The sequence below is a fragment of the Virgibacillus chiguensis genome, assembly GCF_900129865.1.
Classification (GTDB): Bacteria; Bacillota; Bacilli; order Bacillales; family Amphibacillaceae; genus Virgibacillus; species Virgibacillus chiguensis.
This window is the reverse complement of sequence record NZ_FQXD01000002.1, coordinates 57,672-115,342: the sequence shown is the minus strand read 5'-3', so window position 1 is coordinate 115,342 and position 57,671 is coordinate 57,672. Positions and strand designations below refer to the sequence as shown.

Here is a 57,671-nt window from a genome sequence, read left to right as displayed (position 1 = left end):
CGAAATATGTTGAGATGTGCGGTAATTCTTGTTAATTGAAGCGTTTTTTTATACAATGGATATGCAGTGAAATTTGATGGGAGGATATAGGATGAACATTCATGAGTATCAAGGCAAAGAGATTTTGCGACAATACGGCGTTAAAGTCCCTAATGGAAAAGTTGCCTATGCAGTTGAAGAAGCTGTAGAAGCTGCAAAACAATTAGGAAGCGATGTCACAGTAGTGAAAGCACAAATTCACGCTGGCGGACGTGGTAAAGCCGGCGGGGTAAAAATAGCTAAAAATGTCGATGAAGTGCGTACATATGCCGACGAAATTCTTGGCAAAACGTTAGTAACGCATCAAACAGGACCACAGGGGCAAGAAGTGAAACGTTTATTGATTGAAGAGGGCTGTGATATTCAAAAAGAATATTACATTGGCTTAGTACTGGATCGCGCTACTTCTCGTGTCGTTATGATGGCATCTGAAGAAGGTGGTACAGAAATTGAGGAAGTAGCTGCTGCTACACCTGAGAAGATATTTAAAGAAGTTATTGATCCTGTTGTTGGTTTAACAGGTTTTCAAGCACGTAGATTAGCTTTCAATATTAATATTCCACATGATTTGTTAGGTAAAGCTGTCAAATTCATGATTGGTTTATATACAGCATTTGTCGAAAAAGACTGTTCCATTGCTGAAATTAATCCGTTAGTAACAACTGGTGATGGGGAAGTCTTAGCCTTAGATGCAAAATTAAATTTTGATGACAACGCTTTATTCCGTCAAAAGGACATTATGAATTTACGTGATTTTGATGAAGAGGATGAGAAAGAAATTGAAGCGTCCAAGTACGATTTAAGCTATATTTCATTGGACGGGAATATAGGTTGCATGGTAAATGGTGCTGGACTTGCTATGTCTACCATGGATATTATTAAGCACTATGGCGGAGAACCCGCTAATTTCCTTGACGTTGGAGGCGGCGCTACGGCTGAAAAAGTAACGGAAGCTTTCAAAATTATTCTATCTGATAAGAATGTAAAAGGTATCTTCGTTAATATATTTGGTGGCATTATGAAGTGTGATGTAATTGCTGAAGGAGTTGTAGAAGCAACCAAGCAAGTAGGGCTAGAAATTCCGTTGGTTGTTCGCCTAGAAGGAACAAACGTTGCTAGAGGGAAGGAAATCCTGGAAGCTTCAGAATTGAATATTACCTCTGCTAATTCGATGGCTGACGGTGCTCAAAAAATAGTCTCCATGGTAAAGTAAACTTCGTAAAATGACGTTAAAATGTTTGAAAGGACGGACGAAAATGAGTGTATACGTTAATAAAGATACAAAAGTAATTGTCCAAGGGATAACCGGTGGCACAGCTAAATTTCATACGAAACAAATGCTTGAATACGGCACAAAAATTGTTGGTGGAGTCACTCCGAAAAAAGGTGGTACAGAGGTAGAAGGTGTACCTGTTTTTAATACAGTATTAGAGGCTGTACAAGCAACAGGTGCTACAGCTTCCGTCATTTATGTACCGGCCCCGTTTGCGGCGGATGCCATTCTAGAAGCTGTTGACGCTGAATTAGATTTGGTTATTTGTATAACGGAGCATATTCCGGTAATGGATATGGTAAAAGTAAAACGTTATATGGAAGGAAAGAATACAAGGCTCGTAGGACCAAACTGTCCAGGGGTTATTACTGCTGATGAAAGTAAAATTGGTATTATGCCTGGTTATATTCATAAAAAAGGTCATATTGGCGTCGTCTCTCGTTCAGGAACATTAACATATGAAGCGGTTCATCAATTATCAGAAGCTGGATATGGTCAAACTACCGCTGTTGGTATTGGTGGCGATCCTGTGAATGGAACGAATTTCATTGACGTGTTAGAAGCATTTAATAATGATCCAGAAACGTATGCTGTTATGATGATTGGAGAGATAGGCGGTACAGCAGAAGAAGAAGCTGCTGAATGGGTGAAAGCAAATATGAAGAAACCTGTAGTTGGTTTTATTGGAGGTGCTACAGCTCCTCCAGGAAAAAGAATGGGGCATGCTGGCGCTATTATTTCAGGTGGAAAAGGAACAGCCGAGGAAAAAATTCGCATTATGAATGAATGTGGAATTAAAGTTGCTGAAACGCCAGCAGTTATGGGTGAAACAATGATAGGTGTTCTTGAAGAAAAAGGATTAAAAGAGAAGTGTAAAACACATTAAGGTTTCCTAAAAAAGTTTGACGTTCATTTGTATTTTTAGTTTAATATTAAATCTAAAAACGTAGGTTATAAGTTACGATAGAAATATCTGTACGCAATGGAGGAGCCTAGTTAAAAAATCATAGGCTCCTCTTTACTTATCTTCTATTGAAATACTAATGAATTGTTTTATCACTAACGCAGGGAAATAAGCCCAACTACAAATATCGATGTGTCATTGAAAGTTCATTTTTTAAACAATCCCTCTGAAAGGAAGTGGAATATGACGAATGAAATTCGTTTTCGTTTTATTCATTTAAGTCGTTGTAGGGGAGTGACTAGAAGGAGTATTCAAAGAATTATCAAGCTAGATCGTTTTCTTCTACAACTATATCAAATGACCCCGAGTCAAATTAGCCACACTTTTTCTCTCCCATTAAAAAACGCTACAACCTTATATCAAGACCTTCATAATCAAGCACGTCTAAAACAGCTGCAATTGGAAATGAAAAATCACCATATAATTACTATCCTTGACAAACGATTTCCATCTATGTTAAAAGCTATTCATGACCCACCTCTTGTCTTATATGGCAAAGGTAATGTGGATTTATTAAATGATGCCCCATCTTTAAGTGTAATTGGTTCGAGGGATCCTTCAAGGGAGGCAAAGAGAAAAACAGCTTTTATAATCGAGCCTTTACTCCATAAAAATTGGTTAATAGTAAGTGGACTAGCAAGAGGGGTAGATCAATATGCACATGAAAAGACACTTATATTAAATGGGAAAACAATAGCTGTATTAGGAGGTGGCTTTGAGCATCTCTATCCTAAAGAAAATCAATCATTATATCAAGAAATTGTTCATAAAGGTCTTGTGCTATCTGAATATACGCCAACAACCCCACCTGCAAAGCATCATTTTCCTGAACGAAACCGAATTATTAGTGGATTGAGCTTTGGTACATTGGTAATTGAAGCGAAAAAAAGAAGTGGGACTATGATTACGGTAGATCAAGCATTAGAACAAGGGAGAGAAGTGTTTGCGGTTCCTGGTTCTATATTTACAGAGCAAACAGAGGGCTGTCATCAATTGATTCGAGATGGTGCCCAAATGGTTACAAATGCCAAAGACATTCTTGAAGAATGGCAAGTCCACGCGATGGGTGGGAAAGGACTACTAACCAGTACGCATGTTTATGAAAAAAGTAATTAATGTCTATGAGAATGATAAATTTTAGAACGGTTATTTCAGAACATGTTTGACAAATGCAATGTATATATTTACTATTAGTGAAGATTTGTAAATAGTATTAAAGGATAATTTGTAGGTTTATTTTAGTGAACAAACAATAATGAAAATAAAGAAAGACATGGTTGCCAGAAAGGAGTTCTGGTCGGGTGTGAAGCTTGTTCTTGAACACCCTTAATTTGGGAGGAAATCATATGTCAGATTATCTAGTGATCGTTGAGTCGCCTGCGAAGGCGAAGACGATTGAACGTTATTTAGGAAAAAAATATAAAGTAAAGGCCTCGATGGGGCATGTAAGAGATTTACCAAAAAGTCAAATGGGTGTAGATGCAGAAAATAATTTTACTCCAAAGTATATTACTATACGCGGAAAGGGCGATGTGGTTAAGGATTTAAAATCTGCAGCTAAAAAGGCCAAAAAAATATATCTCGCAGCGGACCCTGACAGGGAAGGGGAAGCAATAGCGTGGCATTTAGCTCATATTTTAAACATTGATGAGCAATCAGAATGCAGGGTTGTATTTAACGAAATTACCAAAGACGCGATTAAAGAGTCGTTTAAGCATCCTAGATCTATAAACATGAATTTGGTTGACGCGCAACAAGCAAGAAGGATACTTGATCGATTGGTAGGGTACAATATTAGCCCACTCCTATGGAAAAAAGTCAAAAAAGGTTTAAGTGCTGGGCGCGTGCAATCTGTTGCAGTGAAATTAATCATTGATCGAGAAAAAGAAATTGAAAGCTTTATCCCTGAAGAATATTGGTCCATTGATGCGCAGTTTTTAAAAGAAAGTGAATTATTTGAAGGGTCCTTTTACGGGATAAACGGAAAAAAAGTAGCATTAAAAACGGAGGCAGATGTAAGAGAAATTAAACAGTTGCTTCAAGGTGATCAGTTTACTGTAGATAAAGTAAACAAAAAAGAACGTAGACGGAATCCAGCTCAACCATTTACTACTTCTTCCTTACAACAGGAAGCTGCTAGAAAGCTGAATTTTAAAGCAAAGAAAACAATGATGGTTGCTCAGCAACTTTATGAAGGAATCGACCTCGGTCGTCAAGCAGGAGGCATAACTGGACTAATTACGTATATGCGTACAGATTCAACAAGAATATCTGAAACGGCAAAAAATGAAGCGAACTCATATATTCATGAACAATATGGAGAAGAGTACTTAGGTACAAATAAACAAAAGAAACAATCAGAGTCTGCGCAAGATGCTCATGAAGCTATTCGCCCGACTTCTGTGTTAAGAGAGCCTAATTCACTTAAAGCTATCCTATCAAGAGATCAACTTCGATTATATAAATTAATTTGGGAACGGTTTTTGGCTAGTCAGATGGCTGCTGCGGTCATGGACACGATGACTGTTCATTTATTAAATAATCATGTCGAGTTCCGAGCTACAGGCTCAAAGATAAAATTTAAAGGTTTTATGAAAGTGTATGTGGAAGGAAGAGATGATCAGAAAAAAGATGAAAACAAACTCCTTCCTGCGTTATCTGAAGGTATGAAAGTTAAGGCACAGGAAATAAAACCGAATCAACATTTTACGCAGCCACCACCAAGGTATACAGAGGCGAGATTAGTAAAAACGATGGAGGAACTAGGAATTGGTCGTCCTTCTACTTATGCACCTACTTTGGATACGATTCAAAGACGCGGTTATGTAAGTATTGATAATAAGCGATTTGTACCTACTGAATTAGGTACGATTGTTTTAGAATTAGTTGAAGAATTCTTCCCTAAAATTATTGATGTAGATTTTACTGCAAAAATGGAAAACGATTTAGATGCTATTGAAGAAGGAAGCATAGAATGGGTAAAGATCATTGATCAATTCTATCAAGATTTTGAGAAGCGCTTGAAGAAGGCTGAACAGGAAATGGAAAAAGTAGAAATAAAAGATGAACCAGCGGGAATTGATTGTGAAAAATGTGGTCATGAGATGGTTTATAAAATGGGGAGATATGGGAAATTCTTGGCTTGTTCGAACTTTCCAGAATGTCGAAATACGAAACCGATTTTAAAGAAAATTGGTGTTGATTGTCCAAAATGTAAAACAGGGGAAATAGTTGAAAGAAAATCAAAGAAACGTCGTACCTTTTATGGATGTGACCAATATCCGGAATGTGACTTCGTTTCGTGGGATAAACCTATTTCTAGACCATGTCCTAAATGCGAGGCATTACTAGTGGAGAAAAAAGCGAAAAAGGGGACACAAATTCAATGTACGAACTGTGAATATAAAGAAGAGCCTCAAACGTAACTGTTCAACTAAGTTGAACAGTTTCTTTTCATATTATAGGTTAAGGATTTATCCAGAATATAAGGTGCTAAGCACCCCTAACTCTTGGAAGATGTGAGTTGAATCATTCTATCTCTTAAAATGAAGATCTGTTATTTTTGTCACAATTATTTAACAATGATACTGTTTGAACCTTCTAAAAAAAGGATATATACTATATGAGAGTGATATTGTCAGCTATTTGCCTGTTCCTAAAAGCTTAGTTATAATAGATTTGCTGGATTTGTTAAAATATAAACATAATTAATTGACTAATCTCCACAAAACAGATATAATTACGCCTTGGTAAGGCAATGTACTTGACGGCATTGTTCTTACTTTTTATTCTGGATCAGACAAATGGTTTAGTGGCAATTAGCTAGCGTAATAAACACCCAATGATGGAAGATTCATTTCATACAAAATGGCCAGATGAAAAGGCAATTCTAACTATGAGAGTGGTTGTTTCTGAATTTTGTTACAATTTAGTTAAATTTATTGCTTAATGTGATTTTCTGTGTTATGCTATATTCGCTGCTTAATGGGGTGAAAATTTGAATAATTTCAGACAATATTGGCAATCCTTTAAAGAGTACTTACAAATAGAGAAAAATGCCTCTCCGTATACGATTAAATATTACATGCAAGATCTAGAAGTGTTTTTTTCTTTTTTGCATACGGAAAGGTTAACAAGATTTTGTGATGTGGACGAACGGATTGTTCGTGTGTTTTTAAATACCCTATATGATCAGCGACTAAGCAGGAAATCTGTTTCCCGGAAGATATCAGCGTTGCGAACGTTTTATAAATATTTAGAACGAGAAGATGTGGTAGATGTGAATCCATTTTCAGCTATTCGTTTACCTAAAACGGAAAGCAAGATTCCGGGATTCTTGTATGAGAAAGAGTTAGAGAAGCTATTTGAAGTAAGTAATTTAACCCAACCTTTAGGCCAGCGAAACCAAGCCTTAATAGAATTGCTTTATGCTACGGGGATAAGGGTAAGTGAGTGTAGACAGTTGATTTTAGATAACATTGATTTCTATATTGGAACAGTGTTTGTGCAAGGAAAAGGCAGAAAAGAACGTTACATTCCGTATGGCAAATTTGCTAAAATTGCTTTGGAAACATACATACAGGATGGAAGAAAAGCGTTGCTTGCAAAATCCGGTCAACAAACAAACGCATTATTTCTCAATAATCGTGGATTACCTTTAACGGATAGAGGAATTCGTGACATAATGAACAAAATGGTGAAAAATGCAGCTTTAACTGTACATGTGCATCCACACAAACTGCGACACACATTTGCTACTCATCTCTTAAATGAAGGTGCTGATTTACGCAGCGTACAAGAATTATTAGGTCATGAAAATTTGTCAACAACTCAAATTTATACGCATGTGACAAAAGATCATTTGCGACGTGTATATATGAGAAGTCACCCGAGAGCAAATGATTAACATTAAATAAAGAGGTGAGCTTACATGACCAATGAAATGCATGCTACCACTATTTTTGCCATCCACCATAAAGGACAATGTGCGATGAGTGGGGACGGTCAAGTAACGATGGGAAATGCAGTAGTTATGAAACATAAAGCAAAGAAAGTTCGTACACTATTTAAAGGGCAGGTATTAGCTGGATTTGCCGGTTCTGTAGCTGACGCGTTTACTCTTTTCGAAAAGTTTGAAGCGAAATTAGAAACATATAATGGCAACTTGCCTAGAGCGGCTGTTGAGCTTGCAAAGGAATGGCGAAGCGACAGAGTGCTAAGAAAACTGGAAGCTTTGTTAATTGTCATGGATAAGGAGCATATGTTTTTAGTCTCTGGTACTGGAGAAGTTATAGAGCCTGATGACGGAATTTTAGCTATCGGATCTGGTGGGAATTATGCTCTTAGCGCTGGTAGAGCTCTAGCGAGATACTCTAAAGAATTATCTGCTAAAGAGATTGCGAAAGCATCCTTGGAAATTGCTGGAGAATTATGTGTGTATACGAACAACCATATCACACTTGAGGTATTGGAGTAAAAGGAGGCCTTTAGGAAATGGGGATGAACTACACTCCTAAACAAATTGTGGGACAATTAGATAAATATATTATTGGCCAGAAAAGTGCAAAGCGATCTGTAGCTGTTGCATTGCGTAATAGATATAGGCGCATGCAGTTAGATGAAGGTCTAAAAGAAGAAGTGGTTCCGAAGAATATTTTAATGATTGGCCCAACCGGAGTAGGAAAAACAGAAATAGCTCGAAGGCTAGCTAAGCTGGTAGGTGCACCATTTGTAAAAGTGGAGGCGACGAAGTTTACGGAAGTAGGCTATGTAGGTCGAGATGTTGAATCCATGATTCGAGATTTAGTTGAAATGGCATTGCGGACTGTGAAAGAGGAAAAAATGAAACAAGTGAAAGAAAAAGCGGAAGAAGAAGCAAATAAATTACTTGTCAAACTTTTAGTTCCTCAGTCTAAAGCAGCCAACGAAACAAAAAACCCTTTTGAAATGTTATTTTCTTCACAGGCTAATAGCGAAGAAGGCGCTGAAGAATCTGCGAAAAATGATGAGATTCGAAATAAACGGAAGCGTGTAGAACAACAATTAGCATCTGGTGAGTTAGAAGATAAAGTAGTAACTGTTGAAATAGAAGAGCAAACGCCATCTATGTTTGACATGTTACAAGGTTCTGGAATGGAACATATGGGCATGAATATGCAAGATGCGCTTGGACAATTTATGCCAAAGAAAAAGAAAAAGCGAAAATTGTTAGTGTCTGAAGCAAGGAAAGTGTTAACGCAGCAAGAAGCGAGTAAACTTGTAGATATGGAAGAAGCAGCACAAGAAGCCATTTTACGAGCAGAGCAATCGGGGATTGTGTTTATTGATGAAATAGATAAAGTAGCTGGTAAAGATGAACAAAGTGCTAACGTATCTCGCGAAGGTGTTCAACGCGATATATTGCCAATTATTGAAGGATCTACAGTTGTCACAAAGCATGGACCAGTAAAAACAGACCATATGTTATTTATTGCCGCTGGCGCATTTCATATGTCAAAACCATCTGATCTAATTCCTGAATTACAAGGAAGATTTCCAATTAGGGTAGAATTAGAGAAACTATCAACAGATGATTTTAAGCGAATATTAAAAGAACCATCTAATGCTTTATTAAAGCAATATGAAGCTTTATTAAAAACAGAAGGTATAAATATAGTATTTACAGACGAAGCTGTAAATAGAATAGCTGAAATTGCTTATGAAGTGAATCAGGAAATGGATAACATTGGAGCTAGAAGACTTCATACAATTTTAGAAAAGTTGCTGGAGGATCTGTCCTTTGAAGCACCGGAGATTAATATGGATACTGTTGAAATCACTCCAGCTTATGTAGATGAAAAACTTTCTGCTATCGCGAAAAATAAGGATTTAAGTCAATATATTTTATAACATATAGAGATCGAATGGAGGATCATAATGGAACTATTAAATCGTGCAAGAAAAATTAATGCAATGCTACAAAAATTCGGCGGGAAATCTGTGGACTTTAATGATATGTCTGCTTCGTTACGTGATGTAATTAAAGGAAATGTATATATTCTAAGCCGTCGTGGAAAATTACTTGGATTTGCTATTAATCAAGAGATTGAAAACGAGAGAATGAAAGCTATGCTGGAAGAACGTCAGTTTCCGCAAGAATATACGGAAGGATTACACAATATTCATGAAACAACAGCGAATATTGGTATAGATAGTCCACATACTGTATTCCCGGTAGAAAACCGCGACTTATTCCAAACAGCTTTAACCACTATTGTTCCAATCATTGGCGGGGGAGATCGTTTAGGAACGCTTATTATTGGTCGTTTATCAGAAAAATTTAATGAAGATGATCTCTTATTAGCTGAGTATGGGGCTACAGTTGTAGGTATGGAAATACTTCATGAAAAGTCTCAAGAAATTGAGCTAGAAGCAAGAAGTAAAGCTGTTGTTCAAATGGCAATTAGTTCACTTTCTTATAGTGAATTAGAAGCAATTGACCATATTTTTGAAGAGCTGGACGGTAGTGAAGGGCTTCTTGTAGCAAGCAAAATCGCTGATCGTGTTGGCATTACCCGTTCTGTCATTGTAAATGCTCTAAGAAAACTAGAAAGTGCTGGCGTAATTGAATCTCGTTCACTGGGAATGAAGGGGACATATATTAAAGTCTTAAATCACAACTTCCTTGTTGAATTAGAAAATTTACGCTCTAGATAAAAAGTTTAAATAATTGCTCTTAAGAAAGAAAACGAAACATCCGAAACGCGTTTTACACGTGTTTCGGATGTTTTTATATTGGTCTAGGAAAGTATAAAATTTAATGCTATGACGTAACCAAACAACCGAACGGGCTTAGTCCGGCTCCAGTGCCCAGCAACTAGGCGACTTCACGCCATTGCACTAAGCTAAGTCATCATCCGTTCGTCCTAATAGGAAGGTCGACTAAAGACATGCTTGCCGGAGGGCACCGGCATACTCCTGTTGCAGGAGCATGATTCCTAAAACTTTCGTTGATTCGTTCCAGCCGCTACGTTGCTAACCGGGATCCCTGAGCCTTTGTTCTATACACTGCGATGACAAGTAGCTAATTTTCTAGTTGAATACGTCGACCCTGTATGATTTTTAAACTATCCTTATTTCACCACAAGCAATTTTGGGGATGTTATTTATATTTGTCGATTTTTGAAAGTACTTAATTGAACGAAAAGTAAATCATACAAAACTTAAATATAGTATAATTGACCTAGTAAAAAATAACCAACTTGTAATGTATTATATAAAAATGTCTAAAAACCATAGACTTTAGTTTGATTATGACTTAAACTATTCGTAGATAAACATTACTTTTCGACTGCTTTTTGAAATATAACTAGTACTTTTTTAGGGGTGAAACAATGAGTTTGTTTAATGGAACAATTCAAGCTTTGGAACATTCGTTAGGCTATTCTTCAGCCAAAAATCGAGCAATTTCATCAAATTTAGCAAATCTAGATACGCCTAATTATAAAGCGAAAGATGTTACATTTAAGAATTATTTGGCACATGAACTCTCGCAACCTATACAGGCAAAAACTACAAACAGCCGTCATATAGGGTTTCAAGGAGATACGCAACCAGCGGGCTATAAAACTTTTATAAATCAAGCAACATCTTATCAGCATAATGGTAACAATGTAGATGTAGATAAGGAAATGGCAGACTTGGCTGAAAATCAAATTTACTACCAAGCGCTAGTGGATCGTATTAGTGGAAAATTTGGGAGTTTACAAACAGCTTTAAAAGGAGGCAGGTAATTAATGTCTATGTTTCATTCGTTACACTCTAGTGCTAGTGCTTTGACAGCACAAAGATTAAGAATGGATGTAATATCATCTAATATTGCTAATGCACAATCAACAAGAGCTACCGTCAATGAGAATGGAGAGGTAGAACCATATCGTAGGAAAATGGTTGCATTGCAACCAGAGGGAGCTTCTTTTCAATCTTTTTTACATAAAGCAGCTAATGCTTCAGCTCCTAGTGGTGTGCGTGTTAGATCGATAGAAGAAGATGAAACTCCGTTCAAGCAAGTATATAATCCTAGTCATCCCGATGCTAATGCAGATGGATATGTTCAATTACCGAACGTTGATCCCTTAAAGGAAATGGTTGATCTAATGAGCGCCACTCGCTCTTATGAGGCGAATATAACGTCTGTAAATGCTACGAAATCTATGTTAATGAAAGCTTTAGAAATTGGGAAATAAGTTTATTTTTACGATATAGGTGCCAATCTTTTAAAGTTAATCGTACATGGGATAAGGTAAGTGAGAATTTACAAAGACCTAAATTTCTGAAAAGGAATCGGCTTATACTTTAAAAGACGAACAATCAGTAAGTTAACTGACAAAGCAATTAATTAGAGAGTAGCTATAAAAGCATTAAATAGGAGGGTTTTTATGATTCAAAGAATTAGCAATCCAATAACAGAACTATCTCCAAATGCAACTGTTCAAAGTAAACCAAAAATATCTCCCGGTGAAGCACAAGCGAAATTTGCTTCCGCATTAAAAAATGCCATTAATAATGTAAATGAAGTACAAGCAATATCTGATGAAAAAACGGAAGCAATGGCGAAAGGTGATATTACAGATTTGCATGATGTTATGATTGCCTCTCAAAAATCTAGTATCGCTTTAGAAGCAACTGTACAAGTTCAGAGTAAAGCAGTTGAAGCCTACAAAGAAATGATGAGTATGCAAGTGTAGATGAAGAAAAGGATCTAGCAGTTATAAAACATTTCCGCAAGTAGTATTGCAATTGTAATTTTTAAAAGGATTTCGTTATCTACTGTCTGATTAGTTGAAGATTTTCAGGCTCATTTATTACATAACTAGGAATAATTTTATAGCATCTCTGCACGATGTGATGCTTTATCCTCTTTACGTACAGTACATATAGAAAGATATTTTACTAGAGCATGTTGGTGGGGGAACTTATGAAAGAGAAGATGATAAATTGGAAAGATCGAACAACGAATTTTTGGAGGAATCGTACGAAAGTTCAAAAAATAACATTTTTCGGCTCCATTTTTGTTGGTCTCCTTTTAATAGTAAGCATTGTCCTTTTTACAACGCATTCAAACTATGTTCCATTATATAATAATTTATCTATGGAAGAAGTGGGACAAATTAAAGGAGAGTTGGACGCTAAAGGTGTTCCCTATGAATTATCAGACGGCGGTAAGGTAATTGAAGTACCAGAAGAGCAAGTGGATAGTCTTTTGGTTGACCTTGCTGCCCAAGGGTTACCAAACAGCGGCAATATTGATTACTCCTTTTTTAGTGAAAATGCTTCATGGGGAGTTACTGAAAACGAATTTAATGTTATGAAGCTTGACGCGATGCAAACAGAATTGGCGAATTTAATCAAAGGAATTGATGGTATTCAAGATGCCAAAGTGATGATTAATATGCCAGAAGAGCCTGTATTCGTAAATGATGCCAAACAAGAAGCAAGCGCTTCGATTGTTATTGATACAGAAGCAGGCTATAACTTTGAACCAAGTGAGATAAACGGACTGTATCATATTGTTTCCAAGGCTGTGCCAAATTTACCTACAGAAAATATTGCTATTACAAATCAATATTTCGAGAGTTTTGACCTAGAGAGCTCTGGAAACAACACATCAAAAGACTCGTACACGTATCAACAAACTGTTAAACAAGACATTGAAAAAGATGTGCAAAAACGATTGCAACAAATGCTAGGAGCCATGGTAGGTCCTGGAAATGTTATCGTGTCCGTAACATCAGATATTGATTTCACGCAAGAAAATCGAACAGAAGAGCTTGTTGAACCAGTTGACTTAGAAAGTATGGAAGGATTACCTGTTAGTATAGAAACGATACAGGAAACGTATGAAGGAAATGGTGCGGCTGCAGGTGGGGTCGGCGGTACTGGTGAGGAAGACGTGGCCAATTATCAGGCTACAGATGAAGACGGTGATGGCGAATATGAAATGACAAAAGAAACCATCAACAATGAATTTAATCGAATAAGAAAAAATATTGTAGAAAGCCCATATAAGATTCGTGATTTAGGCATACAAATTGCGGTTAACCGTGCGAAAACTACAGAAGAAAGCGATGTAGAATATTTATCACAGCAAGAAGAGGCTGCTGTTGAAGAAGGAATTAGTTCCATTGTCAATTCCATTGTTACGACATCCATTCATGCAGAATACGAAGAAGATGTTACGCCAGAAGAAAATGTATCCATTGTTTTTCAAGAGTTTACGGGTGCAGATACTCAACCTGATACAACGGCGCCAACTATACCAACTTGGGTTTATGTAGTTGGGGGCGGGTTGCTTCTAGCTATTATTGTCTTACTAATTATTTTCTTGCGTCGTAGAAAAGCAGAAAGTGAAGAAGAAGAGCTGTTACAAGAATCAACAGCACCAATAGAAGTTCCAGATCTTCCAGAACAGGAAGACTCAGAAGCTACAATTCGTAAAAAACAGTTAGAAAAAATTGCTAAAGAAAAACCAGAAGATTTTGCGAAATTACTACGCAGTTGGATTGGAGAGGAATAGGGGGTATGAATATTGGCACGTCACAAAGGATTAACTGGTAAGCAAAAAGCTGCAATTCTATTAATCTCCTTAGGTCCTGATGTATCTGCAGAAGTATATAAACATTTAACAGAAGAAGAAATTGAACGGTTAAGTTTAGAAATTTCTTCAGTTAAAAAAGTAGATAACCAAAAGAAAGAGGAGGTTATAGAGCAATTTCATCAAATAGCTCAAGCTCAAGACTATATTGCTCAAGGCGGGATTGGCTATGCAAAAACAGTGTTAGAAAAAGCTTTCGGCAAACAAGAGGCAACGAACATTATTAACCGCCTAACCTCTTCATTACAGGTGCGACCATTTGATTTTGCTAGAAGAGCGGATCCACAACAGGTTTTTAATTTTATACAAGGAGAGCATCCGCAAACGATCGCTTTAGTCCTTTCCTATTTAGATTCGGAACAGGCTGGGCAAATATTATCAGCATTACCACAAGAAATGCAAGCGGATGTCGCAAAGCGAATCGCGACAATGGACTCTACATCACCGGAAATTATTTCTCAAGTGGAGCAAGTACTGGAAAAAAATATCTCAGCTTCATTTACAGAGGACTATACGCAAACTGGTGGAATACAAGCAGTAGTAGAAGTATTAAATGGAGTTGATAGAAGTACAGAACGGACAATTTTAGATGCATTAGAAATTCAAGATCCAGAGCTTGCAGATGAAATCAAAAAGCGGATGTTTGTGTTTGAAGATATTGTTATTTTAGATAACCGTGCTATTCAACGTATAATTCGTGAAGTAGATAACGAAGATCTTCGTCTATCATTGAAAGTGAGTAGCGATGAAGTGAAGGATATCATATTTAAAAATATGTCTCAGCGAATGGCAGAGACATATAAAGAGGAAATGGAATATATGGGACCCGTACGTCTACGTGATGTTGAAGAGGCTCAAACACGTATTGTTTCAACGATACGGAGACTTGAGGATGTAGGTGAAATCGTTATTGCTAGAGGTGGGGGAGATGATATCATTGTCTAATCCTTCATGGATAACTGAAAGAAAACAAATTCGTATAAAGCCAGTTAGCGTCTTTCAGCCAAGTAATACGCATGTAAAAGAAGCTCATGATAAATTGGAACTTGATCAGGAACTGTTGCAAGCTGAACAAGCATTAGAGCAACTTCGAGAACAGCACGAACAATTGATAAAACAAACAAAACGAGAGATTGAAGCTGAAAAACGTGCTTGGCAAGAAGAAAGACAAAAATATGTGGAAGCTGCCAAGGAAGAAGGGTTCCAAGAAGGTTTTTCGGAAGGAAAATCAGAAGCGCTAACTACGTATAAGGCTTATGTAGATCATGCAAATCATTTGGTTGAAAGTGCCAAGCACGAATATTATTCACTTATCGAAGAACATGAAGAAACAATTATGGAAATCGCCATTCATACAGCAAAAAAAATTATCAGGCAAGAGATAGTAGCAGACCCTAAAACATTTTTACCTATTATTCAAGCAGCTATTAAAGAATTAAAAGATCAATCTGAAATTGCTTTATATTTACATCCAAACCAATATGCATTTGTCGTGCAACATAAAGAAGAATTATCTTCTTTAATTGAACCAAATGCAAAACTTATGTGTTATGTATCAGATGAAATAGAAGAAAACGGCTGTAGGATTAAATACCCATACGGACAAGTTGATGTGGGGATTGATACGCAGCTTGAAGAGATTGGCAAGGCTCTAATTGAATTAGCAGGAGAGGGAAAATGATGAATGCAACTGCTTATTTAAATGCTATTTCTAAATTAGATACGTACAAACGTTACGGGAAAGTATTGCGTGTTGTAGGTATTATGATCGAGTCTAAAGGCCCTGCTGCGAACATCGGCGAAGTGTGCTACATTCATCCAGCTTCTCAAAGAGAAAACCCAATTATTGCAGAAGTAGTAGGATTTCATGAGGAACGAATTATTTTAATGCCTTATGAAGAAGTAATAGAAATTGGTTCTGGTTGTTTAGTAGAAGCTACTGGAAAACCACTTAGTATTAAAATTGGTAGAGGGTTAATTGGTAATGTTATTAACGCTTTAGGAAAGCCTTTAAATGGTAAAGCGTTGCAAAAAGGCCTTAAGAGTTATCTTACCGATCAATCTCCGCCGAATCCAATGCAAAGACCGCCAATTACAAATGCTTTACAGGTTGGCATTAAAATTATTGATGGGTTACTGACTGTTGGTGAGGGGCAAAGAATTGGTATTTTTGCTGGCAGTGGTGTAGGAAAAAGTACTTTACTTGGAATGATTGCACGAAACAGTGAAGCAGATATCAATGTTATTGCATTGATTGGTGAGCGTGGACGAGAAGTTAGAGAGTTTATCGAAAAAGATTTGGGCGAAGAAGGGCTGAAAAAGTCTATCGTCGTAGTAGCAACATCTGATCAGCCAGCTTTAATGAGAATTAAGGGTGCAGATACAGCTACCGCTATTAGCGAATATTTTCGTGATCAAGGTTATCGCGTTAACTTATTAATGGATTCTGTAACAAGGGTTGCTATGGCAAGAAGAGAAGTTGGATTGGCCACTGGTGAACCACCGACAACGAAAGGTTATACACCGTCAGTATTTGCGACACTACCTAAGCTTTTAGAGCGAACTGGAACTAATTCTAATGGGACGATTACTGCTTTTTATACGGTGCTTGTTGATGGGGATGACATGAATGAGCCAATTGCTGATACTGTTCGAGGTATTTTGGATGGCCATTTCATTATGGATCGTAAATTAGCAGAAAGAGGTCAATACCCTGCGATTAACATATTGCAATCTATTAGTCGAGTAATGCAACAGGTTACAGGCGAAAATCACCAGCAGGTAGCTAAACAAATTCGGAATTTGCTCGCAACGTTTGAAGAGAATAGAGAATTGATTCAAATAGGGGCTTATAAACGTGGGACAGACCAAGAAATTGATCGAGCAATGGATTATTACCCTAAAATTGTATCTTTTCTTAAACAAGGGATTAGTGATTATTACTCGTTAGAAGAATCCATTCATTTAATGAAAAATCTGCTTCACGGAGGTGTTCGGAAATGAGTGACACGGCAGTCTTAACTAAACTACTACATGTTCGAGAAACGGAAAAAGTACAAGCTCAAAAAGCTTATCAGCAGGCTATCGATTGCTTTGAAAATTCTGCCACCCAATTATACCAATTGTTAAAAAAGAAAGAAGTAGCAGAAGAAATCTATGAAGAATGTATGCAACAAACTACAACGTTAGAAAAATTAAGGAAACAGGTTGACTATTTAGAAAAATTAAATGCTATGATTGTCCATTTACAAGAGGAAGTACAAAAAGCGAGAGCAGATATGGAAGCAAAACAATCTGATTTAACAGAGGCACATGTAGAAACAAAAAAATTTGAGAAAATGATTACACATCGTAAGCAAAGAGAAACGGAAGCGCAGGAAAAATTAGAAAAAGCGATGATGGATGAAATATCCATGCAGCAATTTTTAAAATATAAAAATAGGTGAAGCGAATGGTTAAGAAAAAACAAGCAGATACAAAAAAAATGAATCCTTTTCTTTGGTTCTTGTTCGCAATTATTGTCCCTATTTGCTTCACTATTACGCTTGTCACCATCATTTTGTTAGCTACAGGTGTGGATGTAGGAGGTTGGGTGAAAGGGAAAGCAGCAGAGATTCCTGGTGTTTCATCATTTGTAGATGAAGATGATGGTAGGAAGGCAAAAGATGTAGCAGATACGCAGTTGAAATCACAAATTGAAAATAAGGACTCAGAGATTAAACAATTACAGGAAGAATTAAAGGATAAAGAGACAACGATCCAAATGCTTGAACAAGACATTATTAAACTTCAAGATCGAGAGCAAAATCAGACGGAAGAACAACAAAAGAAAGATGAAAATCAAACAAAAAAGAGTTCCTTTAAATCAATGTCTACTTCGTTTAAAGAAATGGATGAAGAAAAAGCAGCTCATATTTTACAAGATTTAAAGAGAAAAACAGCATTAGCCATTTTAGAAGAGTTGGATGACAAGGAACGCGGCAAGATATTAGAAGTAATGGATGCTACTACTGCTGCGCAATTAACAGAGCAATTTTTGAATAAGGTAGAGGAAGAGTAGTCCTTTATGAAGCGTCTAGATAAATATGGCAAAAATCTCACCATTTCCAATACGGAGTAGGTTGTTAAGTAGTAGTTCTGACGAAAAAATGCTAATTATATGTGGATAGCATTTAAAGATGCAAGTCGTAGCGTACACTCACTTAAAAAGTGGATTTTCTTTAACATCAATTCGATATTTTTTACGTTTAATAGTGTTGACGTCACGTTTCCAGTGAAGATAAGCTGCTTACAATATCCCCCACTATAAAATCGAAGGTTATGTATAGGGGAAGTGAAAAAACATTATATATGGAATTACGCGCAATAAAATGTTCAAGGAGGTGGTATTAAATTGATTAATGTAGCGATGTTATTGCAGCAGTTACCATCAACAGCTGATAAAAAAGGTTCCATGCCATTGCCAGTAAAAGAGCAGCAAACGGAACTTCCTTTTCATGAATTGCTTGCCTCTAAGCAAGAACTAGGAAAGATGATGGATCAAATTTGTGAAAAATTACCTAATGGCAAAGAGAACTGGTTGTCTGAAGAGATGTCTCCCTTCATGCAACAGTGGATAAGTAAATGGTTTGAAACAAAAGGAAACGGAAAATTGCAACCGGAAGAATCCTTAGATAAAGAGATAGCCATACAAATAGAAGCACAACTTCCAAGTGAGCAACGAATGTCAGGAAACGAAAGTATATCCATGACAGATGGGCAGGAAGCTAATTTATTGATACAGAAAGAATTAACTGCAATTTATTCTAAGGTAAGCTCTTTATTATCTCAGCTAAATAATCAAGCAAATGATCAAGCATATATAAAACAAACAGCGTCAAAATTAGTTCATTTACTACAGCAATGGTCTAACTTAAGTAAACAAGTAAGTACCACAGGGAATAAGGATGAGGCAATAATCCGTTTAAATGAAGGTGGGAATACAAAAGAAGCAACCATTTGGAAACAGTTAGTGGCAACATTTGAAAAAAGAAGTGCGTTTGTTCAAAAACAGCATTACAATAATGAAGCTAAAATAGCAAGTGGTGATGTCGCTAAGTGGCTTACAAAAGTAATGGAAGAGATGTCGAAAGCTAAGCCGACAACAAGCCATACGAAAGAGCCAATAGCAACTATGAATCATATAAACCCAACTTCAGTACCTATGGCAAAACTTGAACAGCATGTGATATATCTTCAACCAGAGCAGCAAACGCAACGAAATACTGGTCAAGAGCTAGTTCAACAATTACAGCGAATAATGCAGTCAAGTAAATTTATGAAAATGCCAAATGGTGTCAACCAGCTTCATGTAACGTTGCGTCCAGCACACTTGGGTGATATGACAATCCGATTTACGCAAACAGATGGAGTGATGGCGGTTCGTATTCTAGTACAATCCCAAGCTGCAAAGGAAATGTTAGAGTCTAATATACATAAGCTCCGTAATATGTTTTCGCCGCAGCAAGTAACCATTGAAAAACAAGAAAGCTTATTGCAGCAAAGTCAACAAATGCAAAAAGGAACTGGATCTGAATCGCAGCAGTATTCTGATTCACAAGAGCAGAAACAACAAGAATTTCACGATGACGCTGCTGCAGATAATAGTGAAGAATTTATGACTACTTTCCATGAACTATTAATGAATGAACAAGTATAAAGGGGGTGTATGATAGTGGCAAAAATTGATCCTTCGCTTTATTTACATAATCAAAAAGAGCGAACACCCAGCCCAGATCTAGGAAAAGATGAATTTTTGAAAATTTTAATGACTCAGTTAAAAAATCAAGACCCTACTAATCCAATGGATGATCGTCAATTTGTATCACAGATGGCAGAATTTAGTTCATTAGAGCAGATGATGAACATGTCAAAATCTATTAATACTTTAGTAGAAAGCCAACTGGTTTCTCCTGTGATTAAATATAGTCACATGTTAGGAAAAGAGGTAACTTACCAAGGTTATGATGAAGAAACGGGTAAGGAAACGGAAATAAAAACAAGTAGAGTCGTTGCTGTTAGTCAGAATGAAGGTTGGGCAATTCTAGAATTAGAAAATGGAGAGAAGATATACGCCGATGCAGCTTTGCAAGTAAATGATCCGGCGTTTGCAGAAACAGAGGACAAGTAAAAGTAGCCACGGGTGAAAATAGCACGAGCTTTTATCGGTTACGTACGCAGGTGAAATCTAATATACTTCAAACGCTCAAAAAGATATTTAATTCTATATAAAGGGGAAATGACAATGTTACGTTCTATGTATGCAGGAATTTCTGGCATGAAAGGATTTCAAACAAAGTTAGATGTTATTGGGAACAATATTGCAAACGTAAATACATCCGGTTTTAAAAAAGGAAGAGTCACATTTCAAGATATGATGAGCCAAACAACTTCTGGAGCTCAAGGACCTACGGCTACGCGTGGTGGAATAAACCCATCTCAAGTAGGTTTAGGTTCGCAGCTTGGATCCATTGATAACATTCACACTCAAGGGTTTAGGCAAACAACTGGAAACCCGTTAGATTTGATGCTAGAAGGCGATGGCATGTTTATTGTGGAAGGAAATGGCACTACCTATTACACACGGGCCGGAAACTTTTATTTAGATGATGATGATCGCATTGTCGATGCAAATGGATTCTATTTGCAAAGTATTGACCCAAATCAAGATTTCTTGACCATTCCGGAAGACGCTGAAAGTTTTAGTATCGGAACCGATGGTACAGTTACGTATGTTAATGCGGATGGAGACCCAGTTGATGGCGGGCAAATTGCGCTTGCTAATTTTTCTAACCCAGCAGGTTTAGAAAAAGCGGGTAATAATTTATTTCTTAATAGTGAAAATGCGGGTTACAACGGAATTGTTGCTCCAGAAACAGAAGGTGCTGCTAAAATTGTATCTAGTGCACTTGAAATGTCCAATGTTGATTTATCGGAAGAATTTACAGAAATGATTACCGCCCAACGCGGGTTCCAAGCAAACACAAGAATTATTACGACTTCCGATGAAATTCTTCAAGAACTTGTAAATTTAAAACGATAAATTAAGGGGGAAAGGGAGCGTTTTTTCGCTCCCACCTACACATGATTTCATTAACTAGATTAAACGGTGACGAATTTACATTAAACGCAATAATGATTGAACAGGTTCAAAATTTTCCCGATACAACGATTACATTAATGAATGGAAAGAAATTTGTTGTAAAGGAAACTCGTTCAGAAGTTCTCCAGCGAACTTTAGCGTATTATCAGCAAATTGGTGTTCAAGTTGTCACCAAGAAGGAGGTATGCAACGGCGATGAATAAACTAGTAAAAACGATGCTAACGTCATTAACTGTCATACTGATTATAGGGATTTCCGCTTTCGTCGTTGTCCAATATGTTAACTCAGATGAGCAAAGTGGAAAAACATCATCCATTGATAAAATGGAAGAATATTCATACGAAACACCTGAAATTACAACAGACCTCAAAGATGGTAGTTTTGTAAGAATACAGTTTCAAATTATTACCGATGGAAAAGATGCAAAAAAAGAAATCGAGAAACGAGACTTTCAACTAAAAAATATTCTTATCAAAGAATTAGCTACTTTAGAAGAAAAAGATTTCCAATCGGAGCTTGATGATTTAGAAAAACACGTAAAAACAAAACTGAATGAAGTCATGACTACAGGGAAGATAACGGATGTTTATACAATTAGTAAGATTTTACAATAAGAAAGTTTTCGACTCCGATTTGGAGGTGACGGTCGTTGGTAGAAGAAGTTCTTTCACAGAATGAAATTGATGCATTATTATCCGCTATATCTTCTGGTGAAATGGATGCGGACGAATTAAAAAAAGAAGATCAAGAAAAGAAAGTGCGTGTCTATGATTTTAAACGTGCATTGCGATTCTCTAAGGATCAAATTCGTAGTATTTCACGGATACATGAAAATTACGCGCGTTTATTAACCACTTTTTTCTCAGCTAAATTACGAACATATGTAAACATCTCGGTTGCATCTGTGGATCAAATACCTTATGAAGAGTTTATTCGTTCTGTACCTAAGATGACGATTTTAAATACATATAGTCTGAAGCCGCTAGAAGGTAGAATTGTAATGGAAATTAATCCAAACATTGCTTATGCGATGCTTGATAGAACTTTAGGTGGGCAAGGCGTTAGTTTTAATAAAGTCGAAAATTTAACCGAAATTGAAACACTTCTAATGTCACAGTTGTTTGAAAAGGCGAGTACGAAGCTCCAAGAAGCTTGGGCTTCCATTGTAGACATTGATCCTGTTATGGAAGACTTTGAAGTAAATCCACAATTTTTACAAATGGTTTCACCCAATGAAACCGTCGTGGTTGTATCGCTAAATACTGCAATAGGAGAAGCAAGCGGCATGATTAATATTTGTATTCCGCATATTGTATTAGAACCAATTATATCTAAGTTGTCCGTTCATTACTGGATGCAAACGGCTGGAAAAAAACGTAATGATGAAGCATATGAAAAAATAACTAAAAATATCCAGCAAGCAACTGTTGAAGTAAAACCAGTCTTAGGTGAATCAACGATCACCATTGAACAGTTTTTGAAATTAGGCAAAAAAGATATTATTAGACTCGATCAATCCATTGAAAGCCCACTAATATTAGAGGTAAATGATGAGCCGAAATTTCTTGTACAACCAGGTACATATAAAAATAGAATGTCCGTCCAAATATTAGATACTTTTAAAGGGGGGAATGAAGATGGGGAATGACGGTAAGCTATCTCAAGATGAAATTGATGCACTATTAGATGTAAGTTCTACAGAGGATGATGATAACTCTAGCTCCATTACGAATGATTTCTTATCTACAATGGAAATTGATACATTAGGAGAGATTGGCAACATATCCTTTGGTAGCTCTGCTACAACTTTATCTACATTATTAAACGAAAAAGTTGAAATTACGACACCTGAAGTTTCTGTCATAGCTCAGGAGGAGTTGAAAAATTTTACCTTTGAACCAGTAAGTGTCCAAGTAAACTATTTAGAAGGTTTTTCCGGGAAGAATGTATTTGTTATAAAAGCAGAAGATGCAGCTATTATATCCGATATTATGCTAGGAGGAGATGGCAGAAACCCATCAGAAGAATTAAATGAAATTCATTTAAGTGCTGTGCAGGAAGCAATGAATCAGATGATGGGTGCTGCTGCTACAAGCATGTCTACAGTATTCAATAAACGTGTAGACATCTCGCCACCGACGATCCATTTAGAAGATCCAGAAAAAGAATCTGAAAAGACTTTAGGAGACGATCCTTTTGTTAAAGTAACTTTCCAATTAAAAGTTGGTGATCTCATTGATTCGACACTCTTTCAATTAATGCCAATTCAATTTGGGAAAGAATTAGTAAACCAATTAGTTTCTAGCGAATCGAGCGAAGAAGAAATAGCATCAACCGTTATAGAAGAGCAACCAACGAGCCATAAAGAATATAATGAGAATTACTCAGAACCCGAAAAGAACCACTCTTATGCTAAGGATACAAAACAATTTATAGGGCATCATCACCTAGCAACAGAGCAATCTAATGTGCAACAAGCAGAATTTTCATCATTTGAGCCCGTGACTTTAAACCAAACTGAACAACGTAATTTAGATATGCTGTTGGATGTTCCTTTAAAAGTAACGGTGGAACTTGGTAGAACGAAGCGCACGATTAAGGATATCTTAGATTTATCACAAGGTTCTATTGTAGAGTTAGATAAATTAGCAGGTGAACCGGTAGATATTCTAGTAAATGAAAAACGGATTGCAACGGGAGAAGTAGTTGTCATTGATGAAAATTTTGGCGTTCGCGTAACGGACATTCTAAGCCAATCCGATCGTTTAAACAAACTAAAATAAATCGAACAAATATAGTGGGAGGTTTTGCTGTATGGGCAATCGTATTTTGATAGTAGATGACGCAGCATTTATGCGAATGATGATTAAGGATATTCTAACTAAAAATGGGTTTGAAGTTGTTGGCGAAGCACAAGATGGTGTACAAGCTGTTGAAAAATATAATGAATTAAATCCAGATTTAGTAACGATGGATATTACAATGCCAGAAAAAGATGGAGTTACAGCATTAAAAGAAATATTAGCTGCTGATGCACAAGCAAAAATCATCATGTGTTCTGCAATGGGGCAACAAGCAATGGTGATTGATGCTATTCAAGCAGGAGCAAAGGATTTTATTGTAAAACCGTTCCAAGCGGATCGCGTTATTGAAGCAATTCAGAAAGCTTTAAGCTAAAAGTGAGTGAATGTGTGTGAAGAAATTAACGGTTATATTTAGTTTGTTGAGCCTGTTTCTATTTCTGATTGTAACAGAATTAGATGTAGCAGCTGCTCCTAAATCTGTTAATGATTGTATCAACGACGAAGCAGACTGTGAATCAACAGAAACAAATGGAGCAGAGAAGGAAAATAATGAAGATAAGACGGCATTGTTGGATAAAGACACAGATGCAGACCCACTATGGCTAAGCTTTGTGAAGTTAATCATTGCTTTATTGCTTGTTCTCGGTTTAATTTATCTCCTGCTTCTGTTTCTGAAACGAAAAAATGCGTTATTTAACCAGGCGAAAGCATTAGAGAACATTGCAGGTATATCTGTAGGGCAGAATAAATCATTGCAAATCGTTCGCTTAGGGAAAAAGTATTATTTAATCGGTGTAGGCGATAATGTTGAATTGCTTCAGGAAATAACGGATGAGTCTGTTATTGATGATTTACGAAAGGAGGGTGTAGCTTATGAAACAGCTACTCTTCCAAAGTTTTTGCAAAAATTTAATCATGGATCAAAAAATATGAAAATAAATGACCAAACGAATTTCAAACGGCAATTTACAAGGGAATTGGACAAGTTAAAGCAAAATCGCAACCAATTAATACAGCAGTTTGCACAGAAGGAAGATCGTAATGAATGAATTTATTGATATGTTCTCGAGTTCTGATCCTGAAAATGTGTCCACTTCCATAAAGTTAGTTTTATTATTAACAGTTCTAACATTGGCGCCAAGTATTTTAATTTTAATGACGAGTTTTACAAGAATTGTTATTGTACTGTCGTTTGTTCGAACATCATTAGCAACACAGCAAATGCCACCAAATCAAGTACTCATTGGTCTTGCACTGTTTCTTACTTTTTTCATTATGGCACCTGTATTTAATGAGGTATATGATAATGCATTACAGCCATTGTTCGATGAGGAAATCACATTAGATGAAGCATACGATGAAGCAAGTACACCAATTAAGCAATTTATGGCTGAACATACGCGGCAAAAAGATTTAGCCTTATTTATGAATTACGCTGAACTAGAGCGCCCAAATGCTGTTGAGGAAATACCGTTAACAACCTTAGTTCCCGCATTTGCTATAAGCGAATTAAAAACAGCTTTTCAAATGGGGTTTATGATTTTTGTTCCCTTTCTTATTATAGATATGGCTGTTGCCAGTGTATTGATGTCCATGGGGATGATGATGCTTCCTCCCGTTATGATTTCATTGCCATTTAAAATATTACTATTTGTGCTGGTAGACGGTTGGTACTTAATTACGCATTCATTACTGGACAGCTTTTAGATAGGAGATGCAGGGCGTTAGCCGTCCTGTATTCCTTACCAGATAGGGGGCATAAAAAATGAGCAGTGAATTCGTTTTAACGCTAGCAGAAAAAGGCGTGTTTACCATCTTACTAGTAACTGGCCCACTACTTCTACTTGCGCTAGTTGTTGGACTGCTTGTCAGTATTTTTCAAGCAACAACACAAATACAGGAGCAAACGTTAGCATTTATTCCTAAGATTGTTGCTGTATTGGTAGGATTAGTTTTCTTTGGGCCTTGGATGTTAACACAAATGATTGAGTTCACTTCGAATCTATTTCAAAATATGAATCAGTTTGTAGGATAAAAAATGTTAGATGTTATTGATATAAATCGTTTACCTGTATTTTTACTAATTTTAGTACGTGTAGTGGCGTTTTTTGCTACGATGCCATTATTTTCTTATCGAACAATTCCAAGACCGTTTAAATTAGGATTAAGCTTTTTTCTTGCCTTCTTAATGTTTTACGCGGTTGATGCTCCTGCGATAGCAATAGATGGCCATTATTTTTTACTTCTCTTAAAGGAAGCTGTAGTTGGTTTGTTTATAGGTTTGATCGCATATATCATTTTGTCAGCAGTGCAAATTGCTGGTGGTTTTATTGATTTTCAAATGGGGTTTGCCATTGCCAATGTTATTGATCCACAAACGGGAGCACAAAGCCCGCTAACTGGTCAATATTTTTATATTTTTGCTTTACTATTTCTACTATCGGTAAATGGACACCATATCTTAATAGATGGAATGGTAAATAGCTATCAATTTATCCCATTAGAACAATATGTCCCATTTCAAAATGAATCCATTGTTCACTATGTTATCGAAAGTTTTAACGCTATGTTTCTCATTGCTTTTCAAATTGCGATTCCAATCGTAGGCTGTCTTTTCCTAGTAGATGTAGCGTTAGGAATTATTGCTCGAACCGTTCCGCAATTAAATGTGTTTGTTGTTGGCTTACCATTAAAAATACTAGTTAGTTTTATCGTATTATTAGTTTTTATGAGTTTATATGTCGTGTTAGCAAAAGATCTTTTTGAAATTTTATTTGCTACGATACGCAGTTTGCTACATTTATTCGGGGGTGGATAAGTTGTCATTAAAGCTGGACTTACAATATTTTGCTGGTGAAAAGACGGAAAAAGCTACCCCGAAAAAACGTCAAGATGAAAGAAAAAAAGGAAAAGTTGCTAAGAGTCAAGATGTTAATACAGCTATATTGCTGTTATTTGCGCTCATCGTTCTTTATGTCTTTGGAAGTTCCATGAAAAATCAAATGACATCTTTATATGAGCATACATTTACGGAGTTTATTCATTGGCAAGTAACGGAAACTACTGTGGCACAAGTTTTCAATGGAGCTACACTGGAAGTAGCAAAGATGTTAGCGCCGATTATGATCATTGTAATTATCGGCGCACTGGCTGCAAATTTTTTGCAAATTGGCTTTCTATTTACAACAGAGCCACTGAAGTTTGATTTAAAAAAGATTGACCCTATTCAAGGGGCAAAGCGAATTTTTTCTTTACGAGCGATTGTGGAATTACTTAAATCACTATTAAAAATTGTTAGTATTGGTACAGTAACTTTTACTGTGATTTGGATTTATAAAGATGAAATGATGATGATGGCGTTTAAAAATGCGGATACAGCACTTGGATTCTTTGGGCAAGTCACGATCGTTATGGGAATTATCGCTGTTATTGTTCTCGTGTTTTTAGCTGTATTCGATTATGCATATCAACGCTATGATTATGAAAAAAATATGAAAATGTCAAAACAAGATGTAAAAGATGAATTTAAAAACGTGGAAGGCGACCCACTTATTAAATCAAAAATAAAAGAGCGTCAAAGGCAAATGGCTACAAGAAGAATGATGAGTGAAGTTCCAAATGCAGATGTCATTATTACAAATCCAACGCATGTAGCCATTGCGATTAAATACGATGAAGGAAAAGCTGCTGCCCCGTACATATTGGCTAAGGGTGTGGATGAGGTAGCGCTAAGAATTAAACAGGTAGCTAAGGAAAATAGCGTGATGACTGTTGAAAATAAGCCGCTTGCTCGTTCATTATATCGTGTTGTAGATATCGGCGACGTTATACCAGAATCGTTTTTTCAGGCGGTTGCAGAAATATTGGCGTACGTATATAAATTAGAGAGAAAAGTTTAAGCAATAAGGAGAGTCCCCCATGAAAGCAAGAGATCTATCTGTTCTTTTAGGCGTTATTTTAATCATTATTATGCTCATTGTACCACTACCAGGATGGTTGTTAAGTATTTTGATACTTTGTAATATCTCCCTAGCGTTAATTGTTATTTTAGTATCTATGAATACGCAGGAAGCGTTGCAATTTTCCGTGTTTCCAACTCTGTTATTACTATTGACGCTATTTCGTCTTGGATTAAACGTTTCAACAACTAGATCCATATTATCCGAAGCGGATGCAGGTGGTGTTGTAGCCACATTCGGATCATTTGTTATTGGGGGGAATCCGTTAGTTGGATTTGTCGTCTTTGTCATTTTAGTTATCATTCAATTTCTCGTTATTACGAAAGGGTCTGAACGTGTATCGGAAGTAGCTGCGCGCTTTACATTAGATGCGATGCCTGGAAAACAGATGAGTATAGATGCTGATTTAAATGCTGGCTTAATTTCAGAACAACAGGCAAAAGAGCGGCGAGAAAAAATTGAAAAAGAAGCGGATTTTCACGGCTCCATGGATGGTGCAAGTAAATTTGTTAAAGGTGATGCCATTGCAGGTATTATTATCGTTTTAATCAATATTATTTTTGGTTTAATTATTGGCATGGTACAAATGGATCTGTCTTTTCAAGAAGCGATTAATACATTTATGCGCTTAACAGTAGGAGATGGGTTAGTCAGCCAAATTCCAGCTTTGCTTATTTCTACAGCTACTGGAATTGTTGTAACCAGAACAGCAGGGAATGGAAATTTGGGTACAGATGTATCCGGTCAATTATTGCAATATCCAAAGCTATTATTTATTGCGAGTGGTACTGTGTTTTTACTTGGTTTCACACCGATAAATTTTTTCTTGACGACAATTTTGGCGGCATTATTAGCATTAAGTGGTTATCTATTACTTAAACAAACTGAAGATATCATAGAACCTAGCGATGAAGAGGTTGATGAAACAGAGAGTGACGTAATGAAAGCTCCTGAAAATGTTGTGCAATTAATTAATATGGATCCAATAGAATTTGAGTTTGGCTATTCGCTTATTCCTATAGCTGATACGAATCAGGGGGGGGATTTACTAGATCGGATTGTTATGATTCGTAGGCAACTGGCAGTTGAACTCGGTATTGTTATTCCAGTTGTTCGCATTCGTGACAACATACAGCTACAGCCTAATGAGTACCGTTTAAAAATAAAAGGTGAAGAGGTTGCCTCTGGAGAGTTATTACTCGATCATTACTTGGCAATGGCACCAGATATGGATGAAGATGATATTGAAGGTGTGGAAACGACAGAACCAGCTTTCGGATTACCAGCAAAATGGGTTAGTGAGGAATGGAAAGATGAAGCAGAACTTTCTGGATATACAGTAGTGGATCCCCCTTCTGTTGTATCCACTCATTTAACAGAAGTAATTAAACGTCATGCACATATGCTGCTAGGCAGAGAAGAAACAAAACAATTAGTTGATCATCTCAAAGAAAGTTACCCTACATTAGTTGAAGAAGTCACTCCCGAGCCACTATCTGTGGGGGATATACAAAAAGTGCTAGCTAAATTATTGAGGGAAAAGGTATCTATTCGTAATTTGCCAATCATATTTGAAACATTAGCAGATTTTGGAAAATTAACCAACGATACGGATTTGCTAACGGAGTACGTTCGTCAAGCACTATCCAGCCAGATTACAAAGCAATATACAGATAAAGATCGTTCATTGAAAGTTGTGACACTCTCAGCTAGAGCAGAACAGGCAATCGCCAAAAGCATTCAACAAACGGAGCATGGAAGCTTCTTATCAATGGATCCTGAAATGCAGCAACAATTACTAGAGCATATGAAAGAAGAAGTGGAAAAGTTAACACTTCAAGAAGAAACAGCGATATTACTATGCTCACCGGCTGTAAGGATGTATGTAAAACAATTATTGGATCGTTTTTTACCACAAGTTGCTGTCTTATCTTATAACGAGTTAGAGCCAGACGTACAAGTACAAAGTGTTGGGGTGGTGAATATAGCGTGAAAGTAAAAAAATATACGGCAGGATCAATGCCTGAGGCCATGAAACAAATACGAAAAGAACTGGGAGCAGAAGCTGTTATCCTTCAATCGAGGCAAGTGAATAAGCGCAAATTTTTAGGCTTGTTTAAAAAACCACAAATAGAAGTGGTAGCTGTTAAAGACCCACAGCCAATAGCGCCTAAAAAACAGGTATCACAGAAGCAAGAAATGAGGATAAAAGAAAGAAAGGATAATACAAATACAAATATTGTTTCTCCTGAACTACAGGAACTAAGGCAAGTTAAAAAGTTATTGCACCAATCCGCTATTCATACATTGACTTATCCTTTTGATTATCAATCTGCTTATCATTATTTATTAGAGCAAGAAGTAAACCAACCACTTGCTAAAAGTTTAATAGAATCAGTAATGGAAAAATATAGCGCTAAGTCACAGCCCACCTATCAAGAAATAGTAAAAAAGGTGGAAGAGGAAATAATGGAACGACTGCAAGCAGTTCCATTTCAAGGTTTAACCTATAATCAAAAGCTTGTCTATTTTGTTGGACCGACGGGAGTGGGAAAAACTACTACAATTGCTAAACTGGCAGCTGAAAGCAAATTAAAAGATGGGAAAAATGTTGCCTTTATAACGGCAGATACGTATCGAATTGCAGCTGTTGAACAATTAAAAACATATGCTGATATTTTATCCGTTCCTATTGAAGTTGTTTATTCGAACGATGATATGGTAAAAGCCATTCACAAATTATCAACATATGACATTATATTTATCGATACAGCAGGAAGAAATTTTCGAGAAGATGCTTATATTAAACAACTTCAAGAGGATGTATTGATAAATAAAGAGGCTACTATGTTTTTAGTTTTATCGTTAACAGCTAAATCTCAAGACTTATTGAACATTTATGATCAATTTGAGCCCTTACCTATTTCTCAAGTGATTTTTACAAAATTAGATGAAACAAGACAAGTTGGTGGCATGTTAAATATAATCTTTAAAAAATCAATTGGCGTCGGTTATATAACAAATGGGCAAGATGTTCCTGATGACTTAGTACACCCAACACCTGAGTTTTTGTCATCTAGCATAATGGAGCTTGCTTATGAAAATTGATCAAGCAACAGGACTTAGAAACAGATTGGAAACGATGCGAGAGAGTAAACAAGCGAAAACAATTGCGGTTATTAGTGGTAAGGGAGGAGTAGGAAAGTCTAATATCACTTTAAATTTTGCTTTAAGCTTACTGCGACATGGAAAAAAGATTCTAATCATGGATATGGATATAGGTATGGGAAACATTGATATCTTGCTTGGTAGACAGATTGAAAGAACAATTGTTGATATGTTTCAGCGTAGACTTCCTATTCAGTCCATTATTGAACAAGGTCCAGAAAACTTACATTATATTGCTGCAGGATCAGGGTTTTCAGATATTTATGCGATGGATACGAAGACGAAGGAGTTTTTCTTTCAGCAATATCAATCTTTGCTTATGCATTATGATTATATATTTTTTGATATGGGGGCAGGAATCACCAATGACAGCTTATCATTCATTTTAGCTGCAGAAGAATGCCTTCTTGTGACTACTCCTGAACCCACGGCTATAACAGATGGGTATAGCATGATTAAGCATATCGCAAGTCACAACAATATGTTGCCTATTCGAGCCATTATGAATCGTGCGCAATCCAATATGCAAGGCCATAATATGCTTGTTCGTTTTCAAAAGGTCATACAACAATTCTTACAAATAAATATTCATATATTAGGCTCTTTACCTGAAGATCAAACTGTCAGAGCCGCTGTTATTCACCAAACACCGTTTATTATTTTTCAAGAAAAGTCAGCAATTAGTAAAGCAACCAAGAAATTAGTACGAACTTACTTGAATGAAGTAGATGAATATAAAGCGGAAAAAGGAAAGAGTTCTAGTTTCTTACAAAAATTAAAACGATTATGGACGGAGAGGTAATCGATTATGAATATAATTCGAGTCCTTGTCATCGATGATTCAGCTTTTATGCGTAAAATTCTTACAGATATGCTATCGAGTGATCCAGCGATAGAGGTTGTTGCTACAGCTCGAAATGGCGAAGATGGACTACATAAAATAAACCAATTTTCACCTGATGTTATTACGCTAGACGTACAAATGCCAGTAATGGACGGAATAACGACTTTGAAGAACATTATGCAAACAAATCCAATACCTGTTGTTATGTTGTCCAGTGTGACAGAGGATGCAACGATTAAAACCATTCAAGCTATTTCAAGCGGAGCGGTAGATTTTATTGCTAAGCCTTCTGGTGCTATTTCGATTGATATTGAGACTATGAAACAAGAAATCATACGTAAAGTGATAACTGCTGCCTCGGTTAAATTGCCAAGTCAGCAAGAAGAGAGGATTAGGCAAAATATAATCGAAAATCCTGTAAATGAGTTAGCGCCTTACAAGCAAACAATCGTAGTCATTGGGGCTTCAACAGGTGGTCCTAGAGCACTTCAGCATATTATTGAACAATTACCAAAGGATTTGGCAGCTGCTGTGTTAATTGTTCAGCATATGCCAGCCGGATTTACAAAATCGCTAGCTGAGCGACTGAATTCTAAATCTGACATAGCGGTGAAGGAAGCGGCACATGGTGAGAGATTACGACGGGGTGTTGTATATATCGCGCCAGGTGGATGGCATATGAAAGTTAAACAGATGGGTTCTTCCGTTTTTATCGATTTAACAGATGAAGAACCTTTACGTGGCCATAGGCCATCTGTAGATATGCTTTTTACATCCCTCGCGCCACTTAAAGAAGTTAACAAGATGGCAGTGATTTTAACAGGGATGGGAAATGACGGGGCAAATGGAATTAAAAGCTTAAAAAAACATGATAAACACACATACATTATTGCAGAATCAGAGGAAACTGCAATTGTATATGGAATGCCAAAAGCGGCAATGGCTACCAATTTGGTTAATAAGCAAGCACCATTGCATGCAGTAAGTAGGTTAATAACTCAATTAATTTAGTTGGAGGGATAGAGTTGGATACTTCTGGATATTTAACTGTCTTTATAGATGAGAGCAACGAACATTTGGAAGTTTTGTATAACCAGTTACTAGCGCTAGAGAAAAACCCGCAAGAAAAGGCAATCATTGAAGAAATTTTCCGAGCAGCCCATACACTAAAAGGCATGTCAGCGACGATGGGGTACCAAGATTTAGCTAATCTTACGCATAAGTTAGAAAACGTTTTTGATGGCATCAAAGAAGGACGGCTAAACGTTCAATCAGAAATGATTGATATTTTGTTTTCTGCAGTTGATTATTTACATGAAATGGTAGAGGATGTTGCTTCCGGTGGTAGTGGGAGCAAAGACGTAACGGATATTGTTGAGCAATTGAAAAGTTTAGAGCAAGGAGACGTATTGCCTCAAGATAGTGTACCACTAAATACCTTAAAGCAAGCCAAAACAAATGGCACACAAATGAAAAATGTAGACGAGTTTGCGCTTACTATTCTACAAGAGTCAAAAGAGCGTGGATATACAAACTATGAAATTATTATTACCCTAAACCAAAATTGTTTATTAAAAGGCGCTCGTGTCTTTATGATATTTGAAGTTTTGGAAAAGCTTGGTGAAATCATTAAATCTGAGCCGTCTGTAACGGAATTGGAAGAAGAACAATTTGATCAGACGTTTACAGTATTATTTATCTCTGAATATAAAAAAGAAATAATACAAACGAATATTGAAAAGGTGTCGGAAATTGAATCAGTTCACATTGTTCCTTTTAACGTAGATCAGATTCAGGAAACGGAGCAAACGTTAGAAAAATCTGAAGAACAGCCGCAACCTAAAGATGGACAACAAGGCAAACAACGACATGCGAATGGAATAGCAAATAAAACCATTCGCGTAAATATTGATCGTTTAGACGTACTAATGAATTTATTTGAAGAATTAGTTGTTGACCGTGGGAGATTAGAGCAATTAGCTGCAGAATTAGATAATAAAGATTTGCAAGATACAGTTGAACATATGTCGCGTGTTTCGAATGATCTTCAGTCCATCATTTTGACGATGCGTATGGTGCCAATTGAACAAGTGTTTAATCGGTTTCCGCGGATGATACGACAGGTTGCTCGGGAGTTAAATAAACAAGTTGAAGTGGAAGTTATTGGCGCTGATACAGAATTAGATCGAACGGTAATTGATGAAATTGGTGACCCATTAGTTCATCTTATTCGTAATGCAATTGATCACGGTATTGAATCAAAAGAAGAAAGAATAAATAAAGGGAAGCCTGAGTATGGCACATTAAAGCTTGAGGCCTACCATAGTGGTAACCATGTGTTTATCGAAATCGTGGACGATGGTGCAGGCATTCACAAGGATAAAGTGATAAAGAAAGCAATTTCAAAAGGAGTTTTATCTGAATCACAAGCGGAACTTTTATCGGATCAGCAAGTATTTGAATTAATTATGTCCAGTGGTTTTTCAACTGCTGATCAAGTATCAGATATTTCTGGCCGAGGTGTTGGTTTAGATGTTGTAAAAAATACAATTGAATCTTTAGGTGGAAAAATAGCGATCGATTCTAAAGAGGGGCAAGGAACAGTCTTTTCTATTCAATTGCCACTTACATTATCCATTATTTCCGTACTTTTAATTGAGCTACAGAAAGAAAAATATGCCATCCCGCTGTCATCGATTATAGAGACAGCAATTGTCCATAAAGATGATGTCATGCATGCACATCATACAAAAGTAATTGATTTTCGTGGCAAAGTGGTGCCATTAGCATTTTTAAATGACATATTTAACGTGCAGCAAATGATAGAAGCAGATAAAGATTCATACTTATCCATTGTCATTGTCAAGAAAGGTAATAAAATGGTAGGACTTGTCGTAGATTCATTTATTGGTCAACAGGAAGTCGTCTTAAAATCGCTAGGCAATTATTTAACCAACACATTCGCTATTTCTGGGGCTACCATCCTCGGTGATGGAGAAGTAGCCTTGATTATTGATAGTAATGCGCTAGTAAAATAAAAATGGAGGGATAGTAGATGGAAAACAATATGTCTGGAAATAGAAAGGTCATTGTATTTCAACTTGGTGAGGAAGAATATGCGGTTTCTGTACAGCAGGTAAGCTCAATTGAAAGGTTAATGCCAATTACCAGAGTTCCTCAAACAGCTGATTTTGTAAAAGGGGTCATTAATTTAAGAGGAGTTGTAACTCCGGTTATTGACCTACGCTTACGTTTTGGGATGGAAGAAACACCTTACAGCGATTCAAATCGTATTATTATTGTTATTTTGGAAAATATGGAAGTTGGCTTAGTGGTAGACGCTGCTAATGATGTTATTGATATCCCAGAATCTGAAATAGAGCCTACTCCTGAAGTGATAGGAACCGTTGATACGAAATATATTGAAGGAGTAGCAAAGCTCGAAAACCGCCTACTTATTCTATTAAATATGCAAAAAGTATTAACAGAAGAAGAGATAGAAGAATTAAAGTCAGTGGAAGGGTAAGGCCAGGCTTATGGACCTAACAAAGTTAACGCAAATGCAAAAAGATGCGCTACGGGAAATAGGAAATATTGGTGCTGGAAATGCTGCAACATCCATGTCTAAATTAGTAAATCGAAAAATAGACATGGATGTGCCTACTGTAAACATTGTTAGTTTTGACGAGATGATGGAACGAATTGGCGGTCCGGAGTCTGTTGTTGTTGCCTTGTTGTTTCGCATTCAAGGAGATGCCCCTGGCACTGTATATTTCATCTTTTCTATAGAAGAGGCAGAAGCTTTAATTAAGGAAATTACGAATAATGATGCATTACGTTTAGATGTTAATGATGAGCTAGCCATTTCCGTCATTCAAGAAGCAGGTAACATCGTAACAGGTGCTTATTTATCAGCTTTAGGTGACTTTACCAATATTACGATGCATCCTTCTGTACCTTATTTAAGTATTGATATGGCTGGCGCAATATTGACCGTGGGACTACTAGAAGTGTCGCAAGTAGCAGACTACGCCTTAATTATTGATGCAAAAATCAGTTCATCTTATCAAGTAAGCCAAATTAAAGGAAATTTTTTATTTATTCCTGACCCTGATTCATTTTCCAAACTGTTTAAAGCATTAGGAGTTACGAACGATGTCTAAGCTAATGTCTTCCTCTCATGTTGTAAAAGTTGGAATAGCAGATTTGAAGGTAACCAAAGCTCCTAATACGATTCGAACATCGGGGCTAGGTTCCTGTGTAGGTGTTGTTATCTATGATGAAAGAAAAAAAGTAGCTGGGCTAGCACACGTTCTATTACCAGATTCGAAATTAGCTAGACAAAACAATTTTAATCACTATAAATATGCCGATACAGCAATACCACTTTTGGTGGAGCAATTATCTAGTCTTGGGGCAAGAAGTAACCTATTAAAAGCTAAAGTAGCTGGAGGGGCACAAATGTTTCAATTCTCGTCGGGATCCGATATGATGCGAATTGGCCCACGAAATGTAGAATCTGTTTTGGAGAAACTGAAGCAACTTTCCATACCTGTTCTTGCATCTGATACAGGTGGTAACGCTGGACGGACGATAGAATTTGATCTACAGACAAGTCTTTTGAAAGTGCGAACGGTAAATAAAGGTGAAACATTTATTTAAATGTAGGGCCGTTTACAATAATGGACTGAATAATCTATAGAAATGATACTACTTAACGAAAATAGAATCGTCTTGTCGAAATAAAGAACTTCTTATTTTAAGAAACTTGAGCTTATATGTAAAGAGAGTGTAACTTTTTTCAATAAAAGTTACTAAAAAGCAAAAAGCTATCTTAATGGATGGACTTTTAATTTAAGACAATAGGAGTGTCCGTTTATTATCGCATAGTAACAGGACGGATGAAGCTATGGTAAGAAGGAGTGATAAAGATGAAAGCAACTTCATCTCCGCATGAGCAGAAGCTTTGGGATGATTGGCTTAATAACCATTGCATGGAAGCAGCAAATGAACTAATCGAAAATTATATGTATTTGGTTAACTTTCATGTGGAGAGAATCGCCAGCCATTTGCCAAATAATGTAATGAAAGATGATGTGAAAAGTTTTGGACTAATGGGTCTTTACGATGCATTAAAAAAGTTTGACCGCACTCGTCAACTAAAATTCGATACGTACGCTTCGTTTCGTATTAAAGGAGCGATTATTGATGGGCTTCGAAAAGAAGATTGGCTTCCCCGTTCTTTACGAGAAAAAACAAAAAAGATTGAGCACGTAACAAATCAATTAGAACAGCAATATCAAAGAATACCAAGTGTGGAAGAAATTGCAAAGCATACTGGTATGACGGTTAAAGAAGTGGAAACGGCGATGTACGATTCTTTATTTGCTAATATTCTTTCCATTGAAGAAAAGCCTACTGATCCGAAGCTAAAGCTTAAAGAAGGAATAGGTTATTCCATTCCAGATACTAAATCAGTCGCTCCAGAAAATCAAGTTGTACAAAATGAACTAAAAGAAGAATTAAAAGCTAGTATGAAAAAATTAAATGAGAATGAGCAATTAGTAATCAGCTTATTTTATCAAGAGGAATTAACATTAACTGAAATAGGAGAAGTGTTAGGGCTGACGACGTCTCGCATATCACAAATTCATAAAAAATCGATTACCAAGCTGAACACGATCTTAAAGAAACTGCAAGCTATATCTTAGTTTGTTTGCATGAAGCATACCTTTTTAACTACTTTTTCTTTATAAAATAAAATGGAATCCGACTTGCGCATACACTAACAAAGATGAGATACAAAAAAGAAAGTGACGGATGTGTATCACCTTTTTTAAAAATCAAAAATTATTTATTAGGGAGGGTGCGGGAATGAAATTATTAGAAAATATATTTAAAGTTAACGTCTCCCAGGATAAAATGTTAGCAGAAATAGACGTAAGCGAACAGGAAGAAGATTTTACAACACTACAAATGACGAAATCAGATGTGATAGCATTTCTACAAAAAAATAACGTTACCAATGGAATTTTGGAAGAAACGATCTTTTCAATCGTCAACGATACATCAAAAGTTACTTATCCAATTACAATTGCTAAAGGAAAAAAACCAGTCCATGGCAAAGATGGTCAATTGCAATATATCTCTGACTTTAATCCTGATAATGCTTGGGAAAAAAAGCAGGATTTTCGAGACATTATGCAAATACCATCGGTGAAAAAAGGGGAAAAAATCGCAACCCTTATTGCACCTACAGATGGTGAAGCGGGTTTTGACGTAAGCGGAGCGACTATTCCATCATATCCTGGCAAAAAAGTTGTTGTAAAAGCAGGCAAGAACGTTGTTTATCGGGAAGCTGATCAATGTTTTTATGCTACTATAGATGGGCAGTTGAGCTGGCGCGGAAAGTATATTCAAGTCCAACCAGTATATGAAGTAAATCAAACATTATCTATGAAAACGGGCAATATAGATTTTATCGGCACTATCATTATTCGTGGTGATGTCCCTGCTGGTTATACAGTTACAGCAAAAGGAGATGTCAAAATATTTGGGATGGTGGAAGCAGCTACAGTGCTTGCTGGTGGTTCGATCTATGTAGCAGAAGGCGTCGCAGGGCAAGGGGCAGGAACGATTCAAGCAGATGAAAATATACATGTTGGTTATGTGAACCAAGGCAACATTATTGCTGGGAAGGACTTATTTGTAGAAAATTCTATTTTTCATAGCCAGTGCAAAGTACGTGAGCGTGTTATCTGTCATAGAGGAAATATTATTGGTGGTATATTATCAGTTGGAAAGAGGATAGAAGCAAAAGATGTAGGAAATCGCGTAGGTGTGAAAACAGAAGTTATGTTTGGGCTAGATCAAAAAACGGAGAAGGAAAAAAGGGATTTATTGGACGAAAAGCAAAAACTGGAGGTCACGCTTTCTAAGCTAGCTCTACTAGAAAAAAAATTAAATGGACAACAGATAGAAAATGATTCTAAACTAAAAATTACGCTCCTTCGATATAAGCACTCGTTACAAAAAACAAAAGAACGTTTAGCGGAGGTAAACCGCTTATTAAATCAATTGGCAACAAATCTCGGAGACGAGGAAGATGCGACATTGGTAGTCCGCAACTATCTACACGCAAATGTCGTTGTAGCATTCGGAAAATATTACCGCATTAGTAATGGGAATTATCAAGGTGTTAAAGTGCAGCTAGTAGACAATGAAATTGTTACTTCTCCTTTAACCTGACTCTCAGCAGTTACCTAGAAATGTAACGAATTCAAAAGGATACATGGTTGGTTACTAAAAGTTGAAGCTACAAATGGGGCTTCTATAGGGATATATGTATATATGACCTGGAGTGATATAACATGGGATGGAAATCCATTGAATTGCAAGTAGCGATTCCTCGTTCTCTAGATGCAAGTAAAATGCAACAACAACTTCTTCACCAAAGTCAACTTTATCAAACTTCTCTTTCGCAGCAGCAATTAATGGAAGCACAGCGAAAAAGGAAACAGGTACATCGCACACATCAATCAGACTCAGTAAAGGGCGATCAACACACAACATCTATGAAAGAACGGAAGGCAAATAAAAAGGAACAACAGGTCAGCATAAATGAACATCCTTATTTGGGAACAGAAATTGATGTGAACGGATAGAATGGAGGTGAGCAATTGGTGACATCTATATTAATATTGGTCAGTTTTTTATTACATATGGTTTCCTTCACGGTTATTTTTCAATTGTATAAACGAATGAATGCAAATCAACAATTGGATACTTCTGAAATTGACGCTTTGTTAGCAGAATATATTGATGAAATAAAAAAGGAGAACATACGTTTACAACAGCAATTGGTTACATTAAACAAACGAGAAAATGTGGAAACGAACCAAATACAACTAGTCGAAAAAGAGGAACAAGACGATTCATACAATAATGAACAACAAGATGAGATAACAACTTCACTACAAGCGAAAATATTACAATTACATAGTCAAGGGTACACAGCTTCACAAATCGCTCGACAATTAAATTGTGGAAAAACAGAAGTAGCATTAACAATTAAGTTTCAACAGAATGCAAAGCTTGATTCATCGAAATAGCTTTCAACACGCGAATTTATAGATATACCTTAAAACTATTTTATTTATCGAATATGGCATCCTATTGAATTTTAATGTGGAGGGGCACTTCAAATAAGCACCCCACTGTTGGGAAAATAATCCTGCAATACTCATGAAACCTTCCATATCTGGGAGCATGACTTGCACAAACATGTTGTCATTTTCTTATCCTGCAAAAAAAGAATAAACTCACTGACCATTTTATTATATGAAGCATTCCTACTTTGTAGAGTAAGCTCATACCTGTACCGCGCTAGTCTGTAAAGAGTGAAAAAATACTGCTTTTTGGACATCATAAAAGAGCATTTTCTTATGTACGATAAAAATACTTGAATCCTCTTCCTTCTTATGATATATTATCTTGTGGTGTGAAGATTATGTTGTGCACTAAAAAGTGCTAGTATGTCGATTACACACGTGTAGGGATTTGTAAATAAGGTGCCAAAATAATTGGTCTATTTACAAAAAGGATCTATTACGGAGGAAAAAACCAATTAGGAGGAATTTATAATGTCAGCTATTTCAATGAAACAGCTACTCGAAGCTGGTGTACATTTTGGTCACCAAACTCGTCGCTGGAACCCAAAGATGAAAAAATACATCTTTACAGAACGTAACGGTATTTACATCATCGATCTACAAAAAACGGTGAAAAAGGTTGATGAAGCGTATAATTATGTCAAACAACTTGTTGCTGACGGAGGAACCGTTTTGTTCGTTGGTACGAAAAAACAAGCTCAAGAATCTGTACGTGACGAAGCCATTCGTTCAGGTATGTACTATGTTAACCAACGTTGGTTAGGTGGAACACTTACTAATTTTCAAACCATTCGTAAACGCATTAATCGTTTGAAAGACATTGAGCGCATGGAAGAAGATGGAACTTTTGAAGTGCTACCAAAGAAAGAAGTTGTTGATCTTCTAAAAGAAAAAGATCGCTTAGTGAAGTTCCTTGGTGGAATTAAAGAAATGGATAAACTTCCAGATGCGTTGTTTGTAATTGACCCACGTAAAGAGCGAATTGCTATTGCTGAAGCTCATAAATTAAATATTCCGATTATCGGAATTGTGGACACAAACTGTGATCCAGATGAAATTGATTATGTGATCCCTGCTAATGATGATGCGATTCGTGCCGTGAAACTTTTGACTTCCAAAATGGCAGATGCTATTTTAGAAGTGAAACAAGGCGAAGAAATGAATGAAGCTCCAGAATCAGAGCAAGCGTCTGAAGAAGCAAAGGAAACAGCACAAGAGTAAAGAAGGAAAAGGTGAGGGTGATAAGAGGATGTGAGCCTTTTATCACCTTTTTTAAAAGAAAATATGAATTAGTCGATGATTTTAAGGAGGATTTCAAATGGCAATCACTGCAAAAATGGTTAAAGAATTACGTGAAAAAACTGGTGCAGGAATGATGGATTGTAAAAAAGCACTTCAGGAAACAGATGGCAATTTAGAGGCTGCTGTTGATTTCTTACGTGAGAAAGGTCTGTCTAAAGCTGCAAAGAAAGCTGACCGTATTGCTGCTGAAGGGTCTGCGTACATTCAAGCAGATGGTAATACAGCTGTTTTACTAGAAGTAAACTGTGAAACAGATTTCGTAACAAAAAATGACCAGTTTAAAGACTTATTATCTACATTAGCAACTCATTTGTTAAAACACCAGCCAGAGACCGTAGAGCAAGCACTAGAGCAAACGATGGAAGCGACTGGAGAAACAGTTGAAAACCATATTAAAGCTGCTGTTGCAAAAATTGGTGAAAAATTATCCCTTCGTCGTTTTACCATTGTAACGAAAACGGATAACGATGCGTTTGGTGAGTATTTACACATGGGTGGACGTATCGGCGTGCTTACCTTGTTAGAAGGAACTACAGATACAGCTGTTGCTAAAGATGTATCGATGCATATTGCAGCTGTAAATCCACGTTATATTTCTCGTGATGATGTTGCAGAAGAAGAAGTAAACCATGAGCGTGAAGTATTAAAAGCCCAAGCTTTAAATGAAGGTAAACCAGAACATATTGTTGAAAAAATGGTAGAAGGTCGTCTTGGCAAGTTTTTTGAAGAAATTTGTTTATTAGAGCAAAGTTTTGTAAAAGATCCAGACCAAAAAGTGAAAAAGTTCGTTGCGGATAAAGGAGCAACGGTGAAAACTTTTGCACGTTATGAAGTAGGCGAAGGAATGGAAAAACGTGAAGAGAACTTTGCAGATGAAGTGATGAGTCAAATCAAAAAATAATCTGGTTGATAGGGAGCAAGCAATTGTTCCCTATTTCTCCATAACTTAAAGAATTCTTATTACAATAAACTATTTTATTTTCTGTGGAGGTTATTATGACAACAGCTCGTTACCGTAGAATCGTGCTTAAACTAAGTGGAGAAGCATTAAGTGGCGAACTTGGATATGGCATTGAGCCTAAAATTATTCAGTCTATCGCTGATCAAGTAAAAGAAGTTGCTGAATTAGATGTAGAAATTGCTATTGTCGTTGGCGGAGGAAATATATGGCGTGGCAAAGTAGGCAGTGAAATGGGTATGGATCGTGCCAATGCTGACTATATGGGGATGCTAGCAACAATTATGAATGCTTTAGCACTTCAAGATGGACTGGAAAACATCGGTATACCTACAAGAGTACAGACATCAATAGAAATGAGACAAGTGGCTGAGCCATACATAAGAAGGAAAGCAATTCGCCATTTGGAGAAAAAGCGTGTTGTCATTTTTGCTGCTGGTACAGGAAATCCTTTCTTCTCAACGGATACAACTGCAGCATTACGCGCAGCTGAAATTGAAGCAGAAGTCATTTTGATGGCAAAAAATAATGTGGATGGCGTTTATACAGCGGATCCTAAATTGAATGAAAATGCAGAGAAGTATGAAAACCTTTCTTATATGGAAATGCTCAATGCAGGACTTGGAGTTATGGACTCAACAGCTTCAACTTTATGTATGGATAACGATATTCCTTTAGTTGTGTTTTCTATAATGGAAGAAGGTAATATTAAACGGGTCGTTCAAGGTGAAGTAATTGGAACTACAATAAGGGGGAAATAACATGTCTGATGGTATATTGAAACAAACGAATGAAAAAATGGAACAAGCTGTACAAGCTTTCTCTAAAAATCTGGCTACTGTTAGAGCTGGAAGAGCAAATCCAAGTTTATTAGACAGTGTTTTTGTGGATTACTATGGAATGAGTACGCCATTAAACCAAATTGCTTCGGTTTCTGCACCAGAAGCAAGACTACTTGTTGTTACACCATATGATAAATCAGCTATTGCTGACGTGGAAAAAGGGATTCAAAAAGCAGATCTAGGTCTTTCACCTTCTAGTGATGGGAATGTAATTCGGATTAATATACCAGCATTAACAGAAGAACGTCGTAAAGATTTAGTTAAAGTGGTAGGTAAATATGCCGAAGAATCACGTGTTCAGGTAAGAAACATTCGACGTGAAGCGAATGATCAATTGAAAAAAGAAGACGGTATTTCAGAAGACGATGTACGGGCTTTACAAGAGGATGTACAAAAAGTAACAGATAAATATATAGCAAAAATTGACCAACTAGCGAAAGAAAAAGAAAAAGAAATTATGGAAGTTTAATGCTATTCCAAGTAAAATAAGCAGAAAATCGCCCTCTTTTTTTAAAGGGGGCTTTTGTATTTTAGGAAAAATCGGTATAATAAAACTTGGTTTACATGATATAATGATAATTCATATATCATATACTTTATTTGCATCTCATAAAATAGGTGCAGATAAAGAACTAGAAACGTTGACACATATTCGGAGGACAAACTATGTCAATTAGACTTCCCTTTACAAAAAAGAAAACAAAAGAAATAGAATCATTAAAGAACACACAGAATATTCCAAACCATGTTGCAATTATTATGGACGGAAATGGCAGGTGGGCTAAAAAAAGGTCATTACCACGTATTGCGGGTCATAAAGAAGGTGTAGACGCCGTAGTAAAAACCGTTCGTGCAGCGCATAAGAGTAATGTTAACATTTTAACTTTATATGCATTTTCAACAGAAAACTGGAAACGACCGCAAAAAGAAATTGACTTTTTAATGAAGCTTCCTAAGGAATTTTTACATATTCACTTACCTGAATTAATGGAAAGGAATGTTCGCATTCAAACCATTGGGGATTTTGAAGCTTTACCAGAGCATACAAAAGAAGCGGTTCAGTATGCGATGAATAAAACAAAGAATAATGATGGATTATTATTAAATTTTGCTTTAAACTATGGTAGTAGGTATGAAATTATACAAGCAATGAAACATGTAGTGACAGATGTGCAAAATGAAAAGCTTCATTTGGAAGCTATAAGCGAAGAAGTCTTTGATAATTATTTATATACAAAAGAACTGAGCGATCCAGATTTACTAATACGAACAAGTGGCGAGCAACGGTTAAGTAATTTTTTATTATGGCAACTTGCTTACACTGAATTTTGGTTTACAGAAGTTCTTTGGCCTGATTTCGATGAAGCAGTATTTAAACAAGCAATTGAGGAATATCAGCAACGCCAGCGTCGTTATGGCGGTATTTAAGGTGAGGTAGTATATGAAGCAACGGATTATTACAGCCATCATTGCATTAATCATATTTGTTCCCTTTGTTATCATTGGTGGTCTTCCATTTGAGATTTTAGTGTATGCAATGGCTACAATTGGTTTTTTAGAATTATTAAGGATGGGGAATATTGCTAAATACTCCATCCCCTCCATTTTAGGTATTGGGCTGTTATGGGTACTTTTGCAGGCAGAACATATGGATGCTATCCCATTTATGTGGCTCACAAAATCAGAAATTTTAATGCTTATTGTCCTGTTACTATTGTCCTATACTGTATTAGTTAAAAATAAATTCACCTTTGACCATGCGGGTGTTGTTCTTATTTCAGCGATTTACGTCGGGATGGGGTTCTATTATTTGCTTTTAGCTAGGGGTGGAGAAGGTGGAGGCGGATTAGCAACGATCCTCTACATATTTCTTCTTATTTGGTCCACGGATACAGGAGCTTATTTTGTAGGGCGAGCTTTTGGGAAGCGTAAACTATGGCCTAAAATCAGTCCAAATAAGACTATAGAAGGTGCTTTAGGCGGAATTTTGTTAGCCATTATTGTGAGTATTATCTTTCAAATCGTTCATCCTATTGGTGATACGTTAGTTGGCATGATCGGGGTAGCAATTATTGCATCTGTATTTGGACAAATTGGCGACTTAGTTGAATCTGCGTTCAAACGCCACTTTGGGGTGAAAGATTCAGGAAATGTACTTCCAGGTCATGGCGGTATTCTAGATCGCTTTGACAGCTTATTATTTGTTTTACCAATATTACATCTTGTTGGTTTTTTTAATTAATAGTCTTCATAAGAAAGATAAGGATGACATCCATTCATTGAAACCAATTTTACTTATCAATGATGCATTGTATGATTAACCGATACTTTTAAAGGAAGGTGCTTTTATTTGAATACAGTCATTGCGTTTATTCTTATGTTTGGTCTCCTTGTATTTATTCATGAATGGGGGCATTTAATTTTTGCTAAACGAGCTGGCATGTTAGCGCGTGAGTTTGCGATTGGTTTTGGCCCAAAAGTGTTTGCATTTACGAGGAACGAAACTGTATATACGATCCGGCTTCTTCCAATTGGTGGCTACGTGCGAGTTGCCGGACAAGACCCAGAGATCATTGATTTAAAACCGGGGCATCATGTAGGATTAGAATTTAATGAGTTTGGAAAAGTAAATAAAATTATTGTAAATCACAAAACCAAACATCCAAATGCTCGTATTATAGAAATTGAAGAAGCGGATTTAGATCATGCATTGCAATTAAAAGGGTATGAAGTCGGTGAAGAGGAAAAGCTTGTTTTTGATATTGATCCGGAAGCTTTCTTCGTTATGGACGAAAGAGAAACACAAATTGCTCCTTATGATCGGCAGTTCGCTTCCAAAACGGTATTACAGCGCGCCATGCAATTATTTGCAGGGCCAATGATGAACTTTGTGTTGGCTATTTTTATCTTCTTAATCCTTGGGATTATCCAAGGTGTGCCTGTAGAAGAAGCACAAATGGGAGAAGTTATAGCGGATAGCCCGGCAGCGGAAGCAGGTCTAAAAGAGGGGGATGAAATAATCCAAATTGAGGAAGACCCTATTTCTACCTGGGAAGAGTTTCACACGATCGTAAGCAGTAGCCCGAATGAAGAACTCCATATGTCTGTATTGCGTGATGGAGAAGAAATTGCTTTAACGGTAGTTCCAAATGAAGCAGAAGGTGTTGAAGGGGAAGAATCATTTGGGCAAATTGGTGTATATAAAGCGTTTGAAAAATCAATTTTAGGCACTATTCCATATGGCATTTCACAGACGTATGACACATCGAAGCTCATTTTAACGAACTTAGGGATGTTAATTACGGGACAATTGTCCATTGATGCTTTATCAGGACCAGTCGGTATATATGATGCCACAGACCAAATTGTACAAACTGGTTTTACAAACTTCCTGTTATGGACGGCCATGTTAAGTATTAATTTGGGGATTGTCAATCTTGTCCCACTTCCAGCATTGGATGGAGGAAGATTGTTGTTTGTTGGGATTGAAGCGATACGTGGAAAACCGGTTTCTCCAGAAAAAGAAGGTTTGTTTCACTTTATAGGTTTTGCACTGCTCATGTTACTCATGATAGTTGTTACATGGAACGATATTCAACGTTTATTTCTTTAATTGGAAAGAGATGTATTTACGAAAACCCTTGTCCAGAAACGCGACAGGGGTTTTACAGCTTTCCATTTAAAAATGGGACAGGAGGATAGCAATGGATATATCGAAAAAGAAGAAGATGGATGTACTGTTAAAGCAACTGGAATTTTCCGAAGAGCAATTATCTTATTTTGCTGATAGTTATTTAAAAAAGCTAGAAATTTTTAAGCAATCGAGGACGTGGCATTTTCATATTTATACGAATCAAATATTGCCTTGCGAAGTATACCAAGTATTTAAACATCGACTACAAACAAGTTTTGCGCAAATTGCTACGATCGAATTAACCATTGAAACGGCAAACAAAGCTTGCGATGAGCAAGTGACTCTAAAGTATTGGCAACATTTTATTCAGTCTTTTTCACAATTGTCACCTGCTTATAAAGATATGGTTCAATCACAAACACCAAAAGTTAACGGTAATAACATTATGTTAACCGCTAGAAATGAAGCAGAAAGTAAAGCGGTAAAAAAAAGACTCGAGGAGCCATTTAAAGCTTTTTGTTTGCAATCAGGTTTACCGATTTTTCAGTTGCAATTAGAAGTGAAAGCTGAATTAGAAGCTATTCAGCAGTTTAAAGAACAAAAAGCTGCTGAAGATCAACAGCTTGTTCAACGTACCGTGCAAGAGAAAACAAAACGTGATCACGCAAAATTACAGCCCGAAAATAAACCTGTGATGCTCGGTTATAAGATTCAAGATGATCCTGTTCATATGGAAGAAATTTTAGAAGAAGAGCGTCGAATAACGGTTCAAGGTTATATTTTCGCTGTCGATATTCGTAAACTGCGTTCCGGCCGGAGTTTGCTTATCATCAAAGCAACGGATTATACGGATTCATTACAAATTAAAATGTTTTCAAAAGGCGATGAAGACGCTGAAAAATTCGAGTCAGTAAAAGAAGGTATGTGGATTAAAGCCCGGGGAAGTATTCAAACAGATATGTATACGAATGAACTGGCAATGATGGCTAATGATATACACGAAATAAAAGTAGAACCCAGAAAAGATGCGGCACCGGATGAAGAAAAAAGGGTTGAATTACATGCACATACGACAATGAGTCAAATGGATGCAGTAGTCTCACCAGCAAATTTAGTTGCTCAAGCGGCAAAATGGGGGCATAAAGCTATCGCGATTACTGATCATGCAGGCGTACAAGGTTTCCCTGATGCCTATAACGCAGGAAAGAAGCATGGTATAAAAGTGCTTTATGGTGTAGAGGCGAATTTAGTCGATGATGGTGTTCCTATTGCGTATAATGAACAAGATGTAGATTTAGCTACAGCTACATATGTTGTATTTGATGTGGAGACGACCGGCCTATCAGCTGTGTATGACACCATTATTGAATTAGCTGCTGTCAAAATTCATCAAGGAGAAATTGTGGACCGGTTTGAATCTTTTGCTAACCCCCACCATCCTTTATCGCAGACAACCATTGACCTTACAGGTATTACGGATGAAATGGTAGAGCATGCACCAGAAGTTGACGAAGTATTAGCAGATTTTCGCAAGTGGATGGCAGATGATATTTTAGTAGCCCATAATGCTAGTTTTGATATGGGATTTTTAAATCAAGGTTTTAAGAAAATGGATTTTCCAAAAGCTACAAATGCTGTTATTGATACGTTGGAATTAGCAAGATTTTTATTCCCACATTTAAAAAATCACCGATTGAATACATTGTGTAAATTTATGGATATTGAATTAACGCAGCATCACAGGGCGATTTATGACGCGGAAGCAACGGGTTATTTATTATGGAAACTTGTTCAAGCTTTATTAGAAAAAGACATAACCAACCATAACCAGCTGAATAAACATATGGGTGAAGGGAATGCATACCAACGCTCAAGACCTTTTCACTGTACATTAATTGCACAGACAGAAGAAGGGTTAAAGAACTTATATAAACTTGTTTCGCATGCCCATATTGATTATTTCTATCGTGTACCAAGATTGCCACGTTCCTTATTACAGAAATATAGGCAAGGCATTTTAATAGGCTCTGCTTGTGATCAAGGGGAAGTTTTTGAGACGATGATGCAAAAATCAGCAGAAGAGGCAGAAAACGTAGCTCAATTTTACGATTATATAGAAGTGCAACCACCTGCAAATTACATGCATTTAATTGAAAAAGATTTAGTACAAAATGAAGCACAACTATTGGATATTATAAAAAAGATTGTCCAGTTAGGTGAACGTGTGGGCAAAAAGGTTGTTGCGACGGGAAATGTCCATTATTTAGACGAGCAGGATCAGATTTACAGACAGATTCTTATTGCTTCCCAAGCAGGAAATCCATTAAACCGAGTCACATTACCACAAACCCCATTTCGAACGACGAATGAAATGTTAGAAGCCTTCTACTTTTTAGGTGAAAAGAAAGCAACGGAAATTGTCGTTACGAATACACAAGCCATTGCAGATGAAATAGAAGAAATCGCACCAGTAAAAGACGGCTTGTTTACACCGACGATAGAAGGAGCAGACCAAGAAATTCGTGATCTTTGTTATACAAGGGCAAAGAAAATTTACGGTGAACCGATTCCAGAGATTGTCACAGAACGTTTGGAGAAAGAATTAAAAAGTATTATTGGACATGGGTTTAGTGTTATTTATCTCATTTCACAAAAACTAGTTAAAAAATCACTAGACGATGGTTATTTAGTAGGTTCTCGTGGTTCAGTAGGTTCGTCCTTTGTTGCAACGATGACAGAAATTACAGAAGTAAATCCTTTACCACCACATTATGTATGTTTGTCTTGCCATTATCATGAGTTTATTACAGATGGCTCAGTCGGAAGTGGATTTGATTTACCAGATAAGCACTGCCCAACATGTGGGACAAGCTTAACAAAAGATGGTCAAGATATCCCTTTTGAAACATTTTTAGGCTTTAAAGGGGATAAAGTACCAGATATTGATTTGAACTTCTCAGGCTCTTATCAACCAAGGGCGCATAACTATACGAAAGAATTGTTTGGAATCGACAATGTATATCGTGCTGGAACAATTGGTACTATTGCTGAGAAGACAGCCTATGGTTATGTGAAAGGATATGCTTCTGATAAACAACTCGTTTATAAAAATGCAGAAGTTGATCGGCTAGTAAAAGGATGTACTGGGGTGAAGCGAACTACAGGTCAGCATCCAGGAGGTATTATTGTTGTTCCTGACGACAAAGAAATATTTGATTTTACTCCTATTCAGTATCCGGCTGACGACAGAAGTAGTGAATGGAGGACAACGCATTTTGATTTCCATTCCATTCATGATAATTTATTGAAATTGGATATACTTGGACATGATGATCCGACGGTTATTCGTATGCTACAAGATTTAAGTGGGATTGATCCTAAAACCATTCCTACTGACGATCCAGATGTAATGACTATTTTTTCTGGCCCAGAAGCGCTTGGGGTAACGCCTGAACAAATTAACTGTAAAACTGGTACATTAGGTGTGCCAGAATTTGGGACGAAGTTTGTTCGGCAAATGTTGGAAGATACAAAACCAAATACGTTCGCAGAACTTGTTATTATCTCAGGATTGTCACACGGTACGGATGTTTGGTTAGGTAATGCACAGGAATTAATTAATGACGGCATATGTGAGCTACCGGATGTTATCGGTTGTCGTGACGATATTATGGTTTATCTGATGCATAAAGGACTAGATGCTTCCTTAGCTTTCCAAATCATGGAGTTTGTTCGTAAAGGGAAAGGGCTAAAAGATGAGTGGATTACAGAAATGACAAAGCATGATGTCCCAGATTGGTATATTGAATCATGTAAAAAGATTAAATACATGTTCCCAAAAGCTCATGCTGCTGCGTATGTATTAATGGCTGTAAGAATAGCTTATTTTAAAGTACATCACCCTATATTCTTTTATGCAGCATACTTCACTGTTCGAGCAGATGACTTTGAACTTGATACCATGATTAAAGGTTCTAATGCAATTAGAAAACGAATGGAAACAATTACTGTTAAAGGAAATGAAGCCTCTCCAAAAGAGAAAAGTTTACTTACAGTTTTAGAGCTTGCTCTAGAAATGTGCGAACGAGGTTATTCTTTTAAAAAAGTGGATTTATACAAATCTAGTGCAACAGAATTTATTGTCGATGGGCATGCTCTTATTCCACCGTTTAATGCTGTAGACGGTTTGGGAACGAATGCTGCAATAAACATTGTAAAAGCAAGAGAAGAAGGAGAATTTTTGTCAAAAGAAGACTTACGAGAAAGAAGTAAAATCTCTAAGACCGTATTGGAATACTTGGATAACCATGGTTGCTTAGAAGGGATGGCGGAACAAAATCAGCTCTCTTTGTTCTAACTTGCAACCTATTTTTCCTTGTGATATACTAATTTTGGTAAGTAACGATACGAACGTTTAAAAGAGTGGGTAGCAACCCACTCTTTCTTCATACTTCAACCTGTGCCCTCAACCCCCTTGCCACACCTCTCGGCAGGGGTTTTGTATTGAAATTGGCACATGTTGTTTGTAGTAGGGAAACATCAAGCTACAGTTAGCCAAAAACGGATGAATAAACAGTAGTTGTAACTTTATGAGATACAACGTGTTTACAGTGTTTCTATACTCATTTACCTATTTGTAAATGAAATCACGACATATGGTTTATACTAATAGTATTATAACAAAACTTGAGTAAATAGCTTTTGTAGATATTATAATTTGACTTGCATTTTGTATGAAGTGTACGTATTTAATGGAATTCTATTCGCTTGGTTTAGGACGTAGATATAATCATTCACTCATCCGAAGTAACCTTATATCGTGAAAAAATAGCACAAAAAAGGAGGATATGTGTTGAGTTCAAAAGTCGTACAAACAACGGAAGAATTAGTTCTCCCGATCCTAAAACAAAAAAATCTGGAATTAGTTGATGTAGAATATGTAAAAGAAGGAAAAAACTGGTTTTTGCGTGTATATATTGATAAAGAAGGCGGTGTTGACATTACAGAGTGCGGAGAGGTGTCTGAGGAATTAAGCGAACAATTGGATCAAACAGACCCAATTGCAGAGGCCTATTTTTTAGAAGTCTCTTCACCAGGCGCTGAGCGGCCTTTAAAGAAAAAGAAAGACTTTCAAGAGAATATGAATAAACAAATATATGTCAAGTTATATGAACCAATAAATGGTGAAAAAGAATATGAAGGAAAACTGGTTGACTTTGCGAATGATGTAATAACCATTTCATATAAATTGAAAACTCGTAATCAAACTGTAGAGATTCCATTTGAGAAGATAGCCAAAGCTAGATTGGCTGTATCGTTTTAAAGGGGGAGAAAAAAGTGAGCACGCAATTGTTCGATGCAATTGATTATTTAGCAAAAGAAAAAGGGATTGATAAACAAATCCTCATGGAAGCCTTAGAAGCTGCTTTAATTTCAGCGTATAAAAAGAATTTCAAATCCGCAACAAACGTTCGTGTTGAGCTTAATGAAGATACTGGGAAAATGGCTGTGTATTCTAGAAAAAACATTGTCGATGAAGTTGAAGATCCACAACAAGAAATACCTATTCAAGAAGCAAAAGAAATTAATCCAAACTATGAGCTAGATGATGTAGTGGAAGTGGAAGTAACACCAAAAGACTTTGGTCGTATTGCTGCACAAGCTGCTAAACAAGTTGTTACACAGCGTGTAAGAGAAGCCGAGCGTGGTGTTATCTTTTCAGAGTACTCTGACCGAGAGGATGACGTAATGACGGGAATTATTCAACGAAAAGATCCCCGGTACGTTTACGTCCACCTTGGTAAAGTAGAAGCAAAACTTCCGGAAGCCGAACAAATGCCTACCGAGGAATATCATGTGCATGACCGAATAAAAGTGTATGTAACAAAAGTGGAAAATACAAGTAAAGGGCCACAAATATATATTTCAAGGTCCCATCCTGGGCTACTAAAACGGTTATTTGAAATGGAAGTACCAGAAATATATGATGGAATTGTAGAAATTAAATCTGTTGCCCGAGAAGCAGGTGACCGTTCTAAAATATCTGTTCATGCGCCTGATCCAGACATTGATCCTGTAGGTTCATGTGTCGGTCAAAAGGGACAGAGAGTGCAAGCCATTGTAAATGAACTGAAGGGTGAGAAAATTGACATTGTACAATGGTCGGAAGATCCTGTTGTCTACGTATCAAATGCTTTGAGCCCTTCAAAAGTACTAACTGTATTAGTTAATGAAGAAGAAAAGTCAACCACTGTTGTTGTACCCGATTACCAACTATCTCTTGCCATAGGGAAGCGCGGCCAAAATGCAAGACTTGCAGCTAAGTTAACTGGTTGGAAAATCGATATAAAAAGTGAAACAGATGCAAGAGAAGAAGGAATATTGGATGAAGTAGAAAAAACCTATTCTGACAATGAAGAAAGCTTGTTTGAATAAGGAGGGTATTGGGAATGGTAAAAAAACGAAAAATCCCTACTCGCAGATGTGTAGTAACCAATGAAATGATGCCAAAGCAAGATTTAATTCGTGTAGTACGTAATAAAGATGGAGAAGTATTTGTAGATACCACTGGCAAAAAAAATGGCCGGGGAGCCTATTTGTGTAAAGACATTGCTGTTATTGACCAAGCAGAAAAAACAAACGTATTAACTAAACATTTAAATGCAACTATTGATTCAGTTATCTATGAAGAATTAAGGAATCTAATAGCAGGTACAACGAATGAAAAATAATTATTTAAACCTACTTGGTCTTGCTTTTCGAGCTGGAAAATGTTCGCTTGGTGAAGATACGATACTGAAAGATATTCGGTCCAGACGTGCTGTATTGATTTTACTTGCGAATGATATTGGTCCACAAACCAAAAAGAAAATAACAGACAAATGCAAAACCTATAAAATTCCATATGTTATAGTAGATGATAGAGAAACAATATCGAATGCTATCGGAAAGACCCAGAGAGTAGCAATAGCTATTTTAGACGCAGGATTTGCTGCAAAAATGAACACGTTACTCGGGGAATAATTTTGGGGGTGAACGTATGAGTAAAATGCGTGTATATGAATATGCAAAACAAAATAATCTATCTAGTAAAGCAGTTGTTGCTTTTCTTAAAGAACAGGATATCGATGTGACAAACCATATGTCGACGATTTCCCCTAATACAATAGCACTGCTTGATAAAAAATTTAAAGTGCAAAAGCAAGAAAAGCAAGAAAAGGAAGAATCTAAACAACAAAAAATGGAAAAGCAAAGCGATAATCAATCAAATTCGAAACAAAGCCAAACTCATAAGCAAAATAAACCAAATCATTCGCAGAGGCCTAAGAAACAGCAACAGAAACCACAGGGGAAACAAGTTAAAAAAGGCAAAGCGAATACGAAAGCACAGCCAAAACAATCAACAATGGAGAAAGAAACACCAAAAGCAATGAAGTATCATGGAACGCTAACTGTTAGCGAACTTGCTGATAAATTGAATAAAGAAGCATCTGAGATTATTAAAAAATTGATGTTTTTAGGTGTAATGGCTACTAAAAATCAAGATTTAGATGATGACTCCATTGAATTGATTTGTGCTGAATTTGGTGTAGAAGTTGAAAAAGAAATTATTCTTGAAGATACGGATTTAGACAAATATGTCGCAGAAGATAAGCCTGAAGATATGGTAGAACGCCCAGCTGTTGTAACAATTATGGGACATGTTGATCATGGAAAAACAACATTATTAGATTCCATTCGCCATACAAAGGTTACTGCTGGTGAAGCGGGCGGTATTACACAGCATATTGGAGCATACCAAGTTGAAAACGATGGAAAAAAGATCACATTTTTGGATACGCCAGGGCACGCAGCTTTTACAAGCATGCGATCTCGAGGCGCCCAAGTTACAGATGTGGCTATCCTAGTTGTTGCTGCTGATGATGGAGTTATGCCACAAACAGTGGAGGCAATCAACCATGCGAAAGCGGCGGAAGTTCCGATTATTGTAGCGGTTAACAAAATGGACAAAGAAGCCGCAAACCCTGATCGTGTTATGCAAGAGTTGACCGAGTATGGACTTGTACCTGAGGATTGGGGAGGAGACACGATATTTGTCAACCTATCTGCAATCAAAGGGGAAGGAATTGACGAATTGCTAGAAATGATCGTTCTTGTGTCTGAAATCGAAGAGCTTAAAGCTAATCCAAGTAACACCGCATTTGGTACCGTTATTGATGCGCAATTGGATAAAGGTAGAGGCTCTGTTGCTACTTTACTTGTACAAAATGGAACATTACATGTTGGAGATTCACTAGTTGTTGGAAATACGCACGGCCGTGTCCGGGCTATGGTTAACGATGTTGGTCAAAGAGTAACAGAAGCTGGTCCATCTACACCTGTAGAGATTACAGGATTAAATGGTGTACCTGAAGCTGGAGATCAATTCCTCGTATTCAAAGATGAGAAAAAAGCTCGTCAAATTGGTGAAGCAAGGCAACAGAAGAAAATTCAGGAAAGCCGTAGCGAACAAACAAAAGTTAGCCTAGATGATTTGTTTGAACAAATCAAACAAGGTGAAATGAAAGAAATTAATATTATTATTAAAGCTGATGTGCAAGGATCAGCAGAGGCGCTCGCTTCTTCACTAAGAAAAATCGAAGTCGAAGGTGTCAATATTAAAATCATTCATACAGGTGTCGGCGCCATTACGGAATCCGATGTAATTTTGGCAGCAGCATCTAACGCTATTGTTATTGGCTTTAACGTACGCCCAGATGCGAATGCGAAAAAGGCGATTGACAGGGAAAAAGTAGATGTTCGTTTACACCGTGTGATTTACAAAGCAATTGAAGAAGTAGAAGCAGCAATGAAAGGGTTGCTTGATCCTGAATACGAAGAAAAAGTAATTGGCCAGGCTGAAGTTCGTGAAACGTTTAAAGTTTCAAAAATTGGTACAATTGCTGGAAGCTATGTAACAGATGGTAAAATCACGCGAGATGCTGGAGTGCGTTTAGTTCGTAATGGCGTTGTACAATTTGAAGGTGAAATTGCTGCATTAAAACGTTTTAAAGACGATGTGAAGGAAGTCGCGCAGAATTACGAATGTGGTATAACCATTAAAAACTTTAATGATATTAAAGAAGGAGATATCATTGAAGCGTTTATTATGGAAGAAATCAAGCCTGAATGATTATGTATGCGGAAGTAGAATGTTTTTTATATGAGAGCAACTCGTTAAAACAGAAGCGATCGATTATAAAGCCTGTGCTAACCAAATGTAAAAAAGATTTTAATATAGCTATTACAGAATTGGATTATCATGATTTATGGCGTCGTATAAAATTTGGGATCGTTACTATATCAACAGAGCGAGCACATGCAGAGCAAGTATTACAAGGTGTAATGGACGTTATTGATTCCTACACACAGCTAGAACGAACCATTACCCATATAGAAAGAATTTAGAAGCATGCCCTGGTTGGGTTTTAGTATAAGAGGTGAATGAAATGGCTGAACTACGTGCTAATCGAGTGGGCGAGCAAATGAAAAAAGAGCTAGGTGAAATCCTAACTCGCAAAATTAAGGATCCACGAGTTGGCTTTGTAACAGTTACAGATGTTGAAGTTACTGGTGACTTGCAGCAAGCAAAAGTGTTTATTTCTGTTTTAGGTAATGACAAGCAGAAAAAAGATACGCTGCTAGGTTTAGCAAAAGCAAAAGGGTTTATTCGATCGGAAATTGGCAAACGTATTCGCTTGCGCAAAACACCTGAGTTGATGTTTGAATTTGATGAAGCATATGAATATGGTAATCGGATTGAGACAATTTTAAAAGATCTAAATAACTGATGTGCCAATAATAAAATGCATATGTTCGCAGAGATCAATCGGGATTAAATTTGGCATGGAGAAAAATCTGACCTGATGTTATAGGGTCAGATTTTTTCCATCCATAATTTCTCAGTTTGTGGAAGGTTCACTTTATATGGAATGGAGGTTTTCACAGTTGCATGGAATTTTGCCATTATGGAAACCAAGAGGTCTTACCTCGCATGATTGTGTAATTAAAATTCGCAAAATGTTTCAAACAAAGAAAGTTGGACACACAGGTACGTTAGATCCAGATGTGGAAGGGGTCTTACCTATCTGTATTGGAAAAGCAACAAAGATTGTTCCTTTTTTAACAAATACGAAAAAGGTATATGTGGCTAAGCTTAAGTTAGGAGCTGCTACAAATACAGAAGATGCTTCAGGTGAGATAGTTGAGGAGAAAGTGGTTAATGTAATGCCGCTCCAAAAGGAGATTGAAGAAATATGCCTTCAGTTCACTGGAGAAATTAAACAAATCCCACCTATGTACTCAGCTGTTAAGGTAAAAGGGAAGAAATTGTATGAATACGCTAGAGAAAATCAATACGTCGAGCGTCCAGTGCGAACGGTAAGCATTGAAGAAATAAGTTTACTATCGCCTCCAGACAACAAAGAACACACTATATCTTTTCGCGTTGTCTGTTCAAAAGGAACCTATATTCGTACATTATGTGTAGATATAGGTAAAGCCTTAGGGTACCCTGCACATATGGTTTCATTGGTTAGAGAAGCAACAGGAGCATTTTCTAACAAAAATGCGGTTACATTTGCTACAATAGAAGAGGCTATTTTAAATCAACGTACAACAAACATCCTATACCCACTTCAATTCGGGTTAACACATTTAGATGTATGGAATGTAGATCAAGAAGTAGCCCAAAGGGTTTTATATGGACAAAAGCTTCCTTGCAACGTCCAATTTAAAACAGACCCATTTGTTGTTGTGCACAACAACTGTGTACTAGCCATTTATAAAGTGTATGAAAAGCAAACTGGTTATGTAAAACCTGTCCGTGTATTTAGTAGATAAAAAAGTGTAGGTGAAGAAAGTTGCGAACAATTGAGTTAACATATCCGCACATGCTTAT

59 protein-coding genes (1 of these 59 only partly in view) are annotated in these 57,671 nt (G+C 36.8%); all 59 read left to right on the top strand.

Annotated elements, in window-relative coordinates; all coding sequences use genetic code 11:
• Positions 1–91 precede the first annotated feature (91 nt).
• Entirely contained in the window at positions 92–1,252 is a 1,161-nt protein-coding gene (sucC, locus tag BUB45_RS03035) for an ADP-forming succinate--CoA ligase subunit beta (RefSeq protein WP_073005116.1), read from the top strand.
• A 43-nt stretch (positions 1,253–1,295) separates the two neighbouring features.
• Positions 1,296–2,198, top strand: coding sequence for a succinate--CoA ligase subunit alpha (gene sucD, locus BUB45_RS03030; RefSeq protein WP_073005114.1), 903 nt, complete (start codon positions 1,296–1,298; stop codon positions 2,196–2,198).
• A gap of 261 nt (positions 2,199–2,459) precedes the next feature.
• Positions 2,460–3,392, top strand: coding sequence for a DNA-processing protein DprA (gene dprA, locus BUB45_RS03025; protein ID WP_073005112.1), 933 nt, complete (start codon positions 2,460–2,462; stop codon positions 3,390–3,392).
• A gap of 230 nt (positions 3,393–3,622) precedes the next feature.
• On the top strand, positions 3,623–5,701 hold the full coding sequence (topA, locus tag BUB45_RS03020; RefSeq protein ID WP_073005110.1) for a type I DNA topoisomerase: 2,079 nt from the start codon (positions 3,623–3,625) through the stop codon (positions 5,699–5,701).
• Positions 5,702–6,273: 572 nt separating this feature from the next.
• Positions 6,274–7,182, top strand: coding sequence for a tyrosine recombinase XerC (gene xerC / locus BUB45_RS03015; RefSeq protein ID WP_073005108.1), 909 nt, complete (start codon positions 6,274–6,276; stop codon positions 7,180–7,182).
• 24 nt (positions 7,183–7,206) lie between these two features.
• Positions 7,207–7,752: an ATP-dependent protease subunit HslV gene (gene hslV / locus BUB45_RS03010; RefSeq protein WP_073005107.1), complete on the top strand. Its 546-nt coding sequence runs from the start codon at positions 7,207–7,209 to the stop codon at positions 7,750–7,752.
• 17 nt (positions 7,753–7,769) lie between these two features.
• Positions 7,770–9,164: an ATP-dependent protease ATPase subunit HslU gene (gene hslU / locus BUB45_RS03005; RefSeq protein ID WP_073005105.1), complete on the top strand. Its 1,395-nt coding sequence runs from the start codon at positions 7,770–7,772 to the stop codon at positions 9,162–9,164.
• 27 nt (positions 9,165–9,191) lie between these two features.
• Entirely contained in the window at positions 9,192–9,971 is a 780-nt protein-coding gene (gene codY, locus BUB45_RS03000; protein ID WP_073005103.1) for a GTP-sensing pleiotropic transcriptional regulator CodY, read from the top strand.
• 677 nt (positions 9,972–10,648) lie between these two features.
• Positions 10,649–11,047, top strand: a complete 399-nt coding sequence (gene flgB, locus BUB45_RS02995) for a flagellar basal body rod protein FlgB (RefSeq protein ID WP_073005101.1) — start codon at positions 10,649–10,651, stop codon at positions 11,045–11,047.
• Between the two features lie 3 nt (positions 11,048–11,050).
• Positions 11,051–11,500, top strand: coding sequence for a flagellar basal body rod protein FlgC (gene flgC, locus BUB45_RS02990; protein WP_073005099.1), 450 nt, complete (start codon positions 11,051–11,053; stop codon positions 11,498–11,500).
• A gap of 192 nt (positions 11,501–11,692) precedes the next feature.
• A complete protein-coding gene (gene fliE / locus BUB45_RS02985) occupies positions 11,693–12,001 on the top strand; it encodes a flagellar hook-basal body complex protein FliE (RefSeq protein WP_073005098.1) in 309 nt (102 codons plus the stop codon).
• A 230-nt stretch (positions 12,002–12,231) separates the two neighbouring features.
• A complete protein-coding gene (gene fliF / locus BUB45_RS02980) occupies positions 12,232–13,830 on the top strand; it encodes a flagellar basal-body MS-ring/collar protein FliF (RefSeq protein WP_073005096.1) in 1,599 nt (532 codons plus the stop codon).
• Between the two features lie 12 nt (positions 13,831–13,842).
• Positions 13,843–14,853, top strand: a complete 1,011-nt coding sequence (fliG, locus tag BUB45_RS02975) for a flagellar motor switch protein FliG (RefSeq protein WP_073005094.1) — start codon at positions 13,843–13,845, stop codon at positions 14,851–14,853.
• Positions 14,846–15,589 carry a flagellar assembly protein FliH gene (gene fliH, locus BUB45_RS02970; RefSeq protein WP_170861697.1) on the top strand — a complete coding sequence of 248 codons (744 nt, stop codon included), beginning with the start codon at positions 14,846–14,848 and terminating at the stop codon, positions 15,587–15,589. Before fliG ends, fliH begins: the two co-directional genes overlap by 8 nt.
• Positions 15,589–16,911, top strand: coding sequence for a flagellar protein export ATPase FliI (gene fliI / locus BUB45_RS02965; RefSeq protein ID WP_073005703.1), 1,323 nt, complete (start codon positions 15,589–15,591; stop codon positions 16,909–16,911). Before fliH ends, fliI begins: the two co-directional genes overlap by 1 nt.
• Positions 16,908–17,354, top strand: a complete 447-nt coding sequence (gene fliJ / locus BUB45_RS02960) for a flagellar export protein FliJ (RefSeq protein WP_073005084.1) — start codon at positions 16,908–16,910, stop codon at positions 17,352–17,354. The genes fliI and fliJ overlap by 4 nt, the downstream gene beginning before the upstream one ends.
• A gap of 5 nt (positions 17,355–17,359) precedes the next feature.
• On the top strand, positions 17,360–17,968 hold the full coding sequence (locus tag BUB45_RS02955) for a MotE family protein (protein ID WP_073005082.1): 609 nt from the start codon (positions 17,360–17,362) through the stop codon (positions 17,966–17,968).
• A gap of 333 nt (positions 17,969–18,301) precedes the next feature.
• Positions 18,302–19,606: a flagellar hook-length control protein FliK gene (locus BUB45_RS02950; protein WP_073005080.1), complete on the top strand. Its 1,305-nt coding sequence runs from the start codon at positions 18,302–18,304 to the stop codon at positions 19,604–19,606.
• A gap of 15 nt (positions 19,607–19,621) precedes the next feature.
• Positions 19,622–20,077, top strand: a complete 456-nt coding sequence (gene flgD, locus BUB45_RS02945) for a flagellar hook assembly protein FlgD (RefSeq protein ID WP_116276951.1) — start codon at positions 19,622–19,624, stop codon at positions 20,075–20,077.
• 114 nt (positions 20,078–20,191) lie between these two features.
• A complete protein-coding gene (flgG, locus tag BUB45_RS02940) occupies positions 20,192–20,989 on the top strand; it encodes a flagellar basal body rod protein FlgG (protein WP_073005076.1) in 798 nt (265 codons plus the stop codon).
• Between the two features lie 41 nt (positions 20,990–21,030).
• Positions 21,031–21,252 (top strand): flagellar FlbD family protein, encoded by a 222-nt coding sequence (locus tag BUB45_RS02935; protein ID WP_073005074.1) that lies wholly within the window; start codon positions 21,031–21,033, stop codon positions 21,250–21,252.
• Positions 21,245–21,664, top strand: coding sequence for a flagellar basal body-associated protein FliL (gene fliL / locus BUB45_RS02930; RefSeq protein WP_073005072.1), 420 nt, complete (start codon positions 21,245–21,247; stop codon positions 21,662–21,664). Before BUB45_RS02935 ends, fliL begins: the two co-directional genes overlap by 8 nt.
• 35 nt (positions 21,665–21,699) lie before the next feature.
• A complete protein-coding gene (gene fliM, locus BUB45_RS02925) occupies positions 21,700–22,698 on the top strand; it encodes a flagellar motor switch protein FliM (protein ID WP_073005071.1) in 999 nt (332 codons plus the stop codon).
• Positions 22,688–23,833: a flagellar motor switch phosphatase FliY gene (gene fliY / locus BUB45_RS02920; RefSeq protein WP_170861696.1), complete on the top strand. Its 1,146-nt coding sequence runs from the start codon at positions 22,688–22,690 to the stop codon at positions 23,831–23,833. Before fliM ends, fliY begins: the two co-directional genes overlap by 11 nt.
• A gap of 31 nt (positions 23,834–23,864) precedes the next feature.
• Positions 23,865–24,227 carry a response regulator gene (locus BUB45_RS02915; RefSeq protein ID WP_073005067.1) on the top strand — a complete coding sequence of 121 codons (363 nt, stop codon included), beginning with the start codon at positions 23,865–23,867 and terminating at the stop codon, positions 24,225–24,227.
• A gap of 10 nt (positions 24,228–24,237) precedes the next feature.
• On the top strand, positions 24,238–24,903 hold the full coding sequence (locus tag BUB45_RS02910) for a flagellar biosynthetic protein FliO (protein WP_073005065.1): 666 nt from the start codon (positions 24,238–24,240) through the stop codon (positions 24,901–24,903).
• Positions 24,896–25,561 carry a flagellar type III secretion system pore protein FliP gene (gene fliP, locus BUB45_RS02905; protein WP_073005063.1) on the top strand — a complete coding sequence of 222 codons (666 nt, stop codon included), beginning with the start codon at positions 24,896–24,898 and terminating at the stop codon, positions 25,559–25,561. Before BUB45_RS02910 ends, fliP begins: the two co-directional genes overlap by 8 nt.
• A gap of 58 nt (positions 25,562–25,619) precedes the next feature.
• Positions 25,620–25,889, top strand: a complete 270-nt coding sequence (fliQ, locus tag BUB45_RS02900; RefSeq protein ID WP_073005061.1) for a flagellar biosynthesis protein FliQ — start codon at positions 25,620–25,622, stop codon at positions 25,887–25,889.
• A gap of 3 nt (positions 25,890–25,892) precedes the next feature.
• Complete coding sequence (gene fliR / locus BUB45_RS02895) at positions 25,893–26,672, top strand: flagellar biosynthetic protein FliR (RefSeq protein ID WP_073005059.1); 780 nt, start codon at positions 25,893–25,895, stop codon at positions 26,670–26,672.
• Between the two features lies 1 nt (position 26,673).
• Complete coding sequence (flhB, locus tag BUB45_RS02890; RefSeq protein ID WP_073005057.1) at positions 26,674–27,753, top strand: flagellar biosynthesis protein FlhB; 1,080 nt, start codon at positions 26,674–26,676, stop codon at positions 27,751–27,753.
• Positions 27,754–27,772: 19 nt separating this feature from the next.
• The gene (gene flhA / locus BUB45_RS02885; RefSeq protein ID WP_073005047.1) at positions 27,773–29,806 is read left to right on the top strand and encodes a flagellar biosynthesis protein FlhA; all 2,034 of its coding nucleotides are present in this window, start codon (positions 27,773–27,775) and stop codon (positions 29,804–29,806) included.
• Positions 29,803–30,921: a flagellar biosynthesis GTPase FlhF gene (gene flhF / locus BUB45_RS02880; RefSeq protein WP_073005045.1), complete on the top strand. Its 1,119-nt coding sequence runs from the start codon at positions 29,803–29,805 to the stop codon at positions 30,919–30,921. The genes flhA and flhF overlap by 4 nt, the downstream gene beginning before the upstream one ends.
• Positions 30,911–31,783, top strand: a complete 873-nt coding sequence (locus BUB45_RS02875) for a MinD/ParA family protein (protein ID WP_073005043.1) — start codon at positions 30,911–30,913, stop codon at positions 31,781–31,783. The genes flhF and BUB45_RS02875 overlap by 11 nt, the downstream gene beginning before the upstream one ends.
• Positions 31,784–31,789: 6 nt before the next feature.
• The gene (locus BUB45_RS02870; protein WP_073005041.1) at positions 31,790–32,836 is read left to right on the top strand and encodes a protein-glutamate methylesterase/protein-glutamine glutaminase; all 1,047 of its coding nucleotides are present in this window, start codon (positions 31,790–31,792) and stop codon (positions 32,834–32,836) included.
• 14 nt (positions 32,837–32,850) lie between these two features.
• Positions 32,851–34,863, top strand: coding sequence for a chemotaxis protein CheA (locus BUB45_RS02865; RefSeq protein ID WP_073005039.1), 2,013 nt, complete (start codon positions 32,851–32,853; stop codon positions 34,861–34,863).
• A gap of 17 nt (positions 34,864–34,880) precedes the next feature.
• Positions 34,881–35,351: a chemotaxis protein CheW gene (locus BUB45_RS02860; RefSeq protein WP_073005038.1), complete on the top strand. Its 471-nt coding sequence runs from the start codon at positions 34,881–34,883 to the stop codon at positions 35,349–35,351.
• A 10-nt stretch (positions 35,352–35,361) separates the two neighbouring features.
• Positions 35,362–35,988: a chemotaxis protein CheC gene (locus tag BUB45_RS02855; RefSeq protein WP_073005036.1), complete on the top strand. Its 627-nt coding sequence runs from the start codon at positions 35,362–35,364 to the stop codon at positions 35,986–35,988.
• Positions 35,981–36,487: a chemotaxis protein CheD gene (locus tag BUB45_RS02850; RefSeq protein WP_084723518.1), complete on the top strand. Its 507-nt coding sequence runs from the start codon at positions 35,981–35,983 to the stop codon at positions 36,485–36,487. Before BUB45_RS02855 ends, BUB45_RS02850 begins: the two co-directional genes overlap by 8 nt.
• Positions 36,488–36,756: 269 nt before the next feature.
• The gene (locus BUB45_RS02845) at positions 36,757–37,536 is read left to right on the top strand and encodes a FliA/WhiG family RNA polymerase sigma factor (protein ID WP_073005034.1); all 780 of its coding nucleotides are present in this window, start codon (positions 36,757–36,759) and stop codon (positions 37,534–37,536) included.
• A 163-nt stretch (positions 37,537–37,699) separates the two neighbouring features.
• Complete coding sequence (locus BUB45_RS02840; protein ID WP_073005032.1) at positions 37,700–39,073, top strand: flagellar assembly protein A; 1,374 nt, start codon at positions 37,700–37,702, stop codon at positions 39,071–39,073.
• Between the two features lie 122 nt (positions 39,074–39,195).
• Positions 39,196–39,489 (top strand): hypothetical protein, encoded by a 294-nt coding sequence (locus tag BUB45_RS02835; protein ID WP_073005030.1) that lies wholly within the window; start codon positions 39,196–39,198, stop codon positions 39,487–39,489.
• An 18-nt stretch (positions 39,490–39,507) separates the two neighbouring features.
• Complete coding sequence (locus BUB45_RS02830; protein ID WP_244527653.1) at positions 39,508–39,936, top strand: DUF6115 domain-containing protein; 429 nt, start codon at positions 39,508–39,510, stop codon at positions 39,934–39,936.
• A 531-nt stretch (positions 39,937–40,467) separates the two neighbouring features.
• Positions 40,468–41,217: a 30S ribosomal protein S2 gene (gene rpsB, locus BUB45_RS02825; RefSeq protein WP_073005026.1), complete on the top strand. Its 750-nt coding sequence runs from the start codon at positions 40,468–40,470 to the stop codon at positions 41,215–41,217.
• Positions 41,218–41,314: 97 nt separating this feature from the next.
• Positions 41,315–42,199: a translation elongation factor Ts gene (tsf, locus tag BUB45_RS02820; protein ID WP_073005024.1), complete on the top strand. Its 885-nt coding sequence runs from the start codon at positions 41,315–41,317 to the stop codon at positions 42,197–42,199.
• A 95-nt stretch (positions 42,200–42,294) separates the two neighbouring features.
• On the top strand, positions 42,295–43,017 hold the full coding sequence (gene pyrH, locus BUB45_RS02815; protein WP_073005022.1) for a UMP kinase: 723 nt from the start codon (positions 42,295–42,297) through the stop codon (positions 43,015–43,017).
• 1 nt (position 43,018) lies between these two features.
• Entirely contained in the window at positions 43,019–43,567 is a 549-nt protein-coding gene (frr, locus tag BUB45_RS02810) for a ribosome recycling factor (protein WP_073005020.1), read from the top strand.
• A gap of 197 nt (positions 43,568–43,764) precedes the next feature.
• Positions 43,765–44,526, top strand: a complete 762-nt coding sequence (locus BUB45_RS02805) for an undecaprenyl pyrophosphate synthase (RefSeq protein WP_073005019.1) — start codon at positions 43,765–43,767, stop codon at positions 44,524–44,526.
• Positions 44,527–44,539: 13 nt separating this feature from the next.
• The gene (locus tag BUB45_RS02800; RefSeq protein ID WP_073005017.1) at positions 44,540–45,340 is read left to right on the top strand and encodes a phosphatidate cytidylyltransferase; all 801 of its coding nucleotides are present in this window, start codon (positions 44,540–44,542) and stop codon (positions 45,338–45,340) included.
• Between the two features lie 108 nt (positions 45,341–45,448).
• A complete protein-coding gene (gene rseP / locus BUB45_RS02795) occupies positions 45,449–46,711 on the top strand; it encodes an RIP metalloprotease RseP (protein WP_073005015.1) in 1,263 nt (420 codons plus the stop codon).
• A gap of 91 nt (positions 46,712–46,802) precedes the next feature.
• Positions 46,803–51,089, top strand: a complete 4,287-nt coding sequence (locus BUB45_RS02790; RefSeq protein ID WP_073005013.1) for a PolC-type DNA polymerase III — start codon at positions 46,803–46,805, stop codon at positions 51,087–51,089.
• Between the two features lie 495 nt (positions 51,090–51,584).
• The gene (gene rimP, locus BUB45_RS02785) at positions 51,585–52,055 is read left to right on the top strand and encodes a ribosome maturation factor RimP (RefSeq protein WP_073005011.1); all 471 of its coding nucleotides are present in this window, start codon (positions 51,585–51,587) and stop codon (positions 52,053–52,055) included.
• A 14-nt stretch (positions 52,056–52,069) separates the two neighbouring features.
• Positions 52,070–53,167: a transcription termination factor NusA gene (nusA, locus tag BUB45_RS02780; protein ID WP_073005009.1), complete on the top strand. Its 1,098-nt coding sequence runs from the start codon at positions 52,070–52,072 to the stop codon at positions 53,165–53,167.
• A 14-nt stretch (positions 53,168–53,181) separates the two neighbouring features.
• Positions 53,182–53,463 (top strand): RNase P modulator RnpM, encoded by a 282-nt coding sequence (rnpM, locus tag BUB45_RS02775; RefSeq protein WP_073005007.1) that lies wholly within the window; start codon positions 53,182–53,184, stop codon positions 53,461–53,463.
• Positions 53,453–53,755 (top strand): L7Ae/L30e/S12e/Gadd45 family ribosomal protein, encoded by a 303-nt coding sequence (locus BUB45_RS02770; protein WP_073005005.1) that lies wholly within the window; start codon positions 53,453–53,455, stop codon positions 53,753–53,755. The genes rnpM and BUB45_RS02770 overlap by 11 nt, the downstream gene beginning before the upstream one ends.
• A 16-nt stretch (positions 53,756–53,771) precedes the next feature.
• A complete protein-coding gene (infB, locus tag BUB45_RS02765) occupies positions 53,772–55,904 on the top strand; it encodes a translation initiation factor IF-2 (protein ID WP_073005003.1) in 2,133 nt (710 codons plus the stop codon).
• A complete protein-coding gene (locus BUB45_RS02760) occupies positions 55,901–56,179 on the top strand; it encodes a DUF503 domain-containing protein (protein ID WP_073005001.1) in 279 nt (92 codons plus the stop codon). Before infB ends, BUB45_RS02760 begins: the two co-directional genes overlap by 4 nt.
• A gap of 41 nt (positions 56,180–56,220) precedes the next feature.
• The gene (gene rbfA, locus BUB45_RS02755) at positions 56,221–56,562 is read left to right on the top strand and encodes a 30S ribosome-binding factor RbfA (RefSeq protein WP_073004999.1); all 342 of its coding nucleotides are present in this window, start codon (positions 56,221–56,223) and stop codon (positions 56,560–56,562) included.
• A gap of 157 nt (positions 56,563–56,719) precedes the next feature.
• Positions 56,720–57,613: a tRNA pseudouridine(55) synthase TruB gene (truB, locus tag BUB45_RS02750; RefSeq protein ID WP_073004997.1), complete on the top strand. Its 894-nt coding sequence runs from the start codon at positions 56,720–56,722 to the stop codon at positions 57,611–57,613.
• Between the two features lie 20 nt (positions 57,614–57,633).
• Positions 57,634–57,671, top strand: the 5' portion of a protein-coding gene (locus tag BUB45_RS02745) for a bifunctional riboflavin kinase/FAD synthetase (RefSeq protein WP_073004996.1). It continues 928 nt past the right edge of the window; the window shows 38 of its 966 coding nt (coding positions 1–38); the start codon lies at positions 57,634–57,636; its stop codon lies off the right edge, out of view.

Excerpts from the sequence above, each read along its gene's own strand:
- sucC (WP_073005116.1), top strand. The coding sequence starts at position 92 with ATGAACATTCATGAGTATCAAGGCAAAGAGATTTTGCGACAATACGGC.
- sucD (WP_073005114.1), top strand. The coding sequence starts at position 1,296 with ATGAGTGTATACGTTAATAAAGATACAAAAGTAATTGTCCAAGGGATA.
- dprA (WP_073005112.1), top strand. The coding sequence starts at position 2,460 with ATGACGAATGAAATTCGTTTTCGTTTTATTCATTTAAGTCGTTGTAGG.
- topA (WP_073005110.1), top strand. The coding sequence starts at position 3,623 with ATGTCAGATTATCTAGTGATCGTTGAGTCGCCTGCGAAGGCGAAGACG.
- hslV (WP_073005107.1), top strand. The coding sequence starts at position 7,207 with ATGACCAATGAAATGCATGCTACCACTATTTTTGCCATCCACCATAAA.
- hslU (WP_073005105.1), top strand. The coding sequence starts at position 7,770 with ATGGGGATGAACTACACTCCTAAACAAATTGTGGGACAATTAGATAAA.
- codY (WP_073005103.1), top strand. The coding sequence starts at position 9,192 with ATGGAACTATTAAATCGTGCAAGAAAAATTAATGCAATGCTACAAAAA.
- flgB (WP_073005101.1), top strand. The coding sequence starts at position 10,649 with ATGAGTTTGTTTAATGGAACAATTCAAGCTTTGGAACATTCGTTAGGC.
- flgC (WP_073005099.1), top strand. The coding sequence starts at position 11,051 with ATGTCTATGTTTCATTCGTTACACTCTAGTGCTAGTGCTTTGACAGCA.
- fliE (WP_073005098.1), top strand. The coding sequence starts at position 11,693 with ATGATTCAAAGAATTAGCAATCCAATAACAGAACTATCTCCAAATGCA.
- fliF (WP_073005096.1), top strand. The coding sequence starts at position 12,232 with ATGAAAGAGAAGATGATAAATTGGAAAGATCGAACAACGAATTTTTGG.
- fliI (WP_073005703.1), top strand. The coding sequence starts at position 15,589 with ATGAATGCAACTGCTTATTTAAATGCTATTTCTAAATTAGATACGTAC.
- fliJ (WP_073005084.1), top strand. The coding sequence starts at position 16,908 with ATGAGTGACACGGCAGTCTTAACTAAACTACTACATGTTCGAGAAACG.
- BUB45_RS02955 (WP_073005082.1), top strand. The coding sequence starts at position 17,360 with ATGGTTAAGAAAAAACAAGCAGATACAAAAAAAATGAATCCTTTTCTT.
- flgG (WP_073005076.1), top strand. The coding sequence starts at position 20,192 with ATGTTACGTTCTATGTATGCAGGAATTTCTGGCATGAAAGGATTTCAA.
- BUB45_RS02935 (WP_073005074.1), top strand. The coding sequence starts at position 21,031 with ATGATTTCATTAACTAGATTAAACGGTGACGAATTTACATTAAACGCA.
- fliL (WP_073005072.1), top strand. The coding sequence starts at position 21,245 with ATGAATAAACTAGTAAAAACGATGCTAACGTCATTAACTGTCATACTG.
- fliY (WP_170861696.1), top strand. The coding sequence starts at position 22,688 with ATGGGGAATGACGGTAAGCTATCTCAAGATGAAATTGATGCACTATTA.
- BUB45_RS02915 (WP_073005067.1), top strand. The coding sequence starts at position 23,865 with ATGGGCAATCGTATTTTGATAGTAGATGACGCAGCATTTATGCGAATG.
- BUB45_RS02910 (WP_073005065.1), top strand. The coding sequence starts at position 24,238 with ATGTGTGTGAAGAAATTAACGGTTATATTTAGTTTGTTGAGCCTGTTT.
- fliP (WP_073005063.1), top strand. The coding sequence starts at position 24,896 with ATGAATGAATTTATTGATATGTTCTCGAGTTCTGATCCTGAAAATGTG.
- fliQ (WP_073005061.1), top strand. The coding sequence starts at position 25,620 with ATGAGCAGTGAATTCGTTTTAACGCTAGCAGAAAAAGGCGTGTTTACC.
- fliR (WP_073005059.1), top strand. The coding sequence starts at position 25,893 with ATGTTAGATGTTATTGATATAAATCGTTTACCTGTATTTTTACTAATT.
- flhA (WP_073005047.1), top strand. The coding sequence starts at position 27,773 with ATGAAAGCAAGAGATCTATCTGTTCTTTTAGGCGTTATTTTAATCATT.
- BUB45_RS02875 (WP_073005043.1), top strand. The coding sequence starts at position 30,911 with ATGAAAATTGATCAAGCAACAGGACTTAGAAACAGATTGGAAACGATG.
- BUB45_RS02870 (WP_073005041.1), top strand. The coding sequence starts at position 31,790 with ATGAATATAATTCGAGTCCTTGTCATCGATGATTCAGCTTTTATGCGT.
- BUB45_RS02860 (WP_073005038.1), top strand. The coding sequence starts at position 34,881 with ATGGAAAACAATATGTCTGGAAATAGAAAGGTCATTGTATTTCAACTT.
- BUB45_RS02855 (WP_073005036.1), top strand. The coding sequence starts at position 35,362 with ATGGACCTAACAAAGTTAACGCAAATGCAAAAAGATGCGCTACGGGAA.
- BUB45_RS02850 (WP_084723518.1), top strand. The coding sequence starts at position 35,981 with ATGTCTAAGCTAATGTCTTCCTCTCATGTTGTAAAAGTTGGAATAGCA.
- BUB45_RS02845 (WP_073005034.1), top strand. The coding sequence starts at position 36,757 with ATGAAAGCAACTTCATCTCCGCATGAGCAGAAGCTTTGGGATGATTGG.
- BUB45_RS02840 (WP_073005032.1), top strand. The coding sequence starts at position 37,700 with ATGAAATTATTAGAAAATATATTTAAAGTTAACGTCTCCCAGGATAAA.
- BUB45_RS02835 (WP_073005030.1), top strand. The coding sequence starts at position 39,196 with ATGGGATGGAAATCCATTGAATTGCAAGTAGCGATTCCTCGTTCTCTA.
- rpsB (WP_073005026.1), top strand. The coding sequence starts at position 40,468 with ATGTCAGCTATTTCAATGAAACAGCTACTCGAAGCTGGTGTACATTTT.
- tsf (WP_073005024.1), top strand. The coding sequence starts at position 41,315 with ATGGCAATCACTGCAAAAATGGTTAAAGAATTACGTGAAAAAACTGGT.
- pyrH (WP_073005022.1), top strand. The coding sequence starts at position 42,295 with ATGACAACAGCTCGTTACCGTAGAATCGTGCTTAAACTAAGTGGAGAA.
- frr (WP_073005020.1), top strand. The coding sequence starts at position 43,019 with ATGTCTGATGGTATATTGAAACAAACGAATGAAAAAATGGAACAAGCT.
- BUB45_RS02805 (WP_073005019.1), top strand. The coding sequence starts at position 43,765 with ATGTCAATTAGACTTCCCTTTACAAAAAAGAAAACAAAAGAAATAGAA.
- BUB45_RS02800 (WP_073005017.1), top strand. The coding sequence starts at position 44,540 with ATGAAGCAACGGATTATTACAGCCATCATTGCATTAATCATATTTGTT.
- BUB45_RS02790 (WP_073005013.1), top strand. The coding sequence starts at position 46,803 with ATGGATATATCGAAAAAGAAGAAGATGGATGTACTGTTAAAGCAACTG.
- rnpM (WP_073005007.1), top strand. The coding sequence starts at position 53,182 with ATGGTAAAAAAACGAAAAATCCCTACTCGCAGATGTGTAGTAACCAAT.
- BUB45_RS02770 (WP_073005005.1), top strand. The coding sequence starts at position 53,453 with ATGAAAAATAATTATTTAAACCTACTTGGTCTTGCTTTTCGAGCTGGA.
- infB (WP_073005003.1), top strand. The coding sequence starts at position 53,772 with ATGAGTAAAATGCGTGTATATGAATATGCAAAACAAAATAATCTATCT.
- BUB45_RS02760 (WP_073005001.1), top strand. The coding sequence starts at position 55,901 with ATGATTATGTATGCGGAAGTAGAATGTTTTTTATATGAGAGCAACTCG.
- rbfA (WP_073004999.1), top strand. The coding sequence starts at position 56,221 with ATGGCTGAACTACGTGCTAATCGAGTGGGCGAGCAAATGAAAAAAGAG.